Annotated in this window: 51 protein-coding genes, 2 rRNA genes and 1 riboswitch (2 of these 54 cut by a window edge); of the genes, 39 read left to right on the top strand and 14 right to left on the bottom strand. The window is 69.0% G+C overall.

Annotated features, from left to right (window positions below; genetic code table 11):
• The 12 genes from OG246_RS25190 to OG246_RS25245 all read left to right on the top strand — a co-directional run.
• Window positions 1-2,914, top strand: a 23S ribosomal RNA gene (locus OG246_RS25190); it begins 210 nt to the left of the window's first position.
• 87 nt (window positions 2,915-3,001) lie between these two features.
• Window positions 3,002-3,118 (top strand): 5S ribosomal RNA (gene rrf, locus OG246_RS25195).
• Window positions 3,119-3,269: 151 nt separating this feature from the next.
• Window positions 3,270-3,878, top strand: a complete 609-nt coding sequence (locus OG246_RS25200) for a CDP-alcohol phosphatidyltransferase family protein (protein WP_266467953.1) — start codon at window positions 3,270-3,272, stop codon at window positions 3,876-3,878.
• A 114-nt stretch (window positions 3,879-3,992) separates the two neighbouring features.
• The gene (locus OG246_RS25205) at window positions 3,993-6,488 is read left to right on the top strand and encodes a mannose-1-phosphate guanyltransferase (RefSeq protein WP_266467956.1); all 2,496 of its coding nucleotides are present in this window, start codon (window positions 3,993-3,995) and stop codon (window positions 6,486-6,488) included.
• A gap of 107 nt (window positions 6,489-6,595) precedes the next feature.
• Window positions 6,596-7,492, top strand: a complete 897-nt coding sequence (locus OG246_RS25210) for a DUF881 domain-containing protein (RefSeq protein ID WP_266467960.1) — start codon at window positions 6,596-6,598, stop codon at window positions 7,490-7,492.
• The gene (locus OG246_RS25215) at window positions 7,489-7,821 is read left to right on the top strand and encodes a small basic family protein (protein ID WP_003988855.1); all 333 of its coding nucleotides are present in this window, start codon (window positions 7,489-7,491) and stop codon (window positions 7,819-7,821) included. The genes OG246_RS25210 and OG246_RS25215 overlap by 4 nt, the downstream gene beginning before the upstream one ends.
• A gap of 5 nt (window positions 7,822-7,826) precedes the next feature.
• Window positions 7,827-8,684 (top strand): DUF881 domain-containing protein, encoded by an 858-nt coding sequence (locus tag OG246_RS25220; RefSeq protein WP_266467962.1) that lies wholly within the window; start codon window positions 7,827-7,829, stop codon window positions 8,682-8,684.
• A 61-nt stretch (window positions 8,685-8,745) separates the two neighbouring features.
• A complete protein-coding gene (locus OG246_RS25225; protein ID WP_266467964.1) occupies window positions 8,746-9,714 on the top strand; it encodes an FHA domain-containing protein in 969 nt (322 codons plus the stop codon).
• A gap of 42 nt (window positions 9,715-9,756) precedes the next feature.
• Window positions 9,757-10,500 (top strand): MerR family transcriptional regulator, encoded by a 744-nt coding sequence (locus OG246_RS25230; protein WP_266467968.1) that lies wholly within the window; start codon window positions 9,757-9,759, stop codon window positions 10,498-10,500.
• Between the two features lie 85 nt (window positions 10,501-10,585).
• Window positions 10,586-11,059 (top strand): bifunctional nuclease family protein, encoded by a 474-nt coding sequence (locus OG246_RS25235; protein WP_006123076.1) that lies wholly within the window; start codon window positions 10,586-10,588, stop codon window positions 11,057-11,059.
• A gap of 217 nt (window positions 11,060-11,276) precedes the next feature.
• Window positions 11,277-11,915, top strand: a complete 639-nt coding sequence (locus tag OG246_RS25240; protein ID WP_266467973.1) for a MerR family transcriptional regulator — start codon at window positions 11,277-11,279, stop codon at window positions 11,913-11,915.
• A gap of 90 nt (window positions 11,916-12,005) precedes the next feature.
• Window positions 12,006-13,376: a DNA polymerase IV gene (locus OG246_RS25245; RefSeq protein ID WP_266467976.1), complete on the top strand. Its 1,371-nt coding sequence runs from the start codon at window positions 12,006-12,008 to the stop codon at window positions 13,374-13,376.
• Between the two features lie 90 nt (window positions 13,377-13,466).
• Here the strand turns inward: OG246_RS25245 and OG246_RS25250 are convergent, their stop codons facing one another.
• Window positions 13,467-13,838: a PRC-barrel domain-containing protein gene (locus OG246_RS25250; RefSeq protein ID WP_266467979.1), complete on the bottom strand. Its 372-nt coding sequence runs from the start codon at window positions 13,836-13,838 to the stop codon at window positions 13,467-13,469.
• Window positions 13,839-13,953: 115 nt separating this feature from the next.
• A riboswitch (glycine riboswitch) is annotated at window positions 13,954-14,050 on the top strand.
• 183 nt (window positions 14,051-14,233) lie between these two features.
• On the opposite strand from OG246_RS25250, the gene gcvP reads away from it, so the two are divergent.
• Window positions 14,234-17,119: an aminomethyl-transferring glycine dehydrogenase gene (gene gcvP, locus OG246_RS25255; RefSeq protein ID WP_266467984.1), complete on the top strand. Its 2,886-nt coding sequence runs from the start codon at window positions 14,234-14,236 to the stop codon at window positions 17,117-17,119.
• A gap of 135 nt (window positions 17,120-17,254) precedes the next feature.
• Here gcvP and OG246_RS25260 read toward each other — a convergent pair whose 3' ends face one another.
• Window positions 17,255-17,461: a DUF5999 family protein gene (locus OG246_RS25260; protein ID WP_266467988.1), complete on the bottom strand. Its 207-nt coding sequence runs from the start codon at window positions 17,459-17,461 to the stop codon at window positions 17,255-17,257.
• A 360-nt stretch (window positions 17,462-17,821) separates the two neighbouring features.
• A complete protein-coding gene (locus OG246_RS25265; RefSeq protein ID WP_266467992.1) occupies window positions 17,822-18,406 on the bottom strand; it encodes a hypothetical protein in 585 nt (194 codons plus the stop codon).
• Window positions 18,407-18,950: 544 nt separating this feature from the next.
• Here OG246_RS25265 and OG246_RS25270 point away from each other — a divergent pair.
• The gene (locus tag OG246_RS25270; RefSeq protein ID WP_266467995.1) at window positions 18,951-20,468 is read left to right on the top strand and encodes a glutamate-cysteine ligase family protein; all 1,518 of its coding nucleotides are present in this window, start codon (window positions 18,951-18,953) and stop codon (window positions 20,466-20,468) included.
• Window positions 20,469-20,524: 56 nt separating this feature from the next.
• Here OG246_RS25270 and OG246_RS25275 read toward each other — a convergent pair whose 3' ends face one another.
• Window positions 20,525-22,288, bottom strand: coding sequence for a substrate-binding and VWA domain-containing protein (locus OG246_RS25275; RefSeq protein WP_266467998.1), 1,764 nt, complete (start codon window positions 22,286-22,288; stop codon window positions 20,525-20,527).
• A gap of 185 nt (window positions 22,289-22,473) precedes the next feature.
• Between OG246_RS25275 and OG246_RS25280 the strand changes: the two genes are divergently transcribed.
• Window positions 22,474-23,274 (top strand): CPBP family intramembrane glutamic endopeptidase, encoded by an 801-nt coding sequence (locus tag OG246_RS25280; protein WP_266468002.1) that lies wholly within the window; start codon window positions 22,474-22,476, stop codon window positions 23,272-23,274.
• A 67-nt stretch (window positions 23,275-23,341) separates the two neighbouring features.
• Here OG246_RS25280 and OG246_RS25285 read toward each other — a convergent pair whose 3' ends face one another.
• Together OG246_RS25285 and OG246_RS25290 are read right to left on the bottom strand one after the other, a co-directional pair.
• Window positions 23,342-24,175, bottom strand: a complete 834-nt coding sequence (locus OG246_RS25285) for a PhzF family phenazine biosynthesis protein (protein ID WP_266468005.1) — start codon at window positions 24,173-24,175, stop codon at window positions 23,342-23,344.
• A 104-nt stretch (window positions 24,176-24,279) separates the two neighbouring features.
• Window positions 24,280-26,376, bottom strand: coding sequence for a SpoIIE family protein phosphatase (locus OG246_RS25290; RefSeq protein ID WP_266468007.1), 2,097 nt, complete (start codon window positions 26,374-26,376; stop codon window positions 24,280-24,282).
• Between the two features lie 279 nt (window positions 26,377-26,655).
• On the opposite strand from OG246_RS25290, the gene OG246_RS25295 reads away from it, so the two are divergent.
• From OG246_RS25295 to OG246_RS25315, 5 genes are all read left to right on the top strand, one after another.
• Window positions 26,656-28,476 carry a glycoside hydrolase family 15 protein gene (locus tag OG246_RS25295; RefSeq protein WP_266468008.1) on the top strand — a complete coding sequence of 607 codons (1,821 nt, stop codon included), beginning with the start codon at window positions 26,656-26,658 and terminating at the stop codon, window positions 28,474-28,476.
• 151 nt (window positions 28,477-28,627) lie between these two features.
• On the top strand, window positions 28,628-31,315 hold the full coding sequence (locus tag OG246_RS25300) for a LuxR C-terminal-related transcriptional regulator (RefSeq protein ID WP_266468011.1): 2,688 nt from the start codon (window positions 28,628-28,630) through the stop codon (window positions 31,313-31,315).
• Between the two features lie 197 nt (window positions 31,316-31,512).
• Window positions 31,513-33,141, top strand: coding sequence for an MFS transporter (locus tag OG246_RS25305; protein WP_266468013.1), 1,629 nt, complete (start codon window positions 31,513-31,515; stop codon window positions 33,139-33,141).
• 17 nt (window positions 33,142-33,158) lie between these two features.
• Window positions 33,159-33,680 carry a hypothetical protein gene (locus OG246_RS25310; RefSeq protein WP_266468016.1) on the top strand — a complete coding sequence of 174 codons (522 nt, stop codon included), beginning with the start codon at window positions 33,159-33,161 and terminating at the stop codon, window positions 33,678-33,680.
• 196 nt (window positions 33,681-33,876) lie between these two features.
• A complete protein-coding gene (locus tag OG246_RS25315; RefSeq protein WP_266468019.1) occupies window positions 33,877-34,074 on the top strand; it encodes a hypothetical protein in 198 nt (65 codons plus the stop codon).
• Between the two features lie 40 nt (window positions 34,075-34,114).
• Here the strand turns inward: OG246_RS25315 and OG246_RS25320 are convergent, their stop codons facing one another.
• On the bottom strand, window positions 34,115-35,524 hold the full coding sequence (locus tag OG246_RS25320) for a DUF2252 domain-containing protein (RefSeq protein WP_266468022.1): 1,410 nt from the start codon (window positions 35,522-35,524) through the stop codon (window positions 34,115-34,117).
• Window positions 35,525-35,797: 273 nt separating this feature from the next.
• On the opposite strand from OG246_RS25320, the gene OG246_RS25325 reads away from it, so the two are divergent.
• The 5 genes from OG246_RS25325 (at window position 35,798) to OG246_RS25345 (ending at window position 39,966) form a co-directional block, all read left to right on the top strand.
• Window positions 35,798-36,460 (top strand): HdeD family acid-resistance protein, encoded by a 663-nt coding sequence (locus OG246_RS25325; protein WP_266468025.1) that lies wholly within the window; start codon window positions 35,798-35,800, stop codon window positions 36,458-36,460.
• Between the two features lie 213 nt (window positions 36,461-36,673).
• On the top strand, window positions 36,674-37,147 hold the full coding sequence (locus OG246_RS25330) for an SHOCT domain-containing protein (RefSeq protein WP_266468027.1): 474 nt from the start codon (window positions 36,674-36,676) through the stop codon (window positions 37,145-37,147).
• Window positions 37,148-37,180: 33 nt separating this feature from the next.
• Window positions 37,181-37,627 (top strand): hypothetical protein, encoded by a 447-nt coding sequence (locus OG246_RS25335; protein ID WP_266468030.1) that lies wholly within the window; start codon window positions 37,181-37,183, stop codon window positions 37,625-37,627.
• Window positions 37,628-37,796: 169 nt separating this feature from the next.
• Window positions 37,797-39,122, top strand: a complete 1,326-nt coding sequence (locus OG246_RS25340; protein WP_266470901.1) for a diacylglycerol kinase family protein — start codon at window positions 37,797-37,799, stop codon at window positions 39,120-39,122.
• A gap of 199 nt (window positions 39,123-39,321) precedes the next feature.
• Entirely contained in the window at window positions 39,322-39,966 is a 645-nt protein-coding gene (locus tag OG246_RS25345) for a PadR family transcriptional regulator (RefSeq protein ID WP_266468033.1), read from the top strand.
• A gap of 91 nt (window positions 39,967-40,057) precedes the next feature.
• On the opposite strand, the gene OG246_RS25350 is transcribed toward OG246_RS25345, so the two are convergent.
• Both OG246_RS25350 and OG246_RS25355 read right to left on the bottom strand, forming a co-directional pair.
• A complete protein-coding gene (locus OG246_RS25350; protein ID WP_266468035.1) occupies window positions 40,058-40,486 on the bottom strand; it encodes an SRPBCC family protein in 429 nt (142 codons plus the stop codon).
• A 211-nt stretch (window positions 40,487-40,697) separates the two neighbouring features.
• Window positions 40,698-40,886, bottom strand: a complete 189-nt coding sequence (locus tag OG246_RS25355) for a hypothetical protein (RefSeq protein WP_266468038.1) — start codon at window positions 40,884-40,886, stop codon at window positions 40,698-40,700.
• Between the two features lie 198 nt (window positions 40,887-41,084).
• Between OG246_RS25355 and OG246_RS25360 the strand changes: the two genes are divergently transcribed.
• The 3 genes from OG246_RS25360 to OG246_RS25370 all read left to right on the top strand — a co-directional run bounded on the left by OG246_RS25360 (window position 41,085) and on the right by OG246_RS25370 (window position 43,968).
• Window positions 41,085-41,633 carry a Clp protease N-terminal domain-containing protein gene (locus OG246_RS25360; protein ID WP_266468041.1) on the top strand — a complete coding sequence of 183 codons (549 nt, stop codon included), beginning with the start codon at window positions 41,085-41,087 and terminating at the stop codon, window positions 41,631-41,633.
• Window positions 41,634-41,764: 131 nt separating this feature from the next.
• Complete coding sequence (locus tag OG246_RS25365) at window positions 41,765-42,790, top strand: DMT family transporter (protein ID WP_266468043.1); 1,026 nt, start codon at window positions 41,765-41,767, stop codon at window positions 42,788-42,790.
• A gap of 206 nt (window positions 42,791-42,996) precedes the next feature.
• On the top strand, window positions 42,997-43,968 hold the full coding sequence (locus OG246_RS25370) for a DMT family transporter (RefSeq protein WP_266468046.1): 972 nt from the start codon (window positions 42,997-42,999) through the stop codon (window positions 43,966-43,968).
• Window positions 43,969-44,126: 158 nt separating this feature from the next.
• Here the strand turns inward: OG246_RS25370 and OG246_RS25375 are convergent, their stop codons facing one another.
• Window positions 44,127-44,816, bottom strand: coding sequence for a pyridoxamine 5'-phosphate oxidase family protein (locus tag OG246_RS25375; protein ID WP_266468049.1), 690 nt, complete (start codon window positions 44,814-44,816; stop codon window positions 44,127-44,129).
• Window positions 44,817-44,851: 35 nt separating this feature from the next.
• Between OG246_RS25375 and OG246_RS25380 the strand changes: the two genes are divergently transcribed.
• Complete coding sequence (locus tag OG246_RS25380) at window positions 44,852-46,183, top strand: aminotransferase class I/II-fold pyridoxal phosphate-dependent enzyme (protein WP_266468052.1); 1,332 nt, start codon at window positions 44,852-44,854, stop codon at window positions 46,181-46,183.
• Window positions 46,184-46,226: 43 nt separating this feature from the next.
• On the opposite strand, the gene OG246_RS25385 is transcribed toward OG246_RS25380, so the two are convergent.
• Entirely contained in the window at window positions 46,227-47,168 is a 942-nt protein-coding gene (locus OG246_RS25385) for a DMT family transporter (RefSeq protein WP_266468055.1), read from the bottom strand.
• Between the two features lie 74 nt (window positions 47,169-47,242).
• On the opposite strand from OG246_RS25385, the gene OG246_RS25390 reads away from it, so the two are divergent.
• Window positions 47,243-48,145, top strand: a complete 903-nt coding sequence (locus OG246_RS25390) for a LysR family transcriptional regulator (protein ID WP_266468058.1) — start codon at window positions 47,243-47,245, stop codon at window positions 48,143-48,145.
• Window positions 48,146-48,159: 14 nt separating this feature from the next.
• Here OG246_RS25390 and OG246_RS25395 read toward each other — a convergent pair whose 3' ends face one another.
• Complete coding sequence (locus tag OG246_RS25395; protein WP_266468061.1) at window positions 48,160-48,624, bottom strand: pyridoxamine 5'-phosphate oxidase family protein; 465 nt, start codon at window positions 48,622-48,624, stop codon at window positions 48,160-48,162.
• A gap of 128 nt (window positions 48,625-48,752) precedes the next feature.
• Here OG246_RS25395 and OG246_RS25400 point away from each other — a divergent pair, with 128 nt between their 5' ends.
• A complete protein-coding gene (locus tag OG246_RS25400; RefSeq protein ID WP_266468064.1) occupies window positions 48,753-49,403 on the top strand; it encodes a cysteine hydrolase in 651 nt (216 codons plus the stop codon).
• A 12-nt stretch (window positions 49,404-49,415) separates the two neighbouring features.
• Here OG246_RS25400 and OG246_RS25405 read toward each other — a convergent pair whose 3' ends face one another.
• Window positions 49,416-49,901, bottom strand: a complete 486-nt coding sequence (locus OG246_RS25405) for a Rieske (2Fe-2S) protein (RefSeq protein WP_266468067.1) — start codon at window positions 49,899-49,901, stop codon at window positions 49,416-49,418.
• Window positions 49,902-50,019: 118 nt separating this feature from the next.
• Between OG246_RS25405 and OG246_RS25410 the strand changes: the two genes are divergently transcribed.
• The 7 genes from OG246_RS25410 to OG246_RS25440 all read left to right on the top strand — a co-directional run bounded on the left by OG246_RS25410 (window position 50,020) and on the right by OG246_RS25440 (window position 56,207).
• Window positions 50,020-50,802 carry a HipA family kinase gene (locus tag OG246_RS25410; protein ID WP_266468069.1) on the top strand — a complete coding sequence of 261 codons (783 nt, stop codon included), beginning with the start codon at window positions 50,020-50,022 and terminating at the stop codon, window positions 50,800-50,802.
• On the top strand, window positions 50,799-51,182 hold the full coding sequence (locus OG246_RS25415; RefSeq protein ID WP_266468071.1) for a DUF3037 domain-containing protein: 384 nt from the start codon (window positions 50,799-50,801) through the stop codon (window positions 51,180-51,182). The genes OG246_RS25410 and OG246_RS25415 overlap by 4 nt, the downstream gene beginning before the upstream one ends.
• A 176-nt stretch (window positions 51,183-51,358) precedes the next feature.
• Window positions 51,359-52,120, top strand: a complete 762-nt coding sequence (gene fabG, locus OG246_RS25420) for a 3-oxoacyl-ACP reductase FabG (RefSeq protein ID WP_266468074.1) — start codon at window positions 51,359-51,361, stop codon at window positions 52,118-52,120.
• Window positions 52,121-52,137: 17 nt separating this feature from the next.
• Window positions 52,138-52,899 (top strand): SDR family oxidoreductase, encoded by a 762-nt coding sequence (locus tag OG246_RS25425; RefSeq protein WP_266468076.1) that lies wholly within the window; start codon window positions 52,138-52,140, stop codon window positions 52,897-52,899.
• Window positions 52,900-53,120: 221 nt separating this feature from the next.
• Window positions 53,121-54,704 (top strand): ABC transporter substrate-binding protein, encoded by a 1,584-nt coding sequence (locus OG246_RS25430; RefSeq protein WP_266468079.1) that lies wholly within the window; start codon window positions 53,121-53,123, stop codon window positions 54,702-54,704.
• A gap of 81 nt (window positions 54,705-54,785) precedes the next feature.
• Entirely contained in the window at window positions 54,786-55,469 is a 684-nt protein-coding gene (ung, locus tag OG246_RS25435) for a uracil-DNA glycosylase (RefSeq protein ID WP_266468082.1), read from the top strand.
• A gap of 162 nt (window positions 55,470-55,631) precedes the next feature.
• Window positions 55,632-56,207, top strand: coding sequence for a hypothetical protein (locus OG246_RS25440; protein ID WP_266470902.1), 576 nt, complete (start codon window positions 55,632-55,634; stop codon window positions 56,205-56,207).
• Window positions 56,208-56,353: 146 nt separating this feature from the next.
• Here OG246_RS25440 and OG246_RS25445 read toward each other — a convergent pair whose 3' ends face one another.
• A complete protein-coding gene (locus tag OG246_RS25445) occupies window positions 56,354-56,815 on the bottom strand; it encodes a hypothetical protein (RefSeq protein ID WP_266468085.1) in 462 nt (153 codons plus the stop codon).
• 216 nt (window positions 56,816-57,031) lie between these two features.
• Here OG246_RS25445 and OG246_RS25450 point away from each other — a divergent pair, with 216 nt between their 5' ends.
• Window positions 57,032-57,318: the start of a Gfo/Idh/MocA family protein gene (locus tag OG246_RS25450; RefSeq protein WP_266468088.1), read on the top strand. It continues 625 nt past the right edge of the window; the window shows 287 of its 912 coding nt (coding positions 1-287); the start codon lies at window positions 57,032-57,034; its stop codon lies beyond the right edge, outside the window.

Here is a 57,318-nt window from a genome sequence, read left to right on the forward strand (position 1 = left end):
CCCGCAGGAAGAGAAAACAACCGTGATTCCGGGAGTAGTGGCGAGCGAAACTGGATGAGGCTAAACCATATGCGTGTGAGACCCGGCAGGGGTTGCGTATATGGGGTTGTGGGATTTCTCTTTCACGGTCTGCCGATCGTGAGACGAGTCAGAAACCGTTGATGTAGGCGAAGGACATGCGAAAGGTCCGGCGTAGAGGGTAAGACCCCCGTAGTCGAAACGTCAACGGCTCGTTTGAGAAACACCCAAGTAGCACGGGGCCCGAGAAATCCCGTGTGAATCTGGCGGGACCACCCGCTAAGCCTAAATATTCCCTGGTGACCGATAGCGGATAGTACCGTGAGGGAATGGTGAAAAGTACCGCGGGAGCGGAGTGAAATAGTACCTGAAACCGTGTGCCTACAAGCCGTGGGAGCGTCGGAGTGCATGCTTGCATGCACTCTCGTGACTGCGTGCCTTTTGAAGAATGAGCCTGCGAGTTTGCGGTGTGTTGCGAGGTTAACCCGTGTGGGGAAGCCGTAGCGAAAGCGAGTCCGAATAGGGCGATTTAGTAGCGCGCTCAAGACCCGAAGCGGAGTGATCTAGCCATGGGCAGGTTGAAGCGGCTGTAAGAGGTCGTGGAGGACCGAACCCACCAGGGTTGAAAACCTGGGGGATGACCTGTGGTTAGGGGTGAAAGGCCAATCAAACTCCGTGATAGCTGGTTCTCCCCGAAATGCATTTAGGTGCAGCGTCGTGTGTTTCTTGCCGGAGGTAGAGCACTGGATAGGCGATGGGCCCTACCGGGTTACTGACCTTAGCCAAACTCCGAATGCCGGTAAGTGAGAGCACGGCAGTGAGACTGTGGGGGATAAGCTCCATGGTCGAGAGGGAAACAGCCCAGAGCATCGACTAAGGCCCCTAAGCGTACGCTAAGTGGGAAAGGATGTGGAGTCGCACAGACAACCAGGAGGTTGGCTTAGAAGCAGCCACCCTTGAAAGAGTGCGTAATAGCTCACTGGTCTAGTGATTCCGCGCCGACAATGTAGCGGGGCTCAAGCGTACCGCCGAAGTCGTGTCATTCATACAATAGGGCCAACGCCCGTATGGATGGGTAGGGGAGCGTCGTGTGCCGGGTGAAGCCGCAGCGGAAGCTAGTGGTGGACGGTTCACGAGTGAGAATGCAGGCATGAGTAGCGATACACACGTGAGAAACGTGTGCGCCGATTGACTAAGGGTTCCTGGGTCAAGCTGATCTGCCCAGGGTAAGTCGGGACCTAAGGCGAGGCCGACAGGCGTAGTCGATGGATAACCGGTTGATATTCCGGTACCCGCTGTGAAGCGTCAAACATTGAATCCAGTAATGCTAAGCCCGTGAAGCCGTCCTGATCTCTTCGGAGTTGAGGGAAGTGGTGGAGCCGGTGACCCGAGCTGGTAGTAGGTGAGTGATGGGGTGACGCAGGAAGGTAGTCCATCCCGGGCGGTGGTTGTCCCGGGGTAAGGGTGTAGGCCGTGTGATAGGTAAATCCGTCGCACATTAAGGCTGAGACCTGATGCCGAGCCGATTGTGGTGAAGTGGATGATCCTATGCTGTCGAGAAAAGCCTCTAGCGAGTTTCATGGCGGCCCGTACCCTAAACCGACTCAGGTGGTCAGGTAGAGAATACCGAGGCGTTCGGGTGAACTATGGTTAAGGAACTCGGCAAAATGCCCCCGTAACTTCGGGAGAAGGGGGGCCATCACCGGTGATGAGATTTACTCTCTGAGCTGGGGGTGGCCGCAGAGACCAGCGAGAAGCGACTGTTTACTAAAAACACAGGTCCGTGCGAAGCCGTAAGGCGATGTATACGGACTGACGCCTGCCCGGTGCTGGAACGTTAAGGGGACCGGTTAGTCACTCTTCGGGGTGGCGAAGCTGAGAACTTAAGCGCCAGTAAACGGCGGTGGTAACTATAACCATCCTAAGGTAGCGAAATTCCTTGTCGGGTAAGTTCCGACCTGCACGAATGGCGTAACGACTTCTCGACTGTCTCAACCATAGGCCCGGTGAAATTGCACTACGAGTAAAGATGCTCGTTTCGCGCAGCAGGACGGAAAGACCCCGGGACCTTTACTATAGTTTGATATTGGTGTTCGGTTCGGCTTGTGTAGGATAGCTGGGAGACTGTGAAGCTTGAGCGCCAGCTCAGGTGGAGTCGTCGTTGAAATACCAGTCTGGTCGTGCTGGATGTCTAACCTGGGTCCGTGATCCGGATCAGGGACAGTGTCTGATGGGTAGTTTAACTGGGGCGGTTGCCTCCTAAAGAGTAACGGAGGCGCCCAAAGGTTCCCTCAGCCTGGTTGGTAATCAGGTGTTGAGTGTAAGTGCACAAGGGAGCTTGACTGTGAGACCGACGGGTCGAGCAGGGACGAAAGTCGGGACTAGTGATCCGGCGGTGGCTTGTGGAAGCGCCGTCGCTCAACGGATAAAAGGTACCCCGGGGATAACAGGCTGATCTTCCCCAAGAGTCCATATCGACGGGATGGTTTGGCACCTCGATGTCGGCTCGTCGCATCCTGGGGCTGGAGTCGGTCCCAAGGGTTGGGCTGTTCGCCCATTAAAGCGGTACGCGAGCTGGGTTTAGAACGTCGTGAGACAGTTCGGTCCCTATCCGCTGCGCGCGCAGGAATATTGAGAAGGGCTGTCCCTAGTACGAGAGGACCGGGACGGACGAACCTCTGGTGTGCCAGTTGTCCTGCCAAGGGCATGGCTGGTTGGCTACGTTCGGGAGGGATAACCGCTGAAAGCATCTAAGCGGGAAGCCTGCTTCGAGATGAGTATTCCCACCAACTAGATTGGTTAAGGCTCCCAGTAGACGACTGGGTTGATAGGCCAGATGTGGAAGCCCAGTAATGGGCGAAGCTGACTGGTACTAATAGGCCGAGGGCTTGTCCTCAGTTGCTCGCGTCCACTGTGTTGGTTCTGAAACCACGAACAACCGTCGTAGCCATGCCACGGCTCCGGTTGACAAGTTTCACCGTGTTTCGGTGGTCATAGCGTGAGGGAAACGCCCGGTTACATTCCGAACCCGGAAGCTAAGCCTCACAGCGCCGATGGTACTGCAGGGGGGACCCTGTGGGAGAGTAGGACGCCGCCGAACTATCTTTAGAGCTCCGGCTCTTGGGCTAATCGCCCAAGGGCCGGAGCTTTTTTGTTTTCTGGTGACGCCTTCACCCCTCCGTACAACGGCGTGAGCACTGCGGGTAAGGTCAGGGGGCATCATTGGCTCGTTTCCCACAGGAGGCCCCCGGGTGGAGGTCCAGGAGACTCGCGTCCAGACAGACCGGGTCCTCACCATCCCGAACATCCTCAGCATGGCGCGCCTCGTCGGTGTGCCCGTCTTCCTGTGGCTGATCCTCTGGCCTGAGTTCGGCGGCCCCAAGAGCGACGGATGGGCACTCCTGGTGCTCATGCTGAGCGGCATCAGTGACTATCTGGACGGGAAGCTGGCCCGCCGCTGGAACCAGATCAGCAGCCTTGGCCGGCTACTCGATCCCGCAGCCGACCGGCTCTACATTCTGTCCACTCTCGTGGGCCTCACCTGGCGAGAGATTCTCCCGCTGTGGTTGACCGCTGTCCTACTGGCGCGTGAACTGGTTCTGTTGGTGATGGTGGGCATCCTCAGACGCCACGGCTATCCGCCGCCGCAGGTGAACTTCCTGGGCAAGGCGGCCACCTTCAACTTGATGTACGCCTTCCCGTTGTTGCTGCTCAGCGACGCAAGTGGATGGATCGCGTCACTCGGTGCTATTTTCGGATGGGCGTTCGCCGGATGGGGTACAACGCTCTACTGGTGGGCAGGAGTCCTCTACGTGGTTCAGGTCCGCCGCCTTGTCAGGGTGGACGCCACAACCGATTGAGCTCGCCCATTGCGCGGCTGTAGTGGCTCGATGGCCCGCGGACGAAAAGTGCGGGACAATTTGGACGGGTGAAGTCGGCTAGACCGTCGTCTCTTCAAGGAGGACGCTTCCGACATGAAGGCCGTCGTGATGGCCGGAGGCGAAGGCACACGCCTTCGTCCCATGACCTCAAGCATGCCCAAGCCGCTCCTGCCCGTGGCCAATCGCCCGATCATGGAGCATGTGCTACGGCTGCTCAAAAGGCATGGGCTCAACGAGACCGTCGTAACTGTTCAGTTCTTGGCCTCTCTCGTCAAGAACTACTTCGGTGACGGCGAGGAGCTCGGCATGGAGCTCACCTATGCCAATGAGGAGAAGCCACTCGGTACTGCCGGGAGCGTCAAGAACGCCGAGGAGGCGTTGAAGGACGACACCTTCCTAGTGATCTCCGGTGATGCCCTGACCGACTTCGACCTCACCGACCTCATCAATTTCCACAAGGAAAAGGGCGCGCTGGTCACCGTCTGCTTGACGCGCGTACCGAATCCCCTTGAGTTCGGCATCACCATCGTGGATGAAGAGGGCAAGGTCGAGCGCTTCCTGGAGAAGCCGACCTGGGGCCAGGTGTTCTCGGACACGGTGAACACCGGTATCTACGTCATGGAACCCGAGGTCTTCGACTACGTCGAGGCCGATGTCTCCGTCGACTGGTCCGGCGATGTCTTCCCTCAGCTGATGAAAGAAGGCAAGCCTGTTTACGGCTATATCGCCGAGGGCTACTGGGAGGACGTCGGCACCCACGAGAGCTATGTGAAGGCGCAGGCCGATGTCCTGGAGGGCAAGGTCGACGTCGAAATCGACGGCTTCGAGATCTCGCCGGGCGTATGGGTCGCCGAGGGCGCCGAGGTGCACCCCGACGCTGTTCTACGGGGACCGCTTTACATCGGCGACTACGCCAAGGTCGAGGCGGACGTCGAAATCCGCGAGCACACCGTCATCGGTTCCAACGTCGTCGTCAAGACAGGAGCCTTCCTTCACCGGGCCGTTGTGCACGACAACGTGTACATCGGTCAGCACAGCAATCTGCGTGGCTGCGTGATCGGAAAGAACACCGACATCATGCGGGCCGCGCGGATCGAGGACGGCGCCGTCATCGGTGATGAGTGCCTCGTCGGTGAAGAATCGATCATCCAGGGCAATGTCCGCGTCTACCCGTTCAAGACCATCGAGGCCGGCGCCTTCGTCAATACGTCGGTGATCTGGGAGTCGCGGGGCCAGGCGCATCTCTTCGGCGCCCGTGGAGTGTCCGGGATCCTGAATGTGGAGATCACCCCGGAACTCGCCGTGCGGCTCGCGGGAGCGTACGCGACGACGCTCAAAAAGGGCTCCACCGTCACGACGGCCCGTGACCACTCCCGAGGTGCTCGTGCGCTGAAGCGGGCGGTCATCTCGGCGCTGCAGGCCAGCGCCATCGACGTACGCGATCTGGAGAACGTACCGCTGCCGGTGGCCCGGCAGCAGACCGCCAGGGGAAGCGCCGGCGGGATCATGATCCGGACGACGCCCGGTGTGCCGGACTCCGTCGACATCATGTTCTTCGACGGGCAGGGTGCTGATCTGTCGCAGGCGAGTCAGCGGAAGCTGGACCGGGTGTTCGCGCGGCAGGAGTATCGGCGTGCGTTCCCCGGTGAGATCGGGGATCTGCACTTCCCGGCGAGTGTCTTCGACTCGTACACCGGGTCGTTGCTGAGGAATGTCGACACGACGGGTATCACCGAGTCCGGGCTCAAGGTCGTCGTGGACGCGTCGAACGGTAGCGCGGGGCTTGTGCTGCCCAGCTTGCTGGGCAAGCTCGGGGTCGACTCGCTTGTCATCAATCCCGGTCTGGACGAGTCCAGGCCGACCGAGACGGCGGATGCGCGGCGGTCCGGGCTTGTGCGGCTCGGTGAGATCGTGGCGTCCGCGCGGGCCGCGTTCGGGGTGCGTTTCGACCCGGTGGGTGAGCGGCTCTCGCTCGTGGACGAGAAGGGGCGGATCGTCGAGGACGACCGGGCTCTGCTCGTCATGCTCGACCTGGTGGCCGCGGAGCGGCGCAGTGGGCGGGTGGCGCTGCCGGTGACCACCACCCGGATTGCGGAGCAGGTGGCGGCGTATCACGGGACTCAGGTGGATTGGACGACGACGTCTCCGGACGATCTGACGAGGGTCGGGCGGGACGAGTCGACGATCTTCGGCGGTGACGGCCGCGGTGGCTTCATCATTCCGGAGTTCAGCAGCGTCTTCGACGGCGCGGCGGCGTTCGTACGACTGATCGGACTGGTGGCGCGGACGCAGCTCACGCTCAGCCAGATCGATGCGCGGATTCCGCGGGCGCATGTGCTCAAGCGGGATCTCGCGACTCCCTGGGCTGTGAAGGGACTCGTCATGCGCCGGGTCGTGGAGGAGGCCGGTGATCGCTTTGTCGACACGACCGACGGTGTACGAGTGGTGGAGACAGACGGGCGCTGGGTGATGGTGCTCCCGGATCCCGCCGAGGCGGTTACGCATCTGTGGGCCGAAGGTCCTGACGACGCTTCCGCGGAGGCCCTGCTCGACGAGTGGTCGGCGGTCGTGGACAGCGCCGGTCGCTGAAACACCTAGCACGCGCGCGTGTCGGACAAGTGCCCCCAAGGGGGCCTGTCCGGCACGCCGGTGGGGCCATTCGGAGGTAGCGCCCGCGACGTGCGACGATGTGCGGCATGCCGCAGCAGCCCCCCGTTCGGAGCAGTCCTACGCGCCCGTCGCGCCCGGACGCCTCCATGTCGCTGCTCACCAATGTCATGGACCATAGCCTCGACGACGGTTACGCCGAGGCGGCTGTCCGGAAGCAGGCCGAGGGCGCCGGCGGAATGCCGAAGACGGTACGGGCCAAGCTCGGCCTGGCGGCCGGCCTCGTCCTGGCGGCCCTGGTGGTGACCCTGGGAGCGGCGAACGCACGGATCGCGGCGCCTGTCATCGCCAAGGAGCGTCAGGAACTCATCGACCGTATCGAGCGCGAGACCTCGGCCGCGGACAAGCTCGAAGACAATGTCGATACTTTGCGCGCCGATGTGAGCGCGCGGCAGCGTGCAGCGCTGAAGTCGGACGGGGGCAGCGGGCAGGCAGACCTGGTGGGCATTCTGTCGGGCGCCACCGCGGTGCACGGCCCCGGCGTGAAACTCGTCGTGGACGACGCCAAGGAAGCCAGCCAGGATGGCGACGGTGACCCGCGGGAGACCTCCGGGTTCTCCGACACCGGACGTGTGCGTGACCGTGACATGCAGCGGGTCGTCAACGGGCTGTGGGAGTCGGGTGCCGAGGCCATCTCGATCAACGGTCAGCGGCTGACGGCCCTGTCGGCGATCCGGGCCGCGGGTGACGCGATACTGGTCGACAACAAGCCGCTGGTGCCGCCGTACACGGTGCTCGCGGTGGGAGACGGTCAGCGGCTCAGTACCAGGTTCCAGAACAGTGCCGACGGGCTGTATCTGCATGCCCTGCAGGAGAACTACGGGATCCGGACCAGCATTTCCGTCCAGGACGACGTCCGGTTGGCCGCCGCACCGAGTGTGATCGTACGTACAGCACAGCCGAGCACAGAGAAGGGCACATCGTGATCGCCGTACTGGGCCTCGTCGTGGGAGTCGTGGCTGGATTGTTGGTCCGGCCCGAGGTTCCGGCAGTCGTCGAGCCTTATCTCCCGATCGCCGTGGTGGCGGCGCTCGACGCCGTGTTCGGAGGCCTGCGCGCGATGCTCGACGGCATCTTCGACGACAAGGTCTTCGTGGTGTCGTTCCTGTCGAACGTGGTCGTGGCCGCGCTGATCGTCTTCCTGGGCGACAAGTTGGGTGTGGGCGCCCAGCTCTCCACCGGCGTCGTGGTCGTCCTCGGCATCCGTATCTTCTCCAATGCCGCGGCGATCCGCCGGCACGTGTTCCGGGCGTGAGGCCGATGAGCAACGACGACGAGGCATCGACGGCCTCCGGGACTCCGGAGAATCGTCTGCGCAAGGAACTTCCCGAAGAGATCCGGGCCACGGCTCCCGCGCCAAAGGTGCCGGAGGAGAAGGAAGCGGGCGGCGAGCCGACGCTGACCGGCCGTCAGCGACTGGTGAAGGGGCTGTGGCCGCCGCGCGTGTCGCGCGCGCAACTCATCGTCGCCCTGCTGCTGTTCGGCCTCGGTTTCGGTCTGGCCGTCCAGGTGGCGTCCAACAGCGACAGTGGTAGTGCCCTGCGCGGCGCACGTCAGGAAGATCTCGTACGCATCCTCGATGAACTGGACAGCCGTACACAGCGTCTTGAGGACGAGAAGCAGGGTCTCGAGGATCAGCGCACCGAGTTGGAGAACAGTTCGGACCAGGCCGAGGAGGCTCGCAAGCAGACCGTCGAGAGGGAGAAGCAACTCGGCATTCTGGCGGGCACGGTGGCCGCGCAGGGCCCCGGCATCACTCTGACGATCAACGACAGCAAAGGGACGGTCGAGGCGGACATGCTGCTCGACGCGATCCAGGAGTTGCGTGCGGCAGGTGCGGAGGCGATCCAGGTGAACGGTGTACGGGTCGTCGCAAGCACCTATCTGACGGATTCCGACAAGGGGGTGAGCGTGGACGGGAACAAGATCACCCAGCCCTACCGTTTCAAGGTCATCGGCAAGTCGCAGGACCTGGAGCCGGCGCTCAACATCCCCGGAGGCGTGGTGCAGACACTGGAGAAGGAGCAGGCCACCGTCACGGTGGAGCCCTCGACGAAGATCGTGGTGGACGCCTTGCGACCGGCGAAGCAGCCTGACTACGCTCGGTCGTCCCAGTGAGGCGGGGCCGCATGAGGGGCACCCGGCCAGGGCATGAGGTTGCGGGGGGTCGGCGCACCGAATGGGTGGTGCGTGGTGGAAACTGTCAGGTGGATACGGACGTTGTGAGGGTGTCCGGCTCGACCGGTGTGTTCAGTCAGGGTTCGTCCTGCCCCACGGGCGGGTCTATTTCGGTCAAGGGGAATCGCCCGTGAAGTTGTTTGGGAAGTTGTTCGGCAAGAGCGCACGAGGAGAGGGCGGCGACAACGCCACTGCCCGCCATCGTGCACCACGCCATGGAGACGCGGAGGACCAGGGGGGCGAGCGCCCGCTGTTCCGGGACCAGGTCGGTGGTGACATTTCCGGTGGTCAGGGCGCGCCGTCTGTTGACCCTGCCCAGTCCGGCCGCATAGGTTTCGGGGACCCGTCAGCCTCAAGTACGGGTGGAGGGTTTCCCTCCGACCCGTACGCGTCCCATGCCCCTGGAGGGCAGCCGCGGCAGGAGGATCCGTCGATGTCGGCCCTGGTGTGTACGAGGTGCGGTAACCGCAACGCGGAAAACAGCCGTTTCTGCTCCAACTGCGGTGCTCCGCTGCGGAGCGGGGTGACCCCGGAGCGTCCGTCCGAGACGACGTCCACGATCTCCATTTCGGGCCTCGAGGCCTACGACGCCGAGGTGACGGGCCAGACGCTCTCGCCGGCGCTCTCCCCGGAGGCGCAGGCGGCCGTCGACGCGCTGCCGCTCGGCTCGGCGCTCCTGGTGGTGCGCCGCGGCCCGAATTCGGGCAGCCGCTTCCTGCTGGACGGCGAGCTGACCACGGCCGGGCGTCATCCGCAGAGCGACATCTTTCTGGACGACGTGACCGTGTCACGCCGCCACGTGGAGTTCCGCCGCGTCGGTGACGGCTCATTCACCGTGGCAGACGTGGGCAGCCTCAACGGCACATACGTCAACAGGGAGCGGATCGACTCGGTCGCCCTCTCGAACGGCGACGAGGTGCAGATCGGCAAGTACCGGCTGGTCTTCTACGCGAGCCAGCGGGGCATCTGACCCTCCCCCGGGCTGCGTCCGGGGGGACCCCCAGGAAGGTCCATGCTTCAAACACCGAGCGGCGGTGCCGACACCGGTACCGCCGCCGTGGACAGTGGGCTGATGAGCATCGGCACGGTGCTCAACGTACTGCGCGACGAGTTCCCCGAAGTCACGATCTCCAAGATCAGGTTTCTGGAGTCGGAGGGGCTCATCGAGCCGCAGCGGACCCCCTCGGGGTATCGCAAGTTCAGCGCCAACGACGTCGAGCGCCTCGGCCATGTGCTGAGGATGCAGCGGGACCACTATCTGCCCCTGAAGGTCATCCGTGAGTACCTGGACGCCCTGGAGCGTGGTGAGCCGGTCCGGCTGCCGTCCGTGGGGCGTCAGCGCGATTCCGGCGAGGGGGAGCTGTTCGGCGGGCCCGAGGCGCCCACGGCCGCCCGGGTGGGCCGTGCCGAGCTGCTGGCCGCCGCCGAGATCGGTGATCAGGAACTTGAGGAGTGGGAGTCGTACGGGCTCATCGCGCCGCTGTCGGACGGGGCGTACGACGCCGAGGCGGTGACCGTCGCCGCGCTCGTCGTCGAGCTGGGGCGGTTCGGGATCGAGCCGCGCCATCTGCGTGCGATGAAGGCCGCGGCGGAGCGTGACGCCGGGCTGGTCGACCAGGTGGTGGCCCCGCTGCGGCGGCACCGCAATCCGCAGACAAGGGCGCACGCCGAGGCGCGTACGAAGGAGCTGGCGGGGCTCACGGTGAAGCTGCACGCCGCGCTGGTGCAGACCGCGCTCGGCGTGCGTCTGCCCTGACTCCGGGCGCTCGGCGGGCGTGGGATCGCCCACCTGTTCCGTGCCCGACTACCCAAACGTCCCGGGCACGGCCTAGGGTTGCTGTGTGAACGAGCTCGATGTCGTAGGTGTCCGGGTCGAAATGCCCTCCAACCAACCGATCGTGCTTCTGCGTGAAGTGGGAGGCGATCGCTACCTCCCCATCTGGATCGGACCGGGGGAGGCGACCGCGATCGCCTTCGCCCAGCAGGGCATGGCCCCGGCGCGCCCGCTGACCCACGACCTGTTCAAGGACGTGCTGGAAGCCGTCGGCCAGGAGCTCACCGAAGTGCGCATCACGGACCTGCGTGAGGGCGTGTTCTACGCGGAGTTGGTGTTCGCCAGCGGGGTCGAGGTGAGTGCCCGGCCGTCCGACGCCATAGCGCTGGCCCTGCGTACCGGGACGCCGATCTACGGCAGCGATGGCGTGCTCGACGACGCCGGTATCGCGATCCCGGACGAGCAGGAGGACGAAGTGGAGAAGTTCCGCGAGTTCCTCGACCAGATCTCGCCCGAGGACTTCGGCACCAACAGCCAGTGATGGCGCGGGCCTCGGAGGGCTCCGAGCGGCAATTGCCAGCGGCCAGTGTGGTGTGCCGCGGCCCGCTCAGAGAGCATTCGGCTAGCCTTTCCCCGCGGTGGGGTGCGGGAAACCACTCCTAGGGTGATTATCACTCGGCGTGCCGAGTGTGGCGATCGTTGACGCACCCCTGGTGACTGCCTACCGTCGAGAAGGCAGGTCAAGGACGGAGGTCGGCGTGAGAAGCAGCGGCGACGGTACGGCTGGGGGTGCCCCCGGACGCGGTCTGGGGGAGAGCGGCCCGTACCCGCTTCATGGCAGCGCGGCGGCCGATCACAGTCCGCGGCGGCCGACGGCAGTGCCGGGTGAGGGAGGAGCGGTTTCCGAGGAGATCGGCTACCGCGGTCCCACGGCGTGCGCTGCCGCGGGCATCACCTATCGGCAACTGGATTACTGGGCGAGGACCGGGCTGGTCGAGCCGAGCGTGCGGCCCGCTTACGGGTCGGGGACGCAGCGGCTGTACAGCTTCCGGGACGTGGTCGTCCTGAAGATCGTCAAGCGGTTCCTGGACACCGGGGTGTCGCTGCAGAACATCCGCACCACGGTCCAGCACCTCAGGGAGCGCGGCTTCCGGGATCTGGAGCGGATGACGCTGATGAGCGACGGGGCCACGGTCTACGAGTGCACGTCCCCCGACGAGGTCCACGCGCTGCTCCAGGGCGGCCAGGGGGTCTTCGGGATCGCCGTGGGCGTGGTGTGGCGGGACGTCGAGAGCGCGCTCTCGCAGCTGCACGGCGAGCGCGTGGACACCGGCGAGACGCTCCTGGGGAACAACCCCGCGGACGAGCTGGCGAGACGGCGCAATCGCGCGGTCTGACGAGCGGAACCGAACGGAACCGAGCGGAACAGATTGATGGTGCCCCGGCTTGCCGGGGCATTGTCAGTGGCGTAGGGCAGCATCGGAGATGTGAGAACCGCGCCCACGATCCTGCATCTCGACATGGATGCCTTCTTCGCCTCGGCGGAGCAGGCGGCCAAGCCGAGCCTGCGCGGGAAAGCGGTCGTCGTGGGCGGGCTCGGACCGCGTGGCGTCGTGGCCACCTGCTCGTACGAGGCACGAGTCTTCGGGGTGCACTCGGCGATGCCCATGGCCCAGGCGCGCCGGCTCGCGCCGAACGCCGCGTATCTCGTGCCGCGCTTCGGGATCTACCGGGAGGTCAGCGAGCAGGTGATGGGGCTGCTGAGGGCTCTGTCGCCGCTGGTGGAGCCGCTGAGCCTGGATGAGGCGTTCGTCGATCTGGAGGCCGAGGGAGCGGCCTGGGACGAGGCATCGGCACGACTGACCGGGGCGAAGCTGCGTGCGGACATCCGGGCCGTCACGGGGCTCACGGGGTCGGTGGGGCTCGCCGCGTCCAAGATGCTCGCGAAGATCGCCTCGGAGCAGGCCAAGCCCGACGGTCTGGTGCTGATAGAGCCGGGGACCGAGCGCGCCTTGCTGGGGCCCATGTCGGTGCGGACGCTGCCGGGTGTGGGGCCCGCGACCGGGGACCATCTGCGGCGGGCCGGGATCACCACCGTCGAGGAGCTTGCCGAGGCGGGCGAGGACGAGCTCGTACGGCTGGTGGGGAAGGCGCACGGGCACTCGTTGTACGCGATGGCGCTGGCCCACGACGACCGGCCCGTGGTGGCCGAGCGGGAGACCAAGTCGGTGTCCGTCGAGGACACGTACGACGTGGACATCCATGACCGGGTGCGGGTCGGTCTGGAGGTGCAGCGGCTCGCCGACCGGTGTGTGCAGCGGTTGCGGGGAGCCGGGCTGTCAGGGCGGACCATCGTGCTCAAGGTGCGGAAGTACGACTTCTCGACGCTGACGCGGTCCGAGACGCTGCGGGGGCCCACGGACGACCCCGCGGTGGTGCGGGAGGCGGCCGCGCGGCTGCTTGAGGTGGTGGACACGACCGGTGGTGTCCGGCTGCTCGGCGTGGGAGTCTCCGGGCTGGCCGACTACACGCAGGAGGACCTGTTCGCGCAGGCCCAGGCAGCCGCGGGGGAGCTTGCGGCTCAGGAGCATGCCGAGGAGGAGCCGCCGGAGGACGGCGCTGTCGAGCCGGTGCCGCCCGCCGAGCGGCGGTGGCCCGCGGGGCACGATGTGCGGCATGCCAAGTTCGGGCACGGGTGGGTGCAGGGGAGCGGGGTCGGGAGGGTGACCGTTCGGTTCGAGACTCCGTACTCCGAGCCCGGGCGGGTACGTACGTTCCGGACCGACGATCCGGAGCTGGAGCCGGCTGATCCGTTGCCGTTGGTGGTCGATACCGTCGGCCGCCGCCATGACGGCTGAGCCCGGTTGGGCGCTGCGGGCTGTCAGTGGCTGGTCGCGCAGTTCCCCGCGCCCCGACAGGGGCGCGTCACCCGGGCCCGAGTTGGTCTGTCAGGCCTCGTCCGTGCCCGCCAGGCGGCCGAAGTCGCGGTCCGGTGGAGGCGGAGGGGAGGCCACGTCGAGTCCGTAGTGGTGGTAGAGCTGGAGTTCCTGTTCGGGGGAGAGGTGGCGGCCGACGCCGAAGTCGGGGGCGTCCTTGATCAGTGCCCGTTCGAAGGGGATGCGCAGGGTGCCTTCGATGAGTTCGCTGGGCTCCAGGGGTACGAAGGCGTCCCTGCTGAACAGGCCCGTTCGTATGGCCGCCCACTCCGGGACCCCGGTCGCGTCGTCGAGGTAGACCTCGTCGATCGTGCCGATCTTGGCGCCGTTGCGGTCGAATGCCTTGCGGCCGATCAGGTTGCGCGGATCGATGTCGGTCTGCACGGTGCCCTCCATTTGGTCGCAACTCATCCGTAAGCACTACAAAAGAGCAGATTCAGGAAGGTGGCCACTCGAAGGCCCGGGCGTTGCCCTCGCTGGTACGCTGGCAAGCGGCTGCTGACCCCGCGCGGGAGAGTCCTCCAGACACCATCGGAGGGCGCCGAAGGAGCAAATCCTCCCCGGAATCTCTCAGGCCCACGTACCGCACGGACGAGGTCACTCTGGAAAGCAGAGCGGGTGCCGATGATGGCTCCCGCTCTCACCGACGGTGAAAGTCGGGTCGCAGTGGGCGGGCGGTCCGGTGAAGCTCTCAGGTTGAGATGACAGAGGGGGAGGCCGTCGGGGTACCCGTGCCGGGGTGCCCCTCGAAGGTCGCGTGTGACCAGGAGGCCTCCGCCATGACCGCCCCTCGCATTCCGCTCTCCGAGCTCGAACAGGGAATCCCCTTCGAGCAGCGCCATATCGGGCCCGACACCGGGGCACGGGCCAAGATGCTCGCGCAGGTCGGATACGGCTCGCTCGACGAGCTCACGGCCACCGCGGTACCGGACGTGATCAAGAACGCCGAGGCGCTGGAGCTGCCGGGCGCGCGTACCGAGGCCGAGGTACTGGCCGAACTGCGTTCCCTCGCGGACCGCAACCAGGTGCTCGACTCGATGATCGGGCTCGGCTACTACGGGACCTTCACTCCGCCGGTGATCCTGCGGAACGTCATGGAGAGCCCGGCCTGGTACACCGCGTACACGCCGTACCAGCCCGAGATCTCGCAGGGCCGGCTCGAGGCGCTGCTGAACTTCCAGACCGTTGTCGCCGAACTGACCGGCCTGCCGACCTCCGGTGCCTCGCTGCTCGACGAGAGCACCGCGGCCGCCGAGGCGATGGCGCTGTCCCGGCGCATGGGCAAGAACAAGAAGGGTCTCTTCCTGGTCGACGCGGACGCGCTGCCGCAGACCGTCGCCGTCATCCAGACTCGCGCGGAGCCGACCGGTGTCGAGGTCGTCGTCGCCGACCTGAGCGAGGGCATTCCCGCCGAGATCGCCGGGCGTGAGATCAACGGCGTGATGATCCAGTACCCGGGCGCCTCCGGTGCCGTACGCGACATCAAGCCGCTGATCGAGCAGGCGCACGAGCTGGGTGCGGTCGTCACCGTCGCCGCCGATCTGCTCGCCCTGACCCTGCTGACCTCGCCGGGCGAGCTGGACGCGGACATCGCGGTCGGTACGACGCAGCGGTTCGGGGTGCCGATGGCCTTCGGCGGGCCGCACGCCGGGTACATGGCGGTGCGCGAGAAGTTCGCGCGCAGCCTTCCGGGCCGGCTCGTGGGCGTGTCCGTCGACGCGGACGGGCACAAGGCGTACCGCCTCGCCCTGCAGACGCGGGAGCAGCACATCCGTCGCGAGAAGGCGACGAGCAACATCTGTACGGCTCAGGTGCTGCTCGCCGTGATGGCCGGTATGTACGCCGTCTACCACGGTCCCGAGGGGCTGAAGACGATCGCTCGGCGTACGCACCGGTACGCGACGATCCTCGCCGAGGGTCTGAAGGCCGGCGGAGTAGAGGTCGTACACGGCGCCTACTTCGACACGCTGACCGTACGCGTCCAGGGCCGGGCCGCCGAGATCGTGGCGGGCGCGTGTGAGCGGGGGGTCAACCTGCACCTCGTCGACGCCGACCGTGTGTCGATCTCCTGCGACGAGACCACCACGCGCAGGCAACTGGCCGCCGTGTGGGCCGCGTTCGGTGTCGAGGGTGATGTCGAGGCGCTGGACTCGACCGCCGAGGACACTCTTCCGGCAGCGCTGCTGCGCTCCGACGAGTACCTCGCGCACCCGGTGTTCCACCAGTACCGCTCCGAGACGGCGATGCTGCGCTACCTGCGCAAGCTGTCCGACCGTGACTACGCGCTCGACCGCGGCATGATCCCGCTGGGCTCCTGCACGATGAAGCTCAACGCGACGACGGAGATGGAGCCGGTCACCTGGCCCGAGTTCGGACAGCTGCACCCCTTCGCGCCCGCCGAGCAGGCGCAGGGCTACCTCACGCTCATCCGTGAGCTGGAGGAGCAACTCGCCGAGGTCACCGGGTACGACAAGGTGTCGCTGCAGCCCAACGCCGGGTCGCAGGGTGAGCTGGCCGGTCTGCTCGCCGTACGCGGATACCACCGTGCGAACGGTGACGAGCAGCGCACCGTGTGTCTGATCCCGTCCTCCGCGCACGGCACGAACGCGGCGAGCGCCGTGATGGCCGGCATGAAGGTCGTCGTCGTGAAGACGGCCGACGACGGCGAGATCGACGTCGAGGATCTGCGCGCCAAGATCGAGCAGCACCGCGACGAGCTGTCCGTGCTGATGATCACGTACCCCTCGACGCACGGCGTCTTCGAGGAGCACGTCGCCGACATCTGTGCGCAGGTCCACGAGGTGGGTGGCCAGGTGTATGTGGACGGTGCCAACCTCAACGCCCTTGTGGGGCTTGCCAAGCCGGGGCATTTCGGCGGCGACGTCTCGCACCTCAACCTGCACAAGACGTTCTGCATCCCGCACGGCGGCGGCGGTCCGGGCGTCGGGCCGGTCGGTGTGCGTGCGCACCTGGCGCCGTACCTGCCGAACCACCCGTTGCAGCCGGCGGCCGGTCCCGAGACGGGTGTCGGTCCGATCTCGGCCGCTCCGTGGGGCTCCGCCGGGATTCTGCCGATCTCGTGGGCGTACGTCCGGCTCATGGGAGGCGAGGGGCTGAAGCGTGCCACGCAGGTGGCCGTGCTTTCCGCGAACTACATCGCCAAGCGCCTCGAGCCGCATTTCCCGGTGCTCTACACCGGTCCCGGCGGGCTCGTCGCGCACGAGTGCATCATCGACCTGCGGCCGCTGACCAAGGCGACCGGCGTGAGTGTCGACGACATCGCCAAGCGGCTGATCGACTACGGGTTCCACGCGCCGACGATGTCGTTCCCGGTGGCCGGCACGCTGATGATCGAGCCGACCGAGTCCGAGGACCTGGTGGAACTCGACCGGTTCTGCGAGGCGATGATCGCCATCCGCGGGGAGATCGAGAAGGTCGGATCGGGCGAGTGGGCGGCGGACGACAATCCGCTGCGCAACGCTCCGCACACCGCTGCCTCGCTCGGCGGGGAGTGGGAGCACGCCTACAGCCGTGAGGAGGCCGTCTTCCCGGCCGGTGTCTCGGTCGCGGACAAGTACTGGCCGCCGGTGCGCCGCATCGACCAGGCGTACGGCGACCGGAACCTGGTCTGCTCCTGCCCGCCGCTGGATGCCTACGAGGACTGATCAGCGTTCAGGACTTGGACGCTTACGGGGAGTAACCACCCTCGGATACGCGTCGGGGCCGGTTCGGAGAGTGCGTCTCCGGGCCGGCCCCTCTTATGTCTGGGCGGCCTTGCGGGCGCCACCCGGTCGTGCGGTTCAGGCCGCCGTCATCACGTGCTCGCTGCCCTTCGGGCGGTGCGGGGCGATGATCTGGCCGTCAGGCAGGAGCTCACCGGTGTCCTCGAAGAGCAGAACGCCGTTGCACAGGAGGCTCCATCCCTGCTCAGGGTGGTGCGCCGCGAGGCGGGCGGACTCCCGGTCGGCGGATTCGGCTGGCGGACACGGCGGCTTGTGCTGGCACATGGATGGGATCTTTCGCTGGGTTGAGATGTGAGTGTTGGCTGTGGTGTCTGTCCCGCGGCTCGATGTGGTCATGGCCGCCCCCCGTTGATGTGTTGTATGGAACCCAGTGTTGCCCCACGGGCGTCAATCCGCAGGGATTTCGCGGCAGCACTTCTCACAGGTTGATGACGCATCACCCGTGCGGACGGTTCATTCCAACTGCGTTGTCTCTTCGGGTGGTTCGTGGTGGTCGAATGGGGCTAGTCAGGTCGGGCGCAGGGGGCGTTTTCCCTCGTACGAGCGCATTGGGGCCCGAACGAGCGAAGTGCCCCGCGCCGGCAGAGCGGCGGCGGGGCACGGACGCTGGTGCGGGTAGCTGTGCTACGCGGGTGAGCTGAGCAGCGGGGCGGGAGTGAGCCGGTGGGTGAGGACCGGCAGCAGTTCGGCGACGCGGTGCGGACGGTGTGCGGCGATGCCGGGCGGGGCGGGCGCCAGCGGGACCAGGATGTCGGTGGCGGCGGGGTGGCCGGTGGCGCCGTCCGCGGTGACGTCGCCGTGCAGCCAGAGCGTGAGCATGTACAGCTCGGGCACGGACAGCAGGCGGGCCTGGTACGACTGCTTCATGCTCTCGGCCTGGCGCAGCGCGCGTTCGGTGGCGGTGATGTACGGGCCCTCGAAGAAGCGGGAGAAGGCCCAGCCGTCGGGGGTCAGCATGGTGTCGGCCGCGGCGACCGCGCGGTCGCCGCAGCGGATCAGGAAGCGCCACCCGGCGAGCCGGGTGGCGGACCCTCCCGCGGGGGCGATCCGGTCCAGGACGTGCACGGGAAGCGGGAGTTCGGGTGTGACGGGTCCCTGTGCCATGCGTAGGGACGGAGTACGCGCCTCGCGGACGGCGGTGGGTGAACCGAGTGCCGTGAGGACGGAGCGCAGGGCGGGCGCGGGAGCCGGGGGTACGTGCAGCGGCATGGTGGGTCGCCTCTCATTCGACAGGCACGGTGGCGCGAGGGCGTGGGCGGACGGCGCTGTCAGCTCTCGGGGTCAAAGGGGCGAGGGATCTGGATCTGCCGACACATGTGTCGCCTGCCTGTGTCACCTGGACGGCAGGACCCTGGGACCGCGAGCGCCAACTCTCTGCCTCGTTCGCGGAGTTTATACGAGACGTGTTCTCACGGTGTTTCGTCTAGCCGCCTCGAATATGAAGAGCAAGGCACTATTCGGTCGGCGAAACGAGAGGTTTATGCTGGTTCTGTGCGGAAGCGCCGCGATGACCTCGGAATGCTTCGCCGGAGCGGTCGGCCGATTCTCGTCGGCGTTTTTCACGAGATCGTTCCCGAGTGAAACTGCGCACTGCTCCATGCCTGGTGAATGTGCCTGGGAGCACTCGGTTCAGAGTAGCGGGCGGCGGGTGTCCGCAGGACGTTATCGATCGCGTTGCCTGGGCATCATCCCCCGTGACCAGGGACGCCAGGGGCCGGGGTATCGGCCTGCCCATCCGAGGAGGGACGCTTCGATGGGAGAGAAGGTCGTGGGAGGGCCGTTCGCCCTGTCCGATCGCCAGCACTACCGCGGCAAGCTCCGGCAGTGTCTGACGGGGCTGGCGCGGCTGCTGGAGGAGGAGCGGTTCGACCGCCCGAAGAATCTCATGGGCCTGGAGATCGAGCTGAATCTCGCAGGGACCGACGGAACCCCGAGAATGATGAATGCGCAAGTACTTGAAAGGATTGCGAGCCGCGATTTCCAAACAGAACTCGCCATGTTCAACCTGGAAATCAACATAGCCCCACACCGATTGGGCGGGCGGGTATTCGACAGGCTCGCCGAGGAGCTGCGGACCTCCCTCGCGTACGCCCATCGGAAAGCGAAGGAAGTCGACGCCGGAATCGTGATGATCGGGATTCTGCCGACGCTCGAACAGAGCGATCTGGTCTCCTCGAACCTGTCGGACGTCGATCGCTACACCTTGCTCAACGACCAGATAGTCGCAGCCCGCGGCGAGGATTTCGCGCTCGACATCGACGGTGTGGAGCGACTCACTTGTACGTCGAAGTCCATCGCGCCCGAAGCCGCCTGCACCTCCGTGCAGTTGCACCTCCAGGTCACCCCGGGTCGGTTCGCCGACGTGTGGAACGCCGCGCAGGCGGTCGCCGCGGCCCAGGTCGCGGTGGGCGCCAACTCGCCCTTCCTCTTCGGCCACGAGCTGTGGAGCGAGTCCCGGCCCCCGCTGTTCCAGCAGTCCACCGACACCAGGCCGCCCGAGTTGCAGGCGCAGGGGGTACGGCCGCGCACCTGGTTCGGGGAACAGTGGATCTCGTCCGCGTACGACCTCTTCGAGGAGAACCTGCGCTTCTTCCCGCCCCTCCTGCCCATCTGCGACGAGGAGGACCCGCTGGGTGTCCTGGACGCCGGAGGCATTCCGAAGCTCGCCGAACTCGTGCTGCACAACGGCACGGTGTACCGCTGGAACCGGCCCGTGTACGGGGTCGCCGACGGGGTCCCCCATCTGCGTGTCGAGAACCGGGTGCTGCCCGCAGGCCCCACCGTCACCGACGTCATCGCCAACGCGGCCTTCTACTACGGGCTCGTCCGCGCGCTTGCCGAAGAGGCGCGGCCCGTGTGGGCGCGGTTGCCTTTCGCGTCCGCCGCCGCCAACTTCGACGCCGCGTGCCGCCATGGCATCGACGCGCGCCTTGAGTGGCCCAGGCGTGGCCGGTACGGCGGGACGCACGAGGTGGAGGCCGTGGCGCTCGTGCGGGACGAGCTGCTGCCGCTCGCCGCGGCGGGCCTTGACGCGTGGGGGGTCGAGCCCGCCGACCGGGACCTCTATCTCGGCGTGATCGAGGAGCGGTGCCGGCTGCGCGTCAACGGGGCGAGCTGGCAGGCGGCGACCTTCCACCGGGCGCTGGAGAAGGGGCTCGGGCGGGATGACGCGCTGGCCGCGACCACACGGCGCTACGGCGAGCTGATGCATCTCGGGGAGCCCGTGCACACCTGGCCGGTGGGGCTGCCGGAGCCGGTTTCCTTGAGGTGAGAGGCGAGAGGCGAGAGGTGAGACGTGGGGGGTGAGGCGGGCGTGAGAGGTGGGCGTCAGCCTTGGCTGCCCGCCTCCACGATCGCCTTCAGGATCACCGAGTGGATCTGCGACGGGTCGTTGACCTGGTGGCCGGAACCGCCGGTCGCCTTGGCGATCTCCTCGACCTCCTCCTGGTCGGCGTCCGGGCCCACCGCGATCGCGATCAGCAGCACCGGGCGCTCCGGGGTGGTGAGTTCCTGCAACTTGGCGACCAGGGCCGAGCGCGAAATGCTTCCCGGGTCCTGGTTGACGCCGTCGGTCAGCAGGACCAGCGCGTTGAACTTCTCCTTCTTGTAGGAGGACGTGGCCGCCTGGTACGCGGCCAGCGTGGTGTCGTACAGACCCGTCGAGCCGCCCGGGACGGGCTCCAGGGCGCTGAAGGCGGCCGACAGCTTGTCCCGCTGGGTGCCCTCGCCCTTGGTGTCGCCGAGCCGCTCGGTCGGCACCACGACTTGGTAGTCGCGGTCGCCGTCGAGACGGGTGGAGAACTTCCACAGGCCGATCTCGTCCTCCGGGGTGAAGGTGGCGAGGGCCTGCAGCAGGGACGCCTTGGTGACGTCCATACGGGTCTGGTCGGTGCCCGGCACCGGCTCGGTCATGGAGGCGGAGGCGTCGACGACCGTGGTGATACGGGCGCTCTGCACCGTGATCGTCCACATGCCGAGGGCCTCCTGGAGCGCCTTCGCCGAGGCCGGTTCGGCCGCTACGCGTGCGTACGGCTGCGGGGCGCGTCCGCCCGCCTCGGTGACCAGTGCGGCCGAGGGGTTCTCGTCGTCCGTGCGGAAGCCGTGCTTCTCCAGGATCTTCTGGGGCTCCTTCTCGCCAAGCAGGGCCATGAACCGCAGGGCCGCGCGGCTCTCGTCGGTGCTCAGCCGTACCTCGTCGACCAGCGTGAACGGGTAGTCGAGCAGCGGCGTTCCGTCCTTGGGGTAGAAGAGGTCGAGCCCGTCGGCGTTGTCGGCCGAGGAGTTGTACGCGAACGCCGCCTGCTCGGAGAGGATCAGCGCCTGGTTCCGCTTCGGGTTGCCCTGCTCGGTGCCCGAGGAGTCGCGCGGGAGGGTGTCCAGGACCTGGCTGTCGTTGTCGGAAGTGCGCTGCGAGAGCGCCTGGGCCATGGCGGCCGCCTGGGTGTCGCCGCCCTCGGTCCCTGCCGCCGCGCTGCTCAGCTGCGTCAGCGCGAGCAGACCGGTCGCACTGCGCGCCGGGTCGGCGGCGCCGAGCTTCAGGCGGTCGCTCGTCATCGCGGCACCGGCCAACTCGGTCCAGGTGTACGTCTTGTCCGGCCACCCCAGCGACTTGGCGGCCGTCGGGATCATGGCGACGCCGACCGGCGACGACGCGACGTTGCCGACGTCGCTCACCTGGGTCGCGTCGCTGTCCCCGGTGACGCGCTGCACCCACAGATTCGAGTCGGGCACCCACGCCTGGACGTCGGACTTCTTGCCCGTCAGCAGGGCGTCGGCGACCTTGTACGACTCGCGAGCGGTCACGCTGACGTCGAGGCAGTGGCCGTCGGAGGTGATGTCGCGCTCACGGGCATACTCCGCCGTGGCCGTGAGAGCGGGTGCCAGGTCCGGCGATGCGGCGATCTTGACGCGCACCGCGTCGTCCCGGCAGGAGGAGCCGAAGGAGAGCAGGCCACTGCGGACCGCGACCGCAGTGCCTGCCGCGACCGTGAGTACGAGCGCCGTCGCGATGGCCACAGTGCGACGGCGCGCGCGTGGTCGGGGGTCGGCGGTGCCCGCCCCGTACTCGTCGGGCAAGCTGTGTCGTCCCATGAGGGTGGTGCCTCCCTGTTGAGCCCTGAGCCGTGAAACGGTCACAAGGCAGACAAAAGGGGGAGGTACGCCCCGTACGGCGCCCGTCCCCCAACGGCCAGTCGCGCACGATCTTCGTAACTTCTTTCGAGACCCTAGCGGGGCGAAGATGGGGATGAGGCGGGATTACTCAACTGGAGGCGGGAGTGCAGGTGGAGGCGGGGTCGGTGGCCGATTCCTTTCGGGAGAAGGGGCTGACACGACGGATTTTCCGGGATGAGACGCTGCTCGTCCTGGGGCTCTCGCTCGGCGCGAGCGGGGTTTCCGCGCTGATCAGCTTTATCGGGTCGGTCACCAAACCAGGAGGGCTCGCGAATCAGGCGGCCACCATGAACGCCTCGGCCGCGCCCGGGCGTCCCTGGCTGGATCTGGCCTGGCAGCTCTTCGGAATCGCGTCGGCGCTGGTGCCCGTCGCGCTGGTCGCGCACTTCCTGCTGAGGGAGGGCGAGGGGCTGCGCGTGATCGGCTTCGACCGCACGCGCCCCTGGCCGGACCTCGGGCGCGGGGCCGTGATCGCGGCGGTGATCGGCAGCACGGGCATCGCCTTCTATCTGGCGGCCCGGGGGTTCGGCGCCAACCTCACGGTGGTGCCCGAGGCGTTGCCCGACGTGTGGTGGAAATTCCCCGTGCTGATCATGTCCGCGATCCAGAACGCGGTCCTCGAAGAGGTGATCGTCGTCGGGTATCTGCTGCGCCGCCTTGGCCAGTTGGGCTGGACGCCGGTCACCGCGCTGGTGGCGAGCTCGGTGCTGCGCGGCTCCTACCACCTCTACCAGGGCATCGGCGGGTTCGTCGGCAACATGGCGATGGGCGTGGTCTTCGTCTACCTGTACCGGCGTTGGGGGCGAGTCGGGCCGTTGGTGGTGGCGCACTCGCTGCTCGACATCGGGGCATTCGTGGGGTACGCGCTGCTGGCGGGGAAGGTGGGGTGGCTGCCGACGGCGTGAGGCGGTCCTGAAGCGCGTACGGAACTTGAAGGGGCGTACGGCATTCTCGTACGCCCCTTCGGTGCTGTCACGCGAGCAGTTCGCCCTCGATGACCGTGACCGCGCGGCCGGTGAGGAGTGTGCGGTCGCCGCGCAGTCGGGTGCGGACGAGACCGGAGCGTGCGGAGGCCTGCAGGCCGGTGAGGTCCGGGCGGCCCAGGCGCTCGGACCAGTAGGGCGCGAGGGCTGTGTGGGCGCTTCCCGTGACCGGGTCCTCGTCGATGCCGAGGTTCGGGAAGAAGCAGCGGGACACGAAGTCGTAGCCCTGGGAGGGGTCTTCGGCGCGGGCGGTCGCGATGATGCCGCGCTCGGAGTATCGCGCGAGAGCCTTGTGGCCGGGGGTGAGGCCGCGGACCGTCTTCTCGTCGGCGACCTCGATCAGCAGGTCGCCGATGTTCGGGCCGGTGTCGAAGACCGAGAGCGGCTGGGTACCGAGGGCCTCGGCGACCTTGTCCGGGATCTCGACCGGGGTGAGCGGCGCGGTGGGGAAGTCCAGCGTGATGGAACCGTCCTCGTGGGGGGTGGCGATGAGGACGCCGCTGAGCGTGGCGAACCGTACGGGTCCCTCGTGGGCGCCCGTGGTGTGCAGCACGTGGGCGGTTGCCAGCGTCGCGTGCCCGCACATCGCGACCTCGGCGACGGGGGTGAACCAGCGCAGCGCCCAGTCGGCCTCGCCGCCCTTGGGCAGGCGGTGGGCGAACGCCGTCTCGGCGTGGTTGACCTCCAGCGCCACGTTCTGGAGCCAGGCGTCGTCCGGGAAGGACGGGGACGACGCCGACGGGGACGGGTCGAGGAGGAGGACCCCGGCCGGGTTGCCGGTGAAGGGGCGGTCGGTGAAGGCGTCGACGATTCGAATGCGCATGGGAGCGACGCTAACCGTCCCGCGAATCCGCCGGCCAAGGCCAATTCCGTTGTACTGGACCGGTTCTGGGCGGGAGGGGCTCTGGCCGGGCCCGCACCGTGAGGTCAGCGCATGCTGTCGGGGTTCGTGACGCGCGGCAGTGCCTGCTCGGTCCAGATCGTCTTGCCCGGGGCCGTGTAGCGGGTTCCCCACGTCTGTGCGACCTGCGCGGTGATGAAGAGACCGCGTCCGCCCTCGTCGACCATGCCCGCGTGGCGCAGGTGCGGTGCGGCCGTGCCCGCGTCCCGTACCTCGCAGGTCAGGGTGCGGTCGTGGATCAGGCGGAGTTCAAGTGGCGGGCTGCCGTACTTGACCGCGTTGGTGACGAGTTCGCTGACGATGAGCTGGGTGTTGAAGGCTGTCTCGTCGTCCACGTGCCAGGCGGCGAGCTGCCCGCGGGTGCGGTGTCGGGCGAGGGCCACGGCGGCGGGGTCGGGGTCGAGCGGCCACGCGGCGAACCGGTCGGGGGGAAAGGACCGGGTGCGCGCGACGATCATCGCGGCATCGCCGGCGCCCAGACCTGCCGGGAGCGCGTAGACGAGGGCGTCGCAGAGGTCCTGCAGCGGGCGCTCGCGGTAGTCCGGCGCCGACGCCAACGGACCTGAGGACTCCGCGAGATACGCGGTGAGCAGCGGGTCACTCGTGAACACCAGGACGCTGCCGTCCGGCACCTCGACGTCGACGGCGGCGAAGGGCGCGCCCTCCATCGTGCCCAGCCGCGGCCCGGCAGGTGCGCCGGGGACGGTCACCGTGCGGTCGGGGCGCACGACGAGGGGAGCCAGGTGGCCGCCTGCCGCCATCGTGAACATGCCGGTAAGAGGGTCGTGTACCGCGTACACACAGTCGGCGGTGAGCGCCTCGCGGCGCAGCGGATCGCCGAACGGGAGATGCGACCGTTCGGCCGCGAGTTGTCCCGCCGTGTGGTGCAGACGGGCGAGGAGTTCGTCGGGGGCGAGGTCGAACGCCGACAGGGAGCGTACGGCGGTGCGCAGCTGCCCCATGGTCGCGGCCGCGTTCAGACCGCGCCCCGACACCTTGCCGACGACGAGGGCGGTACGGGCGCCGGACAGGGCGATGGTGTCGTACCAGGCGCCCGGATCGGCGCCGGTGACGGAGAGGTAGGCGGTCTCCAGCGACGGGTGGGTCACCGGGCGGCGGGGCAGCAGCTGGCGCTGGACCGTGGCGGCGACCGTGTGCTCCCGGATGTAGCGCCGCGCGTTGTCGATGCACAACGCCGTGTGTGTGGCCAGCTCGGCCGCGAGCTCCCGGTCGCCCTCGTCGAAGGGAGGGGAGTTTCCGCTGCGGTACAGGCTGACCACGCCGAGGGCCGCGTCGCGCAGCGCCAGGGGAACCACGAGGAGGGAGTGGGCCCCCGAGGAGTGGATGGCCTCCGCGCGCGGGGGATCGACGGACAGCCACGGTGCGGTCGGACGGAGCGCGACCACGCGTGGACGCAGGTCCGTCAGGGCTTGGGTGAAAGGGGTCGGAGCCGGCAGCCGGCGGACGTCGCCCACCGGATGGGCCTGCGGCGGCCGTGCCCGGTTGCTGCGGAACGCGGTGCGCATCAGGGGCGTGCCCGTGGGCAGCGGGGCCTGCGGCGGGTCGTCACCGCGGATCACGGCCTCCACCACCTCCACGATCGCGATGTCGGCGAACGCGGGGACCACGGTCGGGACGAGTTCCTCGCCGGTCACGGCCGGATCCAGAGTGCGTCCCACGTACCGGCGTACGGAGTCGAGCACCTCGCTTCGGGTACGGGCGCGTTCCCGTGCGGTGACGTCGATCGCGGTGACGGCCACTCCCAGCACCGACCCGCGCGGGCTCTGCAGGCGCAGCGCGCTGATCTCGAAGTGCCGCTCCTGCGGTGGGTCCCCTTTGACACGCGCCCGGACGACGCGCTGCAGCAGGGGGGCTCCGCTGTCCAGCACCTCGCGCAGGAGTGCCTCCAGGGCGCCGCCTTCGACGATGTCGTAGACATCGCGGACCGGGCGTCCCTGCAGTTCGTCCGAGGGACCGCCACGCATGAGGGGGGTGGCGGTGTTGACCCGTACCACCCGCAGATCGGTGTCCAGCAGGTGGAGCCCGATCGGTGACTGCGTGAACAGCGCCTCCAGCATCGAGATCGCCGTCTCGTCCACTTGCCGGCCGGGGTCGTGCGCCACGGGGACCACCTCCGAGCTCCCATTGCGCTTGCTCCGGCGCACGGCTGCCCCACATCCGGGCGCGCTTCCAGCGTGCTCCGCGGTCGGCGCGCTCGCACCCGCAGAGCGCCCGGCCGCGCTGAAGGAGCTGGCGGGACGACCCGTTCTCCGGCGCCGGAGAACTCACCCGTGCCGGGGGAGGCCGGCGCGCCCCGGCGCGGCGAGGGTGGCGGATGCGGGGCGCACGGCGCCCGGGACGCTCGGGTGCCCGGGACGCTCCTGCCGGAAGGAACCACTGATATGCGACGTTATCCCCCGATCGCGGACCATGGGCTGGTCGGAGACCTGCAGACCGCCGCGCTGGTCTCCTCCGACGGCACGGTCGACTGGCTGTGTGCGCCCAGGTTCGACTCGCCCAGCGTGTTCGCCTCGCTCCTCGACCACGACCGCGGCGGGCACTTCACCGTCGCCGCCGACACCCAACGCCCCCCGGTGCAGCTGTACTTGCAGGACACCGCGATCCTGGTGACCCGTTTCCTCGGGGAGGCGGGAGTGGGCGAGGTGATCGACTTCATGCCGGTGGACCACCCGGAGCGCCCGGCGGCCCGGCACCGGCTGGTCAGGATCCTGAGGGCGACCCGTGGCCAGGTCCGCTTCTCCCTGGAGTGCCGGCCCCGCTTCGACTACGGCCGAGCCGGGCACCGCACCGACGTGGGCGAGGACGCGGTCCGCTTCGACGCTCCCGGCGCCCAGGCGTCGCTGCAGACGGCCGGTCCCATCAGGTGGAGCAGGGAAGGGGACGACGTACGCAGCGAACTCACCCTGGCCGAGGGCGAGTTCGCCGCCGTAGTGCTGACAGTGGGTGATGCGGACGACGCGCCCTTGCCGCCGCTGACGGAGGCGGACGTGAGGACGTTGTTCAAGGGGACCCGGGACTTCTGGCACGCGTGGGTTCGCCGCAGCCGGTACCGCGGGCGCTGGCAGGACATGGTGAACAGGTCGGCCATCACGCTGAAACTGCTCACGTACGCGCCGACCGGGGCGCCCGTCGCGGCGCCCACCATGGGGCTGCCCGAGCAGATCGGCGGCACACGCAACTGGGACTACCGCTACACCTGGATACGGGACGGCTCGTTGTCGGTCGGTGCTCTGCTGGGACTCGGTTACCTCGAGGAGGCCCACGCGTTCAGCAGGTGGCTCGGTGACCGGGTCCGGGCGGGCCGCACCGTGAGCGGCGAGCCCCTGCAGATCATGTACCGCATCGACGGGGAACCGGATCTGCCGGAGGAGGTTCTCGACCATTTCGAGGGCTACCAGGGATCGGCGCCGGTACGGGTGGGCAACGGCGCCGCGGGCCAGCTCCAGCTCGACATCTACGGTGAGGCGGCGCTGGCACTGGCGCAAGGAGTGGAGGACGCTCGCCAAGTGCCGCCGTACGAGGGCTGGAAGGCCCTGTCCGGGGTGCTCGACTGGCTGGTGAAGGCCTGGGACCGGCCCGACGAGGGGATCTGGGAGACCCGGGGCGGACAGAAGGACTTCACCTACAGCCGCGTCATGTGCTGGACCGCCTTCGACCGGGGCATCCGGATGGCCCGTGAATTCGCCCGGCCCGCCGACACCGCGGGATGGGGCGCGGCACGGGACAACATCATGGGCCAGGTCATGGAGCGCGGCTGGAGCACGGAGCGCCGGGCGTTCGTGCAGGAGTACGGGGACACCACCCTCGATGCCTCCCTGCTGCTCATGCCCTCCGTCGGTTTCATCTCGCCGAAGGATCCGCGCTGGCTGTCCACGATGGAGGCGATGGAACAGGAACTCGTCTCCGACAGCCTTGTCCATCGGTACGACCCGGCGGCGTCCCCGGACGGACTGCGCGGCAGCGAGGGCACGTTCTCCCTGTGCAGCTTCCTGTACGTCGACGCGCTCGCGCAGGCGGGGCAGCTCGGTCCGGCCAGGTATGCCTTCGACAAGATGCTCACCTACGCCAACCACGCGGGTCTGTTCGCCGAGGAGATCGGTCCGACGGGGGACCAGCTCGGGAACTTCCCGCAGGCCTTCACGCACTTGGCGCTGATCACGGCCGCCCTCTCGCTGGATCACCAGATGGACGCCGCCCGCTGAAGGCCGCGGGTCTTTCAACGGACCCGCAGAAGCGTGCGCTGGGCCCAGGGCCTCCGGGCGAGGCACCGGGCCCGGCGCGCACATGCACAGGAACGCTGGGATGCTGAAAGGAGCGCTGCCCATGACCTGACGAACAACGGCGGTGAGTTCCATGGCTGGGTTGGCGGAGAACGGTCAGGAAGCGGCCACGCCGGGCGCCGATCCCAGGGGAGACCCGTTTCTGCGTACGCGGTTCGCGATACCGACGCCCCCTGCGACGTTCCTGCGGCGGGAGCGGTTGGTCAGCCACCTCGACCAGGCACTTCTGACACCGCTGACCGTGGTCAATGGAGCCGCGGGGGCGGGCAAGACCCTGCTGGTCGCCGACTGGACCGCGGCACGGGACACGTCCGTCGCCTGGCTCACCACCGAAGCGGACCAGGGGTGCGGAACGTTCTGGGCGTATCTGCTCCAGGCCCTGCGCGTCTCCGGTGTGCCGCTGCCCGCCGAGGTCGGGTTCCCCGCGGACGCGAGCCGTGTGGACCACGCGCTGTTGGCGCGGCTCGCCGCCGCACTGAGCGACCGGGACGCGCCCGCGATCGTGGTGCTCGACGCGTACGACCGGGTGACCGACCCGGAGATCGCGGAGCAGCTGGAGTTCGTCCTGCACCACTCGGGACGGGGCATGCGCCTGATTCTCGTCACCCGCACCGAACCGCTGCTGCCGCTGCACCGCTACCGAGCGGCCGGCGACATGACGGAGATCAGGGACGCCGAGCTGGCATTCACCCTCGACGAAGCGGCCGTACTGCTGGAGTCGCACGGGCTGCGCCTTCCCGTGCCCGCTGCGCGCACCCTCGTGGAGCGCACCCGGGGATGGGCCGTCGGACTGCGGCTGTGCGCCCTGGCCGCGCGGGAGAGCCCGGATCCCGAGAGGTATCTGAAGGAGTTCGAGGCCGAAGACACCACGGTCGCCGACTTCCTGCTCGCGGAGGTGCTCGAGCGGCAGAGCCCCGAGACGCAGGACCTCCTCCTGCGGGTCAGCGTCCTCGAGCGCTTCTGTCCCGAGCTGGCCAACGCGCTGACGGAGAGAACCGATGCGGTGTCCATCCTGGCCGCGCTGCACCGCGAGAACGCGTTCGTCGAGCACCTCGGGCACGCCTCGTACCGCCTCCACCCGCTGTTCGGGGAGATCCTCCGTGCCCATCTGCGGGCGCGGTCTCCCGGCCTCGAGCCCGAACTCCACCGGCGGGCCGCGGTCTGGCTGCGGGACTCCGGATCCCTCGCGGAGACACTCGGTCACGGTGCGGCCGCGGGCGACTGGGAGTTCACGGCCGGTGCCCTCGTCGACGATCTCGCCATCGGCCAGCTCTTCACCGGCCTGCGCCGCGACGACCTGGCCGAACTTTTCTCACGGATGGGGCCCGAGGCCACCAGCCCCGCCACGGAACTGGTCCACGCGGCCCGTGAACTGTCCGGGTGCGACCTCGACCGGGGCCTGACCCACCTGCAGCACGCCCAGCAGAGTCTTGCGGGGCAGCAGATGCCGGCCGGGGACGGCTCGACCGGCCTCGCGGCGGCCCAGCTGAGCTGCGCCCTCCTGGAAGCCCTGGCGGCCCGGCTGACCGGTTCGCCGGACAGGGCGGAAATGGCGGCGGAGGCGGCCGAGAGACTCCAGGAGCGGATACCCACCCGCCTTCTGGAAGAGCATCCCGAACTCACCGCTCTCCTCATGACCCATCTCGGCTCGACGCGGCTGTGGGCCGGGCGCTTCGACGGCGCACGTGCCGCTCTCACCACGGCGGCAGGCTCCTCCGGGGGAGCTTCGACGGCACTTCCGCGCGGGGAGTCCCTGGGGCATCTGGCCTTGATCGACTACTTGAACGGCTGGCTCGGCAGGGCGGAACGCAAGGCCCTGGCGGCGCTGCACACGGCGGAGCGGTTCAGTCTGCCTCGGGCGTCCGGCTCCGGCCTCGGCCTACTGGTCCTGGCCGCCGTCGCGGTCGACCGGAACGAACTGGGTGGGGCTCAGGACCTCCTCGACGAGGCCGCCGACCCGCACCGCGAGATGCGGGACCCGGTGACGGAAGCGGGGCGGTCCATCGCCACCTCCGGTCTGCTGTCTGCGAAGGGTCACACGCAAGCCGCGCTCGCAGCGACGGAACAGGCGGTCACCGCCGACGTGGTCTCCCCCTGGGCGGTGGGACACACCGCGCTGGTCGCCTCCGCCGTACACCTGGCGGAAGGCAGGCCGGAGACTGCCGCCGAGCTGCTGCAGGCGGTGCCCGACGGCCAGGTGGCGTGCGTCGTGGGGGCCGCGCGGGCTCAGCTCGCCGCGGGCAGGCCCGCAGAGGCGATCGACCTGCTCGACGGCTTGCACCCCGAGGGCCGCCTCGGCCCCGCGGTGACCGTCCGGGCCTCGCTGGTGAGGGCGCGTGCCGCCGACGAGGCGGGGGACTTCGCCGCCTCGCGCAGGCTCGTCGTCCAGGCCCTCCACGAGGCCCGGCGTGAGCGGCTGCGGCGTCCCTTCATCGAAGCCGGGCCGTGGATCCGGCCTCTGCTGGGCCTCGTACCGATGCGCGGCCTTGCCGCGGGCTGGCTCACGCCTGGTCCGACACCGCGCGGCGGTCCGCACCCGCCCAAGGACCAGCCTCCCGCGCCTGTCGTGGAGGAGCTGACCGGACGCGAGCGCGATGTGCTGCAACGGCTGGCCCAGATGATGTCGACGGACGAGATCGCCGCCGATCTGTATGTCTCGGTGAACACGGTCAAGACCCACCTCAAGAGCGTCTACCGGAAGCTGGCGGTGAACCGGCGTCACGACGCGGTGCTCCGCGGGCGCGAGCTGGGGCTGCTGTGACCGTCTCGGCGTGAGCGGTGAGCGGTGAGCGGTGAGCGGTGAGCGGTGCACGGGCTCGCGCGGCTCGTCCGGCTCGCCCGTGGTGGGTGAGGCGCAGGGGGAGTTCTTCGGCTGCGATAGGGGTGGCGGCAGGGAACGTACCCGCCGCTGCCCGGCCGACTCCGCCGGCGTCCCGGGCCGACTCGGAGGTGGACACCGTGACGCACTGGCGGGCGCTGATCGTCCTGGGTACCGCCCAGTTCCTGATGGTTCTCGACACGTCCGTCATGAACGTGTCGATCAGCCAGTTGGTCGAGGACTTCGACACCGAGGTCACCGCGATCCAGGCGGTCATCACGCTGTACGCGCTGGTCATGGCGGCATTCATGATCATCGGCGGCAGATTCGGGGACATCTTCGGACGCCGCCGCCTCTTCCTCGTAGGCCTCATGGTCTACGGCATCGGGTCGGCCCTGACCGCCGTGGCTCCCACTCTGTGGGTCCTCACGCTGGGCTGGTCGGTCATCGAAGGACTCGGTGCCGCGATGGTGCTGCCGGCCATGGCGGCCCTCGTGGCCGAGTCCTACCGAGGGCGGGACCGGGCCGTCGCCTACGGCGTCATCGGCGGACTGGCCGGGGCCGGGATCGCGGTCGGCCCGCTCCTTGGCGGCTGGGTGACGACGTACCTCACCTGGCGGCTGGTGTTCGCCGGTGAGGTCCTGGTCGTCATCGCCGTCCTGTGCTTCCACCGGGTGATCACGGAAGCACCCCGGACCGGTCCGCACCCCCGGCTCGACGGAGTCGGCGCCGCGCTCTCGGCGGCCGGACTGGCGCTGGGGGTGCTCGGCGTGTTGCAGAGCAGCACCTGGGGGTGGGTGCAGCCCCGCAACCCGCCCTTCACCGTTCTGGGCTTCGCGCCGACGCTGTTCGTCGTCGGCGCCGGGGTGGCCGTGCTGGCCGTCTTCGTGCACTGGGAGAAGCGGCGGGACGCCCGCGGCGCCGAGCCCCTGGTGCATCTGCCCCTGCTGCGCAAGCCCGCGCTGCGCTCCGGCCTGATGTCACTGCTCAGCCAGAACCTCATCCTGCTGGGGCTGTTCTTCACCATCCCGCTGTACTTGCAGGTGGTTCAGGGGTTCGACGCCTTCCAGACCGGTCTGCGCCTGCTCCCGGTGTCCGTGACGATGCTCGCGGCCTCCATGTGCGCCGCCCGCCTCGGGCGCGTGGCCGGACCGCGCCGGGTGGTCCGACTGGCTCTGGTGACCCTGGCGGCCGCCATTGTGTGGCTGCTCGCCACGATCGACCCGGTGATCGACGACGCTCAGTTCGCCGGCGCCATGGCGCTGCTCGGTGTGGGCATGGGCCTGCTCGCCTCGCAGCTGGGCAACGTCGTCCAGTCCAGTGTCGGTGAGGAGGAACGGAGCGAGGCCGGCGGGCTGCAGTTCACGGCCCAGAACCTGGGCTCCGCACTGGGCACCGCGCTCATCGGTTCGATACTCATCGGTGCGCTCGCCCACGCCTTCACCGCGCAGGTGGAGGACCACCCGTCGCTGTCGGAGGAAACCCGTCAGCAGACCGGGGTCGCCCTCGAAGCAGGGATCACTTTCGTGCCGACCGAGCAGGTGCGCTCGGGGGCCGAACGGGCCGGGCTGCCGCCGCCCGAGGTCGACGCCCTCGCGGACTCGTACGCTTCGGCGCAGCTCGACGGGCTGAAGGCGGCGATCCTCGCCACCGGGGGAATCACCCTCCTCAGTTTCCTGGTCACGCCGCATCTGCCGAACCGGCGGGCCGAGGGTCCGAAGCGATCCGACACCGGCTCACCGGCCGATGCGACCGGCTCGGCCGGCTGACTTCGAGGGAGGTCGCGATGGCCAAGGCGGAGCACGTCACGGACCGAGCGCGCCGCGTCGAGGAGCGCCGGGCCCGTGCGGACTACACCGGTGGCGTCTACGGATCCATGCTCGCCGCCTCGGTGGTGGTCGGCGTCGGCACCCTGGGCTCGTTCCCGCGCCTGGAGCTGGTGCTGCTGTTGTTGCTCACCGGCGTGGTGTTCTGGGTCGCGCATGTGCACGCCCAGCTGTTCGGGGCGCGCCTGGCGGAGCACAGCCTGGATCGCCGGATCGTGTTCGAGGTGTGCCGGGACGAGTGGCCGATCGTCAACGCGGCAGTCCCGCCCGCCCTGGCCGTGGCCATCAGCCCCGTCCTGGGCCTCGACATTCAGGGCGCCCTCTGGCTCGCGCTCTCCGTCGCCGTGGCGGGTCAGGTGGGCTGGTCGGGAGCCGCGGCGCGGCGTGCCGGTGCCTCGTGGCACCTGGTGGCCGTCACCGCTTCGGTGAATCTGCTGCTGGGTCTGCTGATCATCTCGTTCAAGATCTTCCTGAAGCACTGATCCTCCTGAAGCACTGATCCTCCGGAAGTGCTGACTTTCCGGAAGTGCTGATCTTCCGGATGCGTCGACGCAGGTGGAGCGCGTGCCGGGCGGTCTATCACCTGTACGGGGTGAGGCCGGGCGGCGCCTCGGCGGCGGAGGATCAGATGGAAGGGCGCAGCCCGCCTGTCCCAGGCCTCCCGGGGGAGAGCAGCTCATGCGCTACGAGATCCGTGTCGACGGACACATGTCAGAGACGTTGACCAAAGTCTTTCCCGAACTGGACCACGTGGTCATGTCGGGTCAGACCATCCTGTTCGGGCACGTCATCGACGAGGCACACCTGTACGGGCTGCTTGCCCGCTGCCAGTCGCTGGGGCTACGGGTCCTGGAGATGCGTCAGCTGCCGGAGTAGCTCGCACGCTCCGTTCGGCATGCTGCGGGGTGCGGGGGTCTCAGAGGCTCTCCGCGTGGATCCTGCCGGAGCGGGCGGCGGCGCCCAACGCCTCGAAGTCCCGCTCGTTCTGATCGGCGTAGGCCTGGGCGAATTCGATGAGCGCGCGGTCGAAGCGGTCGCTCCCGCCCAGGTAGGCGCCGATGGCGACGGGGTCGCCGGAGCGGGCGTGTGCCCGCGCGAGACAGGCTCCGCACACTTGCGCGAACAGGCTCAGCAGGCCGGGGTCCATGGTGTCCGGCCGCGCGATGCCCTTCCAGTCCCGCAGCTGTCGGACGTAGAAGTCCCGACCGCGTCCGTCGAGGCCGATGACATGGGTCCAGCCCAGGAAGATGTCGCTGGTCGTCTGGATCAGCCGCTGTCCCGCCACCACGCGCCGGCCCTGGTTGTCGTACGGTTCGCCGCCCGTGTGGGCGGCGAGGACCGACTCCTCTGCCTCCTTGGCCTGCAGCAGCAGGGGGTCGCCGTCGTCCCTGCCGAGCAGGAGCAGGACCCAGCAGCGGGTGCCGACACTGCCGACGCCCACCACCTTCCGGGCCATGTCGACCAGGCGGTAGTGGCGCAGCAGATGCCGGCGCTCCGACGACAGGGTCCGCGCGTACCCGGCCACAATGGTCTTGAGCTCCTTCTCCTCCGCGTCCTCGGAGGAGTCCGTGAGCAGGTCCCGGAGCGGAGTGATCAGCGGTGGGTCCGGTGCGATGCGCCGACCCTCGGACGTGACCCGGGTGAGCTTCGCGAAGGCCTGGAGGTGCGTGCGTGTACGGGCTCGCGACGTCGCCTCGGCCGTGCGGTGCCTGGACTCCTTGTCCATCGACGAGGCCATCAGTGCCCGCAGACGGTCGGCGTCGTCCTGTGCGTACCAGATGTCCAGGGTGCGCATGCCGGCGAACTCCCGTATCCGCTCCCGGTAGGTCCCTACGCATGTCCGCACGACGTCGTTCTGCTCCTTGACCGAGAACCCGTTGGCCCTGCCCGCGATCGCGAAGCTGGCCGCCAGCCGTTTGACGTCCCATTCGAACGGCCCGGCCAGGGTCTCGTCGAAGTCGTTGATGTCGAAGACCAGATGACGCTCGGGCGAGGCCAGCAGCCGGAAGTTGAGCAGGTGAGCGTCTCCGCACAGCTGCACAGTCAGGCCCGTGTTCGGGGTGGGACCGAGGTCCATGGCCATGATCGAGGCCGCACCACGGTAGAAGCGGAACGGGGCCTCCAGCATGCGGCCGTAGCGGATCGGCACCAACTCCGGCACCCGCGAGTCGGACTGACTCCCTATCACCTCGACCGGGTCGGGCCTTTTCTCGTCTGCCTCGAACCAGCCGTGGCACGAACGCGAGGCCCGTTTGCGTGCGCTCCTGCCGTACGCCGTTCTCTCGGCCGGGGACAGGGAAGCTGTGAATGCGCTCGGAATGGTCATGGCTCGAACCTCCTGGACCTCTCTCTTCCATCGTGCAGCCGTGCCACTCCGGCGGCGACTCGCCGGCAGTCCTGGCGCCGGGAGCACTAGTAGGGCGACGTCGCCGTACCCGGCGGTGGTGAACGTGGTCGGCGTGAGGGTGCGAGCGCACGGATCACCCGCCGAGGGTGACCCGGCGGCCGACGGTGGGAGAGACGCTGGCCCGGTGAGATCCCCGTACACCGCCCCGTCGGCGGTCCGGGAACGACTCGCCCGATCACGTGAGGAGGAGCCATGACCGTGTCGCGTGGTCCGGCGCCCAGTACCGGACCGGAACACATGCCCGGCGGGGCGGCCCCCGCACCGGCCGCCGACCCTGCGGACGTGCTTGCCGGACTCGGGCGCTCCTGGCAGTGGATCCTGGGTTCCGCGATCGCCACGCTCGTGCCGGGCATCCTTGTCCTGGTCTGGCCGGACGAGACCCTGCACGTTCTGGCGGTCCTCATCGGCCTGTACCTGCTCGTGACCGGGGCTTTCCGGTTCGTGGCGGCCTTCGCCAGGGACGAGAGCGGGGAACGGCTGCCCGGTCTGCTCCTCGCGGTGCTGTTCGTGCTGGCCGGGGTGCTGTGCCTGAGGAACCCGCTGCAGACCATCGCCGCGCTCTCGCTGATCGTCGGGATCGTCTGGTTGGTGTCCGGCATCCTCACCCTTTTCACGGCCATCGCCGCCAAGGACCTGCCTCACCGCGGCTTCGTCATCGGCGGCGCGGTGATCGCCATCCTGGCGGGCATCGTGGTGCTGGCCCTGCCGACCGAGTCGGCCCGGGCCCTGACCAGGCTGCTCGGCCTCTGGCTCGTTCTGCTCGGCCTGGTCGAGGTGGCCCTCGCCTTCGCATGGCGAGCGGCACTCCGCAGGTCCGGTGTCGCGGAACCGCACGGATCCGACGAGACGGTCTGATGCCCCGCGCCGGACGCCGTGGCGGTCCGTCGGGACCCCTGGACGCCACGTCCCCCTTTGTTCCTGGTCGGCGCCGTCCTCCGGACGGCCGACCGGGGACGGTCCACGGCTCGTCCGCTCACCCGCCCCGGGTGAGGCGCCCGGACCTCGCTGTGGTCACGCTGAAGACGGCAAAAACGGCTGCCGGGCGAACGCCCGGGACGGAGGAATGACATGAGTGGGCAGATGTACCTCGCGTACGACTATCCGCTGCTGAGCGTCTTCTGGTCCATGCTGTGGTTCTTCCTGTGGATCATGTGGTTCGTTCTGCTCTTCCGGATCGTCGTCGACATCTTCCGGGACGACGCCATGAGCGGCTGGGCCAAGGCCGGCTGGCTGGTGTTCGTCATCGTCCTGCCCTTCGTGGGCATCCTCATCTACGTGATCGCCCGCGGCAAGAACATGGGCCGCAGGGAGGTGGCGCAGGCCCGCGCGCAGCAGGAGGCCTTCGACAGCTACGTCCGCGAGACCGCCAAGGGCGGCGACGGCCGGCCCAGCAGTGCCGACGAACTCGCCAAGCTGTCCGAGATCCGCGCCCGCGGCGACATCACGGACGAGGAGTTCCGCAGGGCGAAGGAACTGGTCCTCAGCGACCACGGCCCGGCGCAACGCGCGGGTGCCGGCGCCTCCTCCGCCTCCGGTCACTGAGGGCACCGCACGACACTGAAACGAGGTAGCACCATGACCGCGACACACAGCGCGCATGTCCAGACGACCGGGCGCCCATGGGCCGAAGGCCTGACGGTTTTCGCAGCCGTCATGCTCATGATCGCAGGCGTACTGGACATCCTGCGGGGCGTCATGGCGATCGCAGAGGACGACGTCTTCGTCGCGACACGCAACTACGTCTTCGAGTTCGACCTCACCAGCTGGGGCTGGATCCACCTGGTTCTGGGCGCCCTCGCCGTGATCGTCAGTTTCGGACTCTTCCAGTCGTCATTGTGGGCGCGCGTCGCCGGAGTGGCCATCGCCGGACTGATCATCATCGCCAACTTCCTCTCCCTGCCGTACTCCCCTGTCTGGTCGATCGTGATGATCGCCTTCTCCGGGTTCATCATCTGGGCGCTGTGCGTGGTCCGGTCGGACGAGTCGGCCGACTCGTCCGAGGGCGCGCCGCGCAACGTGTGAACAGAGACCTGACAGAGAGCCCCGGCACGTGAACGAGATCTGGAGGAGAGACCCGGAACGGGCCGTGCACCGGAGGCGGAAACCGCGGTAGCAGGAGCCGCGGGGAAGGCGCGACGTGGAACGACACAGCACCGATGCGGAGCGGCCGGGGGGCCGCTCCGCATCGGCCGTGGTCGAGGGCCGTGCCGGATGGGCGCGTCTGGCACTGCTCGCCCTGGTGGCGAGCGTGCTGGTTCCCCTCGTGGCCGCCGGTCTGCGAAGCGTCCTCTGGGCGCTGGTCGGCATCGCCGGACTGGCTCTCACCGCTGTCGGAGTCTGGTGGACCCTGGCCCACACCGGCGTGGTGCGGCTGGCCGGAGTGGGCCTGTGTGTGAGCGCGCCGGTCGCGGTCCTGGCGTTGTACGCGGCGTCCGGCATGCTGGTGCCGACCCTTCTTGCCCTGGCCCTCTGCATCCTGGCCACGGCGGCGGCCCGGGTCGCCAGCGCACCGGGGCACCTCCCCTCCGTACGTGAGCGCGAGCCCGCCGAGGCGCCGCGCCACCCCTGGATTCTGATGAATCCGCGCTCCGGTGGCGGCAAGGTGGGGCGTTTCGATCTGGTCGACAAGGCGCGGGCAGCGGGTGCCCGCGTCGTCCTGCTCGGTCCCGGCGGTCAGGGCCCGGCCGAGCTGGCCCGGCAGGCAGTGGCCGAGGGGGCCGACCTGCTGGCGGTGGCGGGCGGAGACGGCACCCAGGCTCTGGTGGCCGAGGTGGCGGCGCGGCACGACCTGCCCTTCCTGGTGATTCCCGCGGGCACCCGCAACCACTTCGCCCTCGACCTCGGCCTCGATCGCGACGATCCGGCCGCGGCCCTGGACGCCCTCGCGAGCGGAGTCGAACTCCGCGTCGACCTCGGGTTCGCCGCCGACCGGGTGTTCGTCAACAACGCCTCCTTCGGAACGTACGCGTCCGTTGTCGGCGAGCCCGCCTACCGCGAAGGGAAAGCGCATACGATCCTGCGGACACTGCCCGGACTCCTCACCGACCCGGACGCGCCGAGGCTGCGGCTGCGGGCCGGCGATGTCCGCGCCGACGGACTGCAGGCGCTGCTCGTCAGCAACAACCCCTACCTGCGGGCCGTCGACTCGAGCCGTCCGGGGCGCAGGGAGCGGCTGGACTCCGGGCTGCTCGGGGTGCTGTGCGTGCGGGTCGACAACACGGCGCAGGCGGCGGGGATGGTGCGCGGCAGCCGTTCCGCGAGCCTCCTGCGGCTCACTGCGCAGGAGGCCGTCGTAGAAGCGGACACGGACACCGTCCCGGCCGGCATCGACGGGGAACACGTTCTGCTCCCCGCACCGGTGGTCTGCCGGATCGCTCCCGGGGCCTTGCGGATCCGCGTGCCGCGCGACCGCCCGGGTACCCCACCGAGCAGGCCGGGGGCCGACTGGCCGCGCGTCACGCGGCTCGCGCTGGGCCTGCCGGCCGCGGGCAGGAGACGGACTCGGCCGACCGCCTGACCCGAAGGCGGCCCGAGCCGAGGCGGCCGGTGCGGCGCCATGGTCCCCGGCGCCATGCGAATTCCCCATGGTCCTGAGCCCGCAGGAGACGCCGAGCGCGAGCGCACTCGACGTCAGTCGGCGGAGGGTTGCCAAACGAGTCTTACCGATATATCGTTGACGCATCGCGACCGATCAACGATGGAATGGAGTGATTGCGATGCGTTCCCATGGACAGGAATTCGGATACGAGCGTGGACAGGGACAAGGCGGGTCCGGCCATCGAGGTCGGGGCGGCTTCGAGGGGCGGCGCGGGGCCTTCGGGCCCTTCGGACCGGGTGGTCCCGGTGGCCCCGGCTTCGGTGGACCGGGCTTCGGCCCTGGCCCCTGGGGTGGACGTGGCGGTCGGGGCGGACCGAGGGGGAGGGCGCGGCGCGGTGACGTGCGCGCGTCGATCCTGGCTCTGCTCAAGGACCGGCCCATGCATGGTTACGAGATGATCCAGGAGATCGCCGAGCGCAGCGGCGGGGCATGGAAGCCCAGCCCGGGTTCGGTGTACCCGACCCTTCAGCTGCTGGAGGACGAAGGCCTGATCACCAGCGCGGCCGAGGGCGGCAAGAAGCTGTTCTCGCTGACCGAGGCCGGCCGCACCGCGGCCGACGAGGGTCCCGACGCGCCTTGGGAAGAGGCCGGGCGCGGGGTCGACTGGGAGACGCTGCACGAGATCCGGCAGGCCGGCTTCGGCCTCATGGAGGCTTTCGGCCAGGTCTGGAAGACCGGCAGCAAGGACCAGCGCGACAAGGCGCTGGCGGTCATCAACGAAACCCGTAAGAAGCTGTACCTGATCCTCGCTGACGAGGACTGATGAGGGCCGACAGCAGCGAGCTGTCGTACCTGAAGGCGCCCCGCGGAAGCATTATCCGCGGGGCGCTTCTCCGTGTGCGGCAGTGGTGCGTTCAGGCCACCAGCCCGGCGAGCTTGCGCAGCGACTCGTCGAGAGCGGCCGTCGCCGAGTCCTTGAGCTTGCCCGCCATCAGGGAGACGGCCGCACCGGTGAACTCCCCGTCGATCCGCACCGTCGTGGCGTCGCCGTCGGGGGTCAGGGTGTAGCGCGTGCTGACGTTCACCGCCATCGGGCCCTTGCCGTGGATGGCCAGGGTGCGGGCGGGTTCCAGTTCGTCGATGGTCCAGTTGACCTCGGCGGGGAAGCCCATGAGCTTCATGTTCTCCTCGAAGGTGGCGCCGACCTCGAGTGAGGCGGGGCCGCCTTTCGGGAAGCTGGTGTGGGTCGAGTTCCACTCGCCGTACGAGGAGAAGTCCGTGAGCTGCGCCCAGACCTTCTCGGCAGGCGCCTCGATGCGTGCTTCCGCGCTGACTTCGGCCATGCGGCCACCCCTTTGTGTCGGGCGCTGCGCCCGGCGCAGCTACGGTGTCGCGGAACGTAGCCTCAGGTCCGTCAACATTCAATACTGATGAACCGTCAGGAATTGTGGAGGAGGCGGCGGAGACGGCGGAAACGGCTCAAGAGGCCGCCGGGCAGGGCAGGGGCCGCAGTTGCGGGGGCCGCGCAGTGCGAGGGCCGTGCAGCGCGAGGGATCAGCCCAGCCGCTGTATCACCGCCGCGTCGAACAGGTCCCACGCGCGCGGGAACGGTCCTTCGTCGTGGCAGTGCCACGCCTCCCAGAACAGGTCGGCGAGCAGCGCGTCCTCGGGGGCGTACACCCGGTACACGTACTGCCTGCCGTCGACCGCAGGCAGGGCCACCAGCCAGCACCTGCTTTCCATGTCCCTGAGGGACGAGCGCCGGAGGCGCCGCGGTTGCGTGCCGGGCGTGAAGCAAGGCGGCGCGCGCCCCTGGGATGAAACGGCGCGATGTCATCCGTAAGGAGGAGAACCAGCGCATCCATGCCCACCTTCTGTCGGACGCGAAAATGCTGCCCGCCGAGGATGACCCGGCTCGCAGGGACTGATGAGGTAGGGGTTGTGCAATCCCGTATCCCCCAGCAGCCCGCCGCCGAGAGCGGCCCGTACCGCGCCGAACTCGATGCCAGGCTCAGCGACGAGCTGGCCTCGGTGGTCTCCGGTGCGCGCAGGAGAGCACTCAGGGACGGGGACCGGCAGATCGACACCGCCCATCTGCTGCACTCCTTGCTGGAATCCGACCCCGACGTGCGCGCGGTCTTCGACAGCGGGCCGCAGGTCGCCCGGCTGCTCGGCTACCTCGTGCAGCGCAGCATCGGCTACGGGCTGCGCTGGCAGAGCACCGTCGAGGACTCCGGTGCCGTACCGATGGTGGCCGAGGCGGGCTGGTCCCCGGTGGCGGCCGGCGCCATGGAGGACGCGTGCGAGCGGGCTGTTCTACGGGATGACCCGCGGGCCTGCGGTCTTGATCTCCTCGCGGCGGTCGTCGCAGATCCCCAGTCGCGGGCCGTCGAGGTGCTCGGGCGCGCGGGTGTCGACGCCGGAGGGCTGCTGGCGCGGATCGAGGCCGGGTTCGACGAGTACGCGGGTGGGGGCGACTCCGGGTGCTGAGTCCGGCGGACGGGCCCGTGCGTTGACGGCAGCGCGCTGGGGCCCGGGAGCTTGCTCTCGCCTCGGGTCGGCGTCCAGTCGTTGAGACAGGTGTCATCGGGGGTGACGCTCATGTCGTTGCCTGTCATCATGTGCCGGTGCATACGTCTCAGGGCAGTCAGGGGAACCGGGGGAGGGGCGTCGGCCTGGGCCTCGCGCTCGCGTCGGCGGTTGCTTTCGGTGGATCGGGTGTCGCGGCCAAGCCGTTGATCGAGGCGGGTCTGGATCCGCTCCACGTGGTGTGGCTGCGGGTCGCGGGCGCCGCGCTTCTCATGCTGCCGCTGGCCGTACGCCACCGCGCCCTGGTGCGAAGCCGCCCCGCGCTGCTCGCCGGGTTCGGGCTGCTCGCCGTGGCTGGTGTGCAGGCCTGCTACTTCGCCGCCATCTCCCGGATCCCCGTCGGGGTCGCGCTGCTCGTCGAGTACCTCGCGCCGGCGCTCGTGCTCGGCTGGGTGCGGTTCGTGCAGCGCAGGCCCGTGACGCGTGCCGCGGCGCTCGGCGTCGTCCTCGCGGTCGGCGGGCTCGCCTGTGTGGTCGAGGTGTGGTCGGGGCTGAGCTTCGACGTCGTCGGGCTGCTGCTCGCGCTGGGTGCCGCCTGCTGCCAGGTCGGCTACTTCGTCCTGTCCGACCAGGGCAGCGACGCGGGCGACGAGGCGCCCGACCCGCTCGGAGTCATCGCGTACGGCCTGCTCGTCGGTGCCCTGGTGCTGACCGTCGTCGCCCGCCCCTGGAACATGGACTGGTCCGTGCTCGGGGGCACCGCGGACATGAACGGGACCGCCGTCGCCGCCTCGCTGCTCCTCGGCTGGATCGTGGTGATCGCCACCGTCGTCGCCTACGTCACCGGGGTGCTCTCCGTGCGCAGGCTCTCGCCGCAGGTCGCGGGCGTCGTGGCCTGCCTCGAAGCGGTCATCGCGACCGTCCTCGCCTGGGTGCTGCTCGGCGAGCACCTCTCGGCGCCGCAGATCGTCGGCGGCGCGGTCGTGCTCGTCGGCGCGTTCATCGCGCAGTCGTCGGCGCCGGCCAAGGCCTCGGAGGGAGCGGTCGCCGGAGGCGTGGGACAGGACGGTCCAGACGGCTCCGAAAGGGAGTTGTCGGCCCGAGGGAGCGCCGTCTAGGGTGTTGATCATGCATTCGGACGCACTCGTTCTTCCGCCTCCGGCCGCCTGAGGCGGGCCTCCGGAATCCACGCCCGGCCGATCCGCCGGGCGGAACGGTGCTGCCCGCAGATGAAGTCCGAGGACCCTCCCGTACGCCGGTGCCCCCGCGCACCGGCCGCGACGTGGTCCCTTCCTGAACTTCTGCACATCTGCGGAGAGAACACGTGTCGAATGCCGTCTCCGGCCTGCCCATCGGGCGAGGCCTTCTCTATCTGATCGTCGCCGGTGCCGCCTGGGGCACCGCGGGCGCGGCCGCGTCCTTGGTCTACCGGGCCAGTGACATGGGGCCGATCGCCCTGTCCTTCTGGCGCTGCGCGGGCGGACTCGTCCTGCTGCTCGCCGTGCGCCTGCCGCGCCGCCGGGTCAGGCCCGCCGTGCGCGAGCCGCTCAACCGAAAGGTCCTGCGGATCGGCGTCACGGGCTTGGGACTTGCCGTCTTCCAGACCGCCTACTTCGCCGCCGTCGAGGCGACCGGCCTTGCCGTGGCGACCGTCGTCACGCTGGGCGCCGGGCCCGTGCTCATCGCGCTCGGCGCGCGGCTGACCATGGGTGAGCGGCTCGGCGGTGGCGGGCTGGCCGCCGTCGCCGGGGCGCTGGGCGGGCTCGCGGTGCTGGTGCTCGGCAGCGGAGGTGCGACAGTGCGCCCCTGGGGCGTGGTGCTCGCGGTCGTGTCCGCGGCCGGGTATTCCCTGATGACCCTGCTCACGCGCTGGTGGGGTCGCGACGGCGGGGCCGACGCCTCCCATACGACCGTCTGGGCCTTCGCGGTGACCACCGCCTGTCTGCTGCCCTTCGGCCTGGTCGAAGGTCTGCTCCCGCACACCGCCCAACCGGCGCACGTCCTCGCCCTGTTGGCCTACATCGCCGCCGTCCCCACGGCCCTGGCATACGGCCTGTACTTCGCCGGGGCCGCCGTGGTCCGGTCCGCCACCGTCTCCGTAGTCATGCTCCTGGAGCCGGTGAGCGCCGCCGTACTGGCCGTCGCACTGCTCGGCGAACGGCTCACCGCGGCGACGCTCGTGGGCACCTCTTTGATGCTGGGGTCGGTCGCTGGGCTCGCGGTGGCGGAGGCTCGGCGCGCGGCGGCCGAGCGGCGGACGCTGGAAGGAGGGGTGGGGGAAAAGGTGCTGATCTGACCCGGGGCGGCGGTTCGGGACGGCCGTGTCCCGCGTGCGCTGGGGGGCGCGTGCGGGACACGTGCGCGCGGGATTGCGCGGAGTGGGGCGTGCTGCTCCAGCGCGCACCCCATCCTCCAGGCGCCCCGTCCGAGATCCGCTCCCTCAGAGGATCGGCGTCAACGCGATGCCAGATAGTCCGGCAGCTCGACGTCGGCGGCGAGGTCCGTCGAGGGAATGGGGGCGCCATATCCCTTGGCCAGGGGGAGGACTCCGCTCCAGTAGGGCAGGGAGAGGTCCTCGGGCTCGTCGTTCGGGCCGCCGGTGCGGACCTTCGCGGAGACTTCGTTGAGGTCGAGGCTGATCACGGCGGTGGCCGCCAGCTCCTTGGCGTTGGCGGGGCGCGAGTCCTGCGAGCGCCCGGGGACGACGTGGTCGACGAGTGCGTCAAGGGCCGTCCGCCGCTCGTCCGGGTCCGTCACCTGGTGGGCGATGCCGTGCACCACCACGGAGCGGTAGTTGATCGAGTGGTGGAAGGCGGACCGGGCCAGCACCAGGCCGTCCACGTGTGTGACGGTCAGGCAGACCGGCAGCCCGGGATCGGCCTGGCCGGTCATCCGCAGGGGGCGCGAGCCGGTCGAACCGTGCACGTAGAGGCGCTCGCCGACGCGTCCGTACAGGGTGGGGAGTACGACCGGGGCGCCGTCGCGGATGAAGCCGAGGTGGCAGACGTAGCCCTCGTCGAGTATCGAGTGCACCGACTCGTGGTCGTACGCGGCGCGCTTCGCGGATCGGGTGGGGACGGTGCGGTCGGTCGGGGTGTAGGCAGCGGGTTGCGGCGTCCCAGGCTGAGTGCTCGTCTCCGGCATTGCGTTCTCCATTGTATTAGTGCATACTCTGCTTTGTGCTAGGAGAGTATCGGATCGAAGGACGTCGCGCAGCTGAGATTGCCGCGAGCGTCGAGGGTGCGGTGGGATCGGGCAAGCTGGAGCCGGGGCAACTGCTGCCGCCCATGCGGGAGTTGGCAGAACAGCTCGGAGTGAATCCCAACACCGTCGCGGCCGCGTACCGCACGCTGCGGGAGCGCGGGGTGATCGAGACCGCGGGCCGCCGGGGCAGTCGTATCCGCTCCAAGCCGGCCACGACGGGACGCGAATACATTCGGGTCGAGGTGCCGGACGGCGTACGGGACGTGGCCGACGGGAACCCTGATCGTGCACTGCTGCCCGGCCTCGCCGAGGCGTTCGCGGCGGCGGCTGAGCGGTCGGACCGTGAACCCGTGATGTACGGGGAGGCCGCCGTCGAACCGGAGTTGGCGCGGCTCGCGCGTGCCGAACTCGACGCCGACGGGGTGCCCGACGGGCCCGTCGTCGTCACCTCCGGGTCGCTCGACGCCATCGAACGCGTGCTGGTGACCCACCTCAAGCCCGGGGACGCGGTCGCCGTCGAGGATCCCGGCTGGGGCAGTCTGCTCGACCTCGTGCCGGCGCTCGGGCTGCGCGTCGTCTCCGTGGGTGTCGATGACGAGGGCCCGGTCCCCGACGACGTACGGCGCGCACTGGAGGCCGGTGCGCGGGCCCTGATCGTCACGGACCGTGCGCAGAACCCGACCGGCGCCGCCGTGAGCGCCACACGCGCGCGTGCACTGCGTTCCGTGCTCGAGGAGTACCCGGCGACTCTGCTCATCGAGGACGACCACGGACACCGGATCGTCGACCTGCCGCTGCATCCGCTGGCCGGTACGACCCGCCACTGGGTCCTGGTCCGCTCCGTAGCCAAGGCGTACGGGCCAGACCTGCGGCTCGCCGTCCTCACGGGGGACCCCGTCACCGTCGACCGCGTCCACGGGCGGCAGCGGCTGGGCCCCGGCTGGGTCAGCCACCTGTTGCAACGCGCGGTCGTCCACCTCTGGACCAGCGGCGCGGTGGACGCACAGGCCGTGGCGGCCTCGTACGAGCGGCGGCGCGACGCGCTGATCGGCGCTCTCGGGGAGCGGGGTGTCACCGCGTACGGGCGCAGTGGAATGAACGTGTGGATTCCCGTCCCGGACGAGACCGGGGCGGTCGCGCGGCTGCTGCACGCCGGGTGGGCCGTCGCGCCCGGGGCGCGCTTCCGGATGAGTGCGTCGCCGGGTCTGCGGATCACCGTCTCGCCCCTCACGCCGGGCGACATCGAGCCGTTGGCGGACGCGGTCGCCTCCGCCGTCGGCCCCGGACCCGCACGCCGCTACGTATGAGCCGTCACCGCTGAGTCATGGCCACTGAGACATGGCCACTGGGTCATCGGCGCCCCTTGGCCTGGGTGAGCGCCGCGCCCGCCAGGATGATCGCCGCGCCGACCGGTGTCGACCAGGCCAGCGACTCGCCGAGGATCGCCACACCGGCGCCGGTGGCGATGACCGGGATGAAGTACGTGACCATCTGGGCCGTCGTCGGGCCGACCTCGGCGACCAGGCCGTACTGGATGAGTAGGGCGAGGCCCGTGCCGAGGGTGCCCAGGGCGGCGATCGCGAGCAACGGGACGAGCGGGAAATGGTCCGGCAGTGTGGTGAACAGCGGGGTGATGAGGGCGAGTTGGACGCTGGCCAGCAGCAACTGGGCGCCGGTCATCGACAGGTGCGAGTGGCCGGAGCCGGCCAGCGTGCGGCGGACGTAGATCCAGCCGATCGGGTAGCTCAGCGAGGCTGTCAGGGCCATCACCGTGCCCGTGGTGTCCAGTCCCTGGAAGCCCTGCCAGGCGCCGAGGACCGTCAGGACGCCTATGAAGCCGATGCCGAGGCCCGCGACCCTGCGCCTGGTCGGCCGGTCCTCGGAGAGGGCGACCAGGGACAGGGCCATGCCCCACAGCGGGGAGGTCGCGTTGCAGATGCCCGCGAGCGTGGAGGGGATCGTCAGCTCGGAGTAGGCGAAGAGGGAGAACGGCAGCGCGTTGAGCAGGAAGGCCGCGACCGTGAGATGCGCCCAGGTCCGCGCACCGCGCGGCAGCCGCTCCCGCCTCACCGCCATCGCGGCCGCGAGCACCGCGGTCCCGAACACCAGCCGGCCGAGCGTGACCTGGAACGGCGCGTAGCCCTGCGTACCGACCTTGATGAGCAGGAAGCTGAAGCCCCAGATCAGGGAGAGGACACCGAAGCGGATCCGCCAGTCCAGGGCGGTTCGGCGGCGGGGGGCCGCGTCGGTCGGGGTGAGGGTGCCGGGACGGGGAGTGGCAGCGGTGGTCATGACCCCACGATGGGGCAGAACGATCTCGTAGTACAAGCGAGATTTATGGACCGATATCTCGTAGCATTGCTTACATGTTGAATCTGGAGCGCTTGCGCACCCTCGACGCCCTCGCCCGGCACGGTTCGGTGAGCGGTGCGGCCGACGGACTGCACGTCACGACGTCGGCCGTCTCCCAGCAGATGTCCAAGCTGGAGCGCGAGGTGGGGCAGCAGCTGCTCGCCAAGAACGGGCGGGGGGTGCGGCTCACCGATGCCGGCCGGTTGCTCGCCGACCATGCTGCGCGGATCCTGTCCCAGGTCGAACTGGCCCAGTCCGACCTGGAGGCGCAGCGGGGGCAAGTGGTGGGCGAGCTGCGGCTGTCCGCGTTCCCGACGGCCGCGCGGGGGCTCTTTCCCACCGTGCTCGCCGCTCTCCGTGCCGATCATCCCGGGCTGCGGCTGCGTTCGTGCGAGCTGGAGCCGGAGGCCGGGGTCGCCGGGGTGGTGCGCGGCGATCTCGATCTGGCGGTCGTGCTCGACTGGTACAACAAGCCGATGCCGCTGCCCGACGGCCTGGTGAAGGCGGCGATCCTCGACGACCCGGCCGATGTGGCGATGCCGGTCGGTCACCGGCTCGCGGGCCGTGCGGAGGTGGACCTCGGCGAGTTCGCCGACGACGAGTGGATCACCTGGGGCGAGGGCGAGTTCTGCCACGAGTGGCTGATGTTCACGCTGCGTTCCAAGGGCGTCGAGCCGCACATCGCCCATCGCGCCGCGGAGACGCACACGCAGCTGGGGCTGGTCGCCGCGGGGCTCGGGGTGTGCGTGGCGCCGCTGCTCGGGCGCCATCCGATGCCCGAGGGAGTCGTCACGGTGCCGTTGCGGCAGCGGGTGCGGCGACATGTCTACGTCGTGTGGCGGGCGGACGCCGACCGCCGCCCCTCCATCAGAGCGGCGGTCGAGGCGTTGCGCAGAGCCGGGAAAGCGGTCTCCTGAGCGCACGGGTCCTACTACTGCGGCAGCTTCCGGAAGTCCCACGAGGCGATCGACGTCGGCGTCAGCCGCGCCCATGCGTGGCGGCCGTCGTGCGGCATCTCCTCGAGGCCGAAGTTCTTGCGTGCGAACAAGGTCTCCGGGACGTCGAGTTCGGCACGCAGCTCCCCGGTGCGGGGGATCTCGCCCACGAAATCCGCCGTGCCGGACAGCTCGACGCCCCGCAGCTCCCCGTACTCCTCGCCGGTGTCGATCACCACCGCGATCCGCGGATCGCGGCGCAGCTCCGCCCAGCGCTTGCTGCGCACCACGGAGTACAGCCACAGCGAGGTGCCGTCCCAGGCGAACCACAGGGCGCTCACATGCGGAACGCCGTCCTTCGACACGGTCGCGACGCGGCAGGTGCGCTGGGTGGTGAGGAACTCGTCCAGCTCGCCGGGTGTCATCATGATCTTCCGACCCCTGCGCTGAGTTACAGCCATGCGGTCCCTCTTCCCCTACGTCGACAGAGATCCTCTGACATTGCGTCAGAAAAGCATGGGGCGTCTTCCGTCCCCACGCAATGGTCGCTACGCTCGCCCGCCCCGACCCTCGACGACAAGGGGCAGCCATGCCGTCGTACGAACAGCTCAGTGAGCTCCTCGACCCCGCCACCACGGTAGTACTCACCGTCGAGTGCCAGCAGGGAGTCGTGGGGCAGGACAGCGCACTGCCCGAACTCGCCAAGGAGGCACGGTCGTCGGGGGCGCTGGCGAACGTCGCGAGGCTGGTCGCCGCCGCGCACGAGAGCGGGGTGCAGGTCATCCACGCGATCGCCGAGCGCCGCCCGGACGGCCGGGGCGCCAATCGCAACGCCAGGCTGTTCCGCGCGGCCGAGCGGCTCCCGGTCCAGCAGCTGACGGGGACCACGGCGGTGCGGATCGTGCCGCCCATCGAGGTCGCCGAAGAGGACTTCGTCGTACGGCGTCTGCACGGGCTGTCGCCGATCACGGGCACCGAAGTCGACGCGCTGCTGCGCAATCTGGGCTGCCGCACCCTCTTGGTGACCGGTGTCTCGGCCAACGTGGCCATCCCCAACACCGTGTTCGACGCCGTGAACCGCGGCTACACGGCCGTGGTGCCCGCGGACGCGATCGCCGGGGTGCCCTCGGACTACACCCCGGCGATGATCCGCAACACGCTGGCCCTGGTCGCCGTGATCACGTCGACCGACGATGTGCTGGCCGTCTTCAAGCGGCCGCGGCGCGTTCCCCGGGCTTGACCCCGGTCCCGTTCACGCCAGCGTGATCGAGTCCCCGTCCACCGTGATGTTCGCGGCGGCCAGTGGCTGCGTCGCCGGGCCCTTCGTCACGCTGCCGTCCTCGGCGGAGAACTGGCTGTTGTGGCACGGACAGGTGATGACGTTGTTGGCGATGCCCTTCACGGCACAGCCCTGGTGGGTGCACTTGGACGAGAAGGCCTTGAACGTGCCCGCAGCAGGCTGGGTCACCACCACACCCTCGGACTCGAAGACCTTGCCGCCGCCCTCGGGGATGTCCGAGGTCTTCGCGAGAACGGTGCCCCCGCCGGCCGTGGCGGTGTCGTCCCCGGCCGCGCCCGCACTGCTGTTGTCCTGCACGTCCGAGGAGCCCGAGGAGCCGGAGGAATCGTCCTCCGACCCGCAGGCGGTCAGCGCGACGGCGATTCCTGCCGCGCCGACCGCCGCCACGACTGTGCGGCGGGACGGTGCCGATACGGACTGGAGCGATTCGCTGATCATGCTGACTTTCCCTTCACCGTACGTAATGTTGATCCGTACAGGAGTACGGCCCGGGTACGGGTGCTGTTCAGGGCGAGCGCGCTTCTTGACGCGATCGAGATCCCAGTAGCCTGGGGCGATGCTCAAGGAAGTCATCGCGACCCGCTACATCACGCCCCTGCGTGAGGGCGGCTCGCTGCCGGGGCTCGTCGAGGCCGACGATCTCGGTACGTACGTCATGAAGTTCACCGGCGCCGGGCAGGGGCGCAAGACGCTCGTCGCGGAGGTCGTCTGCGGTGAACTCGCCCGCAGGCTGGGCCTGCGCGTGCCCGGCCTGGTGACGATCGGCCTCGACCCGGTCCTGGGGCTCGGCGAACCGGACCAGGAGGTTCAGGGACTGCTGAAGTCGAGCGGCGGACTGAACCTCGGGATGGACTTCCTCTCCCGGGCGATCGGCTTCGACTCCCTGGCGCACCGTGTGAGCCCCGAGGAGGCCGGGCGGATCGTCTGGTTCGACGCCTTGGTCAACAACGTCGACCGCTCCTGGCGCAACCCCAACATGCTGGTGCGGCACGGCGACCTGTGGCTCATCGACCACGGCGCCACGATGATCTGGCACCACAACTGGCCCGGGGCCCAGGCCTCCGCTGCCAAGCCGTACGACGCCACCGACCACGCGCTCGCACCCTTCGGCCCGGACATCGTCTCCGCCGCCGCCGATCTGGCGCCGCTGGTCACGGAAGAGCTGCTCACCGAGGTGACCTCCGGGATTCCGGACGAGTGGCTCGACGGGGAGCCCGGTTTCGACACGACGGACGCTCTGCGGCGGGCGTACGCGGAGCCGCTGCTCGCGCGCGCCGCCGTGATCCATGAGCGCATCAAGGGCATCGACAGCACCGCGGGCATCAAGGGGAGCAAGTGAGCGAGCGGGACGTCTTCGAGTACGCGCTGCTGCGTGTGGTTCCGCGAGTCGAACGCGGCGAGTGCTTCAACGCGGGCGTGCTGGTGTACTGCCGCGCCAAGTCCTTCGTCGCCGCCCGAACGCATCTGGACGAGACCAAGCTGCGGGCACTGGATCCGGAGGCGGACGTGGCGGGCGTACGGGCCGCGCTGCGTGCTGTCGAGGGAGTCTGTGCCGGAGGGGAAGCGGCAGGTCAGGCGGCGCACGACGACGCCGGACGGCGCTTTCGCTGGCTGATCGCGCCCCGCTCCACGGTCGTCCAGCCGGGGCCCGTGCACACGGGGCTCACCGCGGATCCGCGGGCCGAGGCGGAGCGGTTGCTCGAGCTGCTGGTCAGGTAATGGATCACACGTGCGGGGTGTGCCGTTGACACCGGGTGCCAGGGCTTCTAGCGTCACGTCTGCTGAAGGTACTAAGCGGTCGCTCACCGGACGGGCGTACCGTGTGAGCCGCAGGGCAATTCAGGGCCGCAGGGCTTTTCAGCCGCAGGGCTTTTCAAGGGCGAGGAGAACCAGCAATGTCCACCACTGAGCAGCGCGTCGCCGTAGTCACCGGTGCCGCGCGCGGTATCGGTGCCGCGACCGCCGTACGACTGGCCGCCGAGGGCCGCGCCGTCGCGGTGATCGACCTCGACGAGGCCGCGTGCAAGGACACCGTCGAGAAGATCACCTCCGCCGGTGGCAAGGCCATCGCGGTCGGCTGTGACGTCTCCGACGAGGCCCAGGTCGAGGCGGCCGTCGCCCGGATCGCCGAGGAGCTCGGTGCGCCGACGATCCTGGTGAACAACGCGGGTGTCCTCCGCGACAACCTGCTGTTCAAGATGAGCACGTCCGACTGGGACACGGTCATGAACGTGCACCTGCGGGGCGCCTTCCTGATGTCGAAGGCCGTTCAGAAGCACATGGTGGACGCGAAGTTCGGCCGGATCGTCAACCTGTCCTCGTCCTCCGCGCTCGGCAACCGGGGCCAGGTCAACTACTCCGCCGCCAAGGCCGGTCTGCAGGGCTTCACCAAGACCCTCGCCTTCGAGCTCGGCAAGTTCGGCGTCACCGCGAACGCCGTGGCACCCGGCTTCATCGTCACTGACATGACCGCCGCGACTGCCGCCCGCATCGGCATGGGCTTCGAGGACTTCCAGGCCGCCGCCGCGACCCAGATCCCCGTACAGCGCGTCGGCAACCCGGACGACATCGCCAACGCGATCGCCTTCTTCACGGGCGAGGCGGCCGGATTCGTCTCCGGCCAGGTGCTGTACGTCGCCGGCGGACCGCTCAACTAAGGCCGGGGGACACGGACATGACCACACTCCCCGAGCTCTCGGGCAAGGTCGCGCTCATCACGGGCGCGAGCCGCGGCATCGGCTACGGCGTCGCCGAGGCCCTGATCGCCCGCGGTGACCGCGTCTGCATCACCGGCCGCAACGAGGACGCCCTCAAGGAGGCCGTCGAGGCACTCGGTTCCGACCGCGTCATCGGCGTCGCGGGCAAGGCCCACGACGAGGCCCACCAGGCCGTCGCCGTCGAGCGCACCATGGAAGCGTTCGGCCGCGTCGACTACCTGGTCAACAACGCCGGTACGAACCCGGTGTTCGGCCCCATCGCCGACCTCGACCTCAACGTGGCCCGCAAGGTCTTCGAGACCAACGTCGTCTCGGCGCTCGGCTTCGCCCAGCGGACCTGGCACGCCTGGCAGAAGGACAACGGCGGCGCGATCGTCAACATCGCCTCCCTCGCCGGTATCTCCGCCTCGCCGTTCATCGGCGCGTACGGCATCAGCAAGGCCGCCATGGTCAACCTGACCCTGCAACTGGCGCACGAGTTCGCGCCCATGGTGCGGGTCAACTCGATCGCGCCCGCCGTCGTCAAGACCAAGTTCGCGCAGGCCCTGTACGAGGGCCGCGAGGAGGAGGCGGCCGCGGCGTACCCGCTGGGCCGGCTCGGTGTCCCCTCGGACATCGGCGGCGCCGCCGCGTTCCTCACCTCCCAGCAGTCGGACTGGATCACCGGCCAGACGCTGGTGGTCGACGGCGGCATCTTCCTCAACGCCGGGGTGGGATGACATGAGCGCCGGTGCGGGCGCGCGCCGACGGAGCGAGCGCCCGCGCCGAGTGACGAGTTGACAGAAATCGTGCCCCCGTCGAGGCATTTCGGGTGCACAGAAGAATGACAACGTAGTCACATACTCGCTGATCAAGTGCCCTGCCGGGAAAGCGGTTCCGCCGGTGGGGCACTGCGGTATGGTCTGCCGACCCTTGGTACGGCAGATCGAGGAGCGAGCGCGTGTTCAACCGGAACCGGAACCGATGCCTGCGGCAGCTGGCGACGATCACGTCGATATCCCTGGTCGCCGGATGCGGTGTCCTCTCCTCGGACTCCTCCGACGACGACGGACCGATCGTCGTGGGCACCACCAGTGCTCCGAGCACGCTGGATCCGGCGGCTTCCTGGGACGGCTCCTGGGAGCTGTTCCGCAACATTTACCAGACGCTGCTGAGCTACCCCAACGGCGCGGTCGAGCCCGGCCCCGACGCGGCCGAGTGCAAGTTCACGGACGCGGTGAACCGCACGTACAGCTGCCGCTTGCGCGATGACATGACGTTCTCCGACGGGGACAAACTCGACGCCCAGGCCGTCAAGTACTCGATCGACCGGATCAGGAAGATCGCTGTCGCCGGCGGCCCCGCGGGACTTCTGGGAAGCCTTGAGCGGGTCCAGGTGCTGAGCGACCGTGAGGTCGTCTTCCACCTCAACAAGTCCGACGCGACCTTCCCGTTCGTCCTTGCCACGCCCGCCATGTCGATCGTCGACCCCGACGACTACCCCGCCGACGCCCTGCGCAAGGACGGCCGGGTCACCGGCTCCGGGCCCTACAGCCTGGGGTCCTACGAGGAGGGCAAGCAGGCCCAGCTCGTCAGGAACGACCGCTACAAGGGCTTCGCCGACCGCAAGAACAACGCGGTCACCATCCGCTACTTCCAGGACTCGGCCCAGATGGTCGACGCCCTCCGGGACAAGGACATCGACGTCACCTTCCGTGGTCTCGCCGCCTCGGACATCGTCTCGCTCCAGGGCCAGGACCCCGACGAGGGCATCCAGCTCATCGAAGGCGCGGGCACCGAGATCAGCTACCTGGTGTTCAACCCGAAGGACCCGTGGGCCGCGAAACCGGCCGTCCGTAAGGCGATCGCCCAGATCGTCGACCGGCCGGTGATCGCGCACAAGATCTACAAGGACACCGTCGAGCCGCTGTACTCCATGGTCCCGAAGGGGCTGACCGGCCACACCGTGGGCTTCTTCGACGACTACGGAGCCCCCAGTTCGTCCAAGGCCCGGCAGATCCTCCTGGAGGCGGACATCAACGAGCGCGTCCCCCTCACCTTCTGGTACACGACCGACCGCTACGGCTCCGAGACCGCCCCCGAGTTCCGGGAGCTCAAGAGCCAGCTGGAGGACTCCGGTCTCTTCACGGTCACCCTCAAGAGCCGCCCCTGGAAGACCTACGAAGAGGGTTACCGCAAGGGCGAGTACCCGGTGTTCGGGCGTGGCTGGTTCCCCGACTTCCCGGACGCCGAGAACTTCATCGCGCCCTTCGTGGGCGAGGACAACGCGCTCGGTACGCCGTATCCGGCCCCGTACATCACCAACAACCTGCTTCCGGAGTCGCGCCGCGAGACCGACCGCGGAGCCGTGGTGAAGCAGTTCGAGGAAGCTCAGCAGATCCTCGTCGACGACGCCCGGCTGCTGCCGCTGTGGCAGGGCAAGCAGTACGTGGCCGCGAGCGAGGACATCTCGGGTGGCGAGGTCGCCCTGGACCCGTCGACGATCATGACGATGTGGGAGCTGTACCGGAAGACCAGCTGGTAGCGCGGGCCTCCGGACCCGATTGTCAGTGGGCGGCGGTAGGTTCTGTGGTCTGGAAGTGACCGCACATCGGAGGAAGTTGACGTGACCGATATCGCCATGCTGCCCGAGTCCTGGCGCGACGTCCTGGGCGAGGAGCTGCAGGAGCCCTACTTCAAGGAACTCACCGAGTTCGTCGAGGAGGAGCGCGCGAAGGGCCCGGTCTACCCTCCGCGGGACGAGGTCTTCGCCGCGCTCGACGCGACGCCGTACGAGCGGGTGAAGGTACTGATCCTCGGTCAGGACCCCTACCACGGCGAGGGCCAGGGGCACGGTCTGTGCTTCTCCGTCCGCCCGGGCGTGAAGACCCCGCCCTCACTCCGCAACATCTACAAGGAGATGAAGGAGGAGCTGGGCACCCCGATCCCGGACAACGGCTATCTGATGCCGTGGGCCGAGCAGGGCGTGCTGCTGCTCAACGCGGTGCTGACGGTGCGCGCCGGTGAGGCCAACTCGCACAAGGGCAAGGGCTGGGAGAAGTTCACGGACGCGGTCATCCGGGCCGTCGCCGACCGGCCCGACCCGGCCGTCTTCGTCCTGTGGGGCAACTACGCCCAGAAGAAGCTGCCGCTGATCGACGAGGAGCGGCACGTGGTGGTGAAGGGGGCGCACCCCTCGCCGCTGTCCGCCAAGAAGTTCTTCGGTTCGCGACCGTTCACCCAGATCGACGAGGCTGTCGCACGGCAGGGCCACGAGGCGATCGACTGGCGGATTCCGGACCTGGGCTGAGATTCGGTCCCTCTGGCCGGGCGGGGCTCGTGAGAGCGAGCCCGGCTTGGCCGTCACCGGCCTGGCCCAGCCGTGCACGGAGGCGCCTGAGCGTGATTGTCAGTGGCTGCCGTTAGCGTCGTTGGCGTCGTGATGATCAGTGACGAGCCTGTGGAGGACGCGGTGGCGGAGCAACAGGAGCAGGCAGCGCCGGACGCCATGATGACCCGGATCGGGCAGGTCATCATGCTGCACCACGGCGGTGACCGCGAGGAGGCCCGGAGCCGCTTCCTGGACCTGTGGGCTGAGATCGGCGAGGACGGCGACGCCCTGCACCGCTGCACGCTGGCGCACTACATGGCGGACACCCAGGACGACCCCTCGGACGAACTGGCCTGGGACCTAAGGGCGTTGTCGGCGGCGGAGGAGCTCACCGACGGGAGGATCGCCGAGCACCACGAGTCGCTCGCGGTGCGCGTCTTCTACCCCTCGCTGCATCTGAATCTCGCCGCCGACTATGTGAAGCTCGGCCGCACCGAGGCCGCCCGCACGCATCTGCGCAGGGCCCGTGGTGCGGTCGGCGCCCTGGGGGACGACAGCTACGGCGACGGTGTCCGGGCGGCGATCGGCCGTCTGGAGCTGCGGCTCGACGGGGACGGGACACCGGGGTCGGGCGAGGGGCCCGGGTCACTGGGCGGTCCTGGTTCCTCCGGCGGGCCCGGAGGGGAGACGCTGGGGCCGCCGAGACGGCGGTCCTGATCGGGGATCGCGGGGTGCCCGGCGAACTGCCCTGCGGTTCGGTAGCGCCCCAAAGGGGCGCGGGGAACTGCGCGACCAGCCACGACGGACCCGCAGGCGACGCACCGGAATTCCAGCGGAGCGCTCAGCGGTAGGCGCCGGGCTCGTCAACGGCCATACGTCCCCTCGCAGATGACCGCCTGCGGACTGTCCGGCGCCCAGCCCCCGTACTTCCGGCCGAGGGCGCACACGTCCGCGCTCGCCGGGACATCCGGGACAACGGGTGGGACGGCGATGCGTGGCTCGGGGCGCGACGCCTTGGGATGCGGGGCGGTGCGGGGGCGATGGGGAGCGGCCGGTGGGGCCGCGGCGGGTGGCGGAGGAGTCGCCCGGCGCGGTGCGGGCGCGCTGGGCGGGGGCCTACGGGACGGGCCGATGAGTTCCAGCGCCTCCCGTGCCGGTGCCTGCACGATCTGCGGCTCGGCCTCGCTGTCCGGACGCGGCACGGAGGGCCCCGACGGTGCGGGCGGCAGGCCGGAGGAGGGTGGTCGCTGGACGGTCACACAGCCGGAGAGGGCCGTGACAGCCACGGTGACCAGGAGCGTCGCGGTCGTCGTTGATCGATGCACCCGCGCAACTCTGCTGTGTCCGGCTCTCTTTGGGGGAGCGGACAAGCGGAGGATGCCCCGCACGGGTGATCCTTCCGCTCCTGCGGAGGGTGCCGGCGTCGGTGAGGTGACCCGGACGCCCCGAGGTGCCCGGCGCCACCGCCGTATGCTTCCCGACGAGGTCAAAAACCCGGAACGTACCGCACAACCCGCAACACCCCCCTTGAGGAGACCCCCGTGAAGGTCGGCTGCATCGGACTCGGAGACATCGCGCAGAAGGCGTATCTGCCGGTGCTGAGTGTGCAGCCGGGGGTCGAGCTGCATGTGCAGACGCGCACGCCCGCGACGCTCGCCCGGGTCGCCGACAGCCTCCACCTGCCGCAGGGGCAGCGCCACGGCGACCTGTCGGAGCTGCTGGCCCAGGGACTCGACGCGGCGTTCGTGCACGCGGCCACCGTGGCGCACCCCGAGATCGTCACGCGCCTGCTCGAGGCGGGCGTACCGACGTACGTCGACAAGCCGCT

Origin of the sequence: Streptomyces sp. NBC_00620, assembly GCF_026341825.1 — a bacterium.
In the GTDB taxonomy this organism is placed as follows: domain Bacteria; phylum Actinomycetota; class Actinomycetes; order Streptomycetales; family Streptomycetaceae; genus Streptomyces.

Excerpts from the sequence above, each read along its gene's own strand:
- OG246_RS25205 (WP_266467956.1), top strand. The coding sequence starts at position 3,993 with ATGAAGGCCGTCGTGATGGCCGGAGGCGAAGGCACACGCCTTCGTCCC.
- OG246_RS25210 (WP_266467960.1), top strand. The coding sequence starts at position 6,596 with ATGCCGCAGCAGCCCCCCGTTCGGAGCAGTCCTACGCGCCCGTCGCGC.
- OG246_RS25220 (WP_266467962.1), top strand. The coding sequence starts at position 7,827 with ATGAGCAACGACGACGAGGCATCGACGGCCTCCGGGACTCCGGAGAAT.
- OG246_RS25225 (WP_266467964.1), top strand. The coding sequence starts at position 8,746 with ATGGGTGGTGCGTGGTGGAAACTGTCAGGTGGATACGGACGTTGTGAG.
- OG246_RS25230 (WP_266467968.1), top strand. The coding sequence starts at position 9,757 with ATGCTTCAAACACCGAGCGGCGGTGCCGACACCGGTACCGCCGCCGTG.
- gcvP (WP_266467984.1), top strand. The coding sequence starts at position 14,234 with ATGACCGCCCCTCGCATTCCGCTCTCCGAGCTCGAACAGGGAATCCCC.
- OG246_RS25260 (WP_266467988.1), bottom strand. The coding sequence starts at position 17,461 with ATGTGCCAGCACAAGCCGCCGTGTCCGCCAGCCGAATCCGCCGACCGG.
- OG246_RS25265 (WP_266467992.1), bottom strand. The coding sequence starts at position 18,406 with ATGCCGCTGCACGTACCCCCGGCTCCCGCGCCCGCCCTGCGCTCCGTC.
- OG246_RS25270 (WP_266467995.1), top strand. The coding sequence starts at position 18,951 with ATGGGAGAGAAGGTCGTGGGAGGGCCGTTCGCCCTGTCCGATCGCCAG.
- OG246_RS25275 (WP_266467998.1), bottom strand. The coding sequence starts at position 22,288 with ATGGGACGACACAGCTTGCCCGACGAGTACGGGGCGGGCACCGCCGAC.
- OG246_RS25285 (WP_266468005.1), bottom strand. The coding sequence starts at position 24,175 with ATGCGCATTCGAATCGTCGACGCCTTCACCGACCGCCCCTTCACCGGC.
- OG246_RS25295 (WP_266468008.1), top strand. The coding sequence starts at position 26,656 with ATGCGACGTTATCCCCCGATCGCGGACCATGGGCTGGTCGGAGACCTG.
- OG246_RS25300 (WP_266468011.1), top strand. The coding sequence starts at position 28,628 with ATGGCTGGGTTGGCGGAGAACGGTCAGGAAGCGGCCACGCCGGGCGCC.
- OG246_RS25310 (WP_266468016.1), top strand. The coding sequence starts at position 33,159 with ATGGCCAAGGCGGAGCACGTCACGGACCGAGCGCGCCGCGTCGAGGAG.
- OG246_RS25315 (WP_266468019.1), top strand. The coding sequence starts at position 33,877 with ATGCGCTACGAGATCCGTGTCGACGGACACATGTCAGAGACGTTGACC.
- OG246_RS25320 (WP_266468022.1), bottom strand. The coding sequence starts at position 35,524 with ATGACCATTCCGAGCGCATTCACAGCTTCCCTGTCCCCGGCCGAGAGA.
- OG246_RS25325 (WP_266468025.1), top strand. The coding sequence starts at position 35,798 with ATGACCGTGTCGCGTGGTCCGGCGCCCAGTACCGGACCGGAACACATG.
- OG246_RS25330 (WP_266468027.1), top strand. The coding sequence starts at position 36,674 with ATGAGTGGGCAGATGTACCTCGCGTACGACTATCCGCTGCTGAGCGTC.
- OG246_RS25335 (WP_266468030.1), top strand. The coding sequence starts at position 37,181 with ATGACCGCGACACACAGCGCGCATGTCCAGACGACCGGGCGCCCATGG.
- OG246_RS25345 (WP_266468033.1), top strand. The coding sequence starts at position 39,322 with ATGCGTTCCCATGGACAGGAATTCGGATACGAGCGTGGACAGGGACAA.
- OG246_RS25350 (WP_266468035.1), bottom strand. The coding sequence starts at position 40,486 with ATGGCCGAAGTCAGCGCGGAAGCACGCATCGAGGCGCCTGCCGAGAAG.
- OG246_RS25355 (WP_266468038.1), bottom strand. The coding sequence starts at position 40,886 with ATGGAAAGCAGGTGCTGGCTGGTGGCCCTGCCTGCGGTCGACGGCAGG.
- OG246_RS25375 (WP_266468049.1), bottom strand. The coding sequence starts at position 44,816 with ATGCCGGAGACGAGCACTCAGCCTGGGACGCCGCAACCCGCTGCCTAC.
- OG246_RS25385 (WP_266468055.1), bottom strand. The coding sequence starts at position 47,168 with ATGACCACCGCTGCCACTCCCCGTCCCGGCACCCTCACCCCGACCGAC.
- OG246_RS25390 (WP_266468058.1), top strand. The coding sequence starts at position 47,243 with ATGTTGAATCTGGAGCGCTTGCGCACCCTCGACGCCCTCGCCCGGCAC.
- OG246_RS25395 (WP_266468061.1), bottom strand. The coding sequence starts at position 48,624 with ATGGCTGTAACTCAGCGCAGGGGTCGGAAGATCATGATGACACCCGGC.
- OG246_RS25400 (WP_266468064.1), top strand. The coding sequence starts at position 48,753 with ATGCCGTCGTACGAACAGCTCAGTGAGCTCCTCGACCCCGCCACCACG.
- OG246_RS25405 (WP_266468067.1), bottom strand. The coding sequence starts at position 49,901 with ATGATCAGCGAATCGCTCCAGTCCGTATCGGCACCGTCCCGCCGCACA.
- OG246_RS25410 (WP_266468069.1), top strand. The coding sequence starts at position 50,020 with ATGCTCAAGGAAGTCATCGCGACCCGCTACATCACGCCCCTGCGTGAG.
- fabG (WP_266468074.1), top strand. The coding sequence starts at position 51,359 with ATGTCCACCACTGAGCAGCGCGTCGCCGTAGTCACCGGTGCCGCGCGC.
- OG246_RS25425 (WP_266468076.1), top strand. The coding sequence starts at position 52,138 with ATGACCACACTCCCCGAGCTCTCGGGCAAGGTCGCGCTCATCACGGGC.